44 protein-coding genes and 3 pseudogenes are annotated in these 46125 nt (G+C 44.4%); 37 read left to right on the forward strand and 10 right to left on the reverse strand.

Going from position 1 to position 46125, the window contains the following annotated elements; translation table 11 throughout:
- The 14 genes from GGQ95_RS12845 to spoIIQ all read left to right on the forward strand — a co-directional run.
- Window positions 1-703 (forward strand): NADH-quinone oxidoreductase subunit C (locus GGQ95_RS12845; RefSeq protein WP_183186902.1); only part of this gene is annotated, 703 nt, incomplete at its 5' end.
- 3 nt (window positions 704-706) lie between these two features.
- Entirely contained in the window at window positions 707-1807 is a 1101-nt protein-coding gene (locus GGQ95_RS12850; protein ID WP_044741558.1) for an NADH-quinone oxidoreductase subunit D, read from the forward strand.
- On the forward strand, window positions 1804-2808 hold the full coding sequence (nuoH, locus tag GGQ95_RS12855) for an NADH-quinone oxidoreductase subunit NuoH (RefSeq protein ID WP_066150594.1): 1005 nt from the start codon (window positions 1804-1806) through the stop codon (window positions 2806-2808). Before GGQ95_RS12850 ends, nuoH begins: the two co-directional genes overlap by 4 nt.
- A gap of 30 nt (window positions 2809-2838) precedes the next feature.
- On the forward strand, window positions 2839-3258 hold the full coding sequence (gene nuoI / locus GGQ95_RS12860) for an NADH-quinone oxidoreductase subunit NuoI (RefSeq protein WP_044741560.1): 420 nt from the start codon (window positions 2839-2841) through the stop codon (window positions 3256-3258).
- Complete coding sequence (locus GGQ95_RS12865; RefSeq protein WP_183186903.1) at window positions 3255-3767, forward strand: NADH-quinone oxidoreductase subunit J; 513 nt, start codon at window positions 3255-3257, stop codon at window positions 3765-3767. Before nuoI ends, GGQ95_RS12865 begins: the two co-directional genes overlap by 4 nt.
- Window positions 3764-4078, forward strand: coding sequence for an NADH-quinone oxidoreductase subunit NuoK (nuoK, locus tag GGQ95_RS12870; protein ID WP_044741562.1), 315 nt, complete (start codon window positions 3764-3766; stop codon window positions 4076-4078). Before GGQ95_RS12865 ends, nuoK begins: the two co-directional genes overlap by 4 nt.
- Window positions 4079-4173: 95 nt before the next feature.
- Entirely contained in the window at window positions 4174-6030 is a 1857-nt protein-coding gene (gene nuoL, locus GGQ95_RS12875) for an NADH-quinone oxidoreductase subunit L (RefSeq protein ID WP_183186904.1), read from the forward strand.
- On the forward strand, window positions 6030-7562 hold the full coding sequence (locus GGQ95_RS12880) for an NADH-quinone oxidoreductase subunit M (protein WP_183186905.1): 1533 nt from the start codon (window positions 6030-6032) through the stop codon (window positions 7560-7562). Before nuoL ends, GGQ95_RS12880 begins: the two co-directional genes overlap by 1 nt.
- Window positions 7563-7567: 5 nt before the next feature.
- Window positions 7568-9076 carry an NADH-quinone oxidoreductase subunit NuoN gene (gene nuoN / locus GGQ95_RS12885; protein WP_183186906.1) on the forward strand — a complete coding sequence of 503 codons (1509 nt, stop codon included), beginning with the start codon at window positions 7568-7570 and terminating at the stop codon, window positions 9074-9076.
- Between the two features lie 279 nt (window positions 9077-9355).
- The gene (locus GGQ95_RS12890) at window positions 9356-9592 is read left to right on the forward strand and encodes a DUF1146 family protein (RefSeq protein WP_044741566.1); all 237 of its coding nucleotides are present in this window, start codon (window positions 9356-9358) and stop codon (window positions 9590-9592) included.
- Window positions 9593-9715: 123 nt separating this feature from the next.
- A complete protein-coding gene (locus tag GGQ95_RS12895; RefSeq protein ID WP_183186907.1) occupies window positions 9716-10468 on the forward strand; it encodes a YwmB family TATA-box binding protein in 753 nt (250 codons plus the stop codon).
- Between the two features lie 31 nt (window positions 10469-10499).
- Entirely contained in the window at window positions 10500-11804 is a 1305-nt protein-coding gene (gene murA, locus GGQ95_RS12900; RefSeq protein WP_044741568.1) for a UDP-N-acetylglucosamine 1-carboxyvinyltransferase, read from the forward strand.
- 196 nt (window positions 11805-12000) lie between these two features.
- The gene (spoIID, locus tag GGQ95_RS12905; RefSeq protein ID WP_066150580.1) at window positions 12001-13035 is read left to right on the forward strand and encodes a stage II sporulation protein D; all 1035 of its coding nucleotides are present in this window, start codon (window positions 12001-12003) and stop codon (window positions 13033-13035) included.
- Between the two features lie 237 nt (window positions 13036-13272).
- Window positions 13273-14199, forward strand: a complete 927-nt coding sequence (spoIIQ, locus tag GGQ95_RS12910; protein WP_044741570.1) for a stage II sporulation protein SpoIIQ — start codon at window positions 13273-13275, stop codon at window positions 14197-14199.
- A 130-nt stretch (window positions 14200-14329) separates the two neighbouring features.
- Here spoIIQ and GGQ95_RS12915 read toward each other — a convergent pair whose 3' ends face one another.
- A complete protein-coding gene (locus tag GGQ95_RS12915) occupies window positions 14330-14803 on the reverse strand; it encodes a BsuPI-related putative proteinase inhibitor (protein ID WP_183186908.1) in 474 nt (157 codons plus the stop codon).
- Window positions 14804-15060: 257 nt separating this feature from the next.
- On the opposite strand from GGQ95_RS12915, the gene spoIIID reads away from it, so the two are divergent.
- From spoIIID to GGQ95_RS12950, 7 genes are all read left to right on the forward strand, one after another.
- Window positions 15061-15318 (forward strand): sporulation transcriptional regulator SpoIIID, encoded by a 258-nt coding sequence (gene spoIIID / locus GGQ95_RS12920; protein WP_027407999.1) that lies wholly within the window; start codon window positions 15061-15063, stop codon window positions 15316-15318.
- A gap of 116 nt (window positions 15319-15434) precedes the next feature.
- The gene (locus GGQ95_RS12925) at window positions 15435-16436 is read left to right on the forward strand and encodes a rod shape-determining protein (RefSeq protein ID WP_044741596.1); all 1002 of its coding nucleotides are present in this window, start codon (window positions 15435-15437) and stop codon (window positions 16434-16436) included.
- A 116-nt stretch (window positions 16437-16552) separates the two neighbouring features.
- Window positions 16553-17389, forward strand: a complete 837-nt coding sequence (locus GGQ95_RS12930; protein WP_183186909.1) for a flagellar hook-basal body protein — start codon at window positions 16553-16555, stop codon at window positions 17387-17389.
- A 24-nt stretch (window positions 17390-17413) separates the two neighbouring features.
- On the forward strand, window positions 17414-18262 hold the full coding sequence (locus GGQ95_RS12935) for a flagellar hook-basal body protein (RefSeq protein WP_183186910.1): 849 nt from the start codon (window positions 17414-17416) through the stop codon (window positions 18260-18262).
- A gap of 16 nt (window positions 18263-18278) precedes the next feature.
- A complete protein-coding gene (locus tag GGQ95_RS12940) occupies window positions 18279-18521 on the forward strand; it encodes a DNA-directed RNA polymerase subunit beta (protein ID WP_183186911.1) in 243 nt (80 codons plus the stop codon).
- A 108-nt stretch (window positions 18522-18629) separates the two neighbouring features.
- The gene (gene fabZ, locus GGQ95_RS12945) at window positions 18630-19067 is read left to right on the forward strand and encodes a 3-hydroxyacyl-ACP dehydratase FabZ (protein ID WP_080859589.1); all 438 of its coding nucleotides are present in this window, start codon (window positions 18630-18632) and stop codon (window positions 19065-19067) included.
- A 97-nt stretch (window positions 19068-19164) separates the two neighbouring features.
- On the forward strand, window positions 19165-19512 hold the full coding sequence (locus GGQ95_RS12950) for a hypothetical protein (RefSeq protein ID WP_183186927.1): 348 nt from the start codon (window positions 19165-19167) through the stop codon (window positions 19510-19512).
- Window positions 19513-19759: 247 nt separating this feature from the next.
- Here the strand turns inward: GGQ95_RS12950 and GGQ95_RS12955 are convergent, their stop codons facing one another.
- On the reverse strand, window positions 19760-20824 hold the full coding sequence (locus tag GGQ95_RS12955; protein WP_183186912.1) for an LLM class flavin-dependent oxidoreductase: 1065 nt from the start codon (window positions 20822-20824) through the stop codon (window positions 19760-19762).
- A gap of 491 nt (window positions 20825-21315) precedes the next feature.
- Here GGQ95_RS12955 and GGQ95_RS12960 point away from each other — a divergent pair, with 491 nt between their 5' ends.
- Window positions 21316-22173: a Cof-type HAD-IIB family hydrolase gene (locus GGQ95_RS12960; RefSeq protein WP_066150557.1), complete on the forward strand. Its 858-nt coding sequence runs from the start codon at window positions 21316-21318 to the stop codon at window positions 22171-22173.
- Between the two features lie 183 nt (window positions 22174-22356).
- Here GGQ95_RS12960 and GGQ95_RS12965 read toward each other — a convergent pair whose 3' ends face one another.
- Window positions 22357-23391 (reverse strand): substrate-binding domain-containing protein, encoded by a 1035-nt coding sequence (locus GGQ95_RS12965; RefSeq protein WP_066150554.1) that lies wholly within the window; start codon window positions 23389-23391, stop codon window positions 22357-22359.
- A 774-nt stretch (window positions 23392-24165) separates the two neighbouring features.
- Here GGQ95_RS12965 and GGQ95_RS12970 point away from each other — a divergent pair.
- The 13 genes from GGQ95_RS12970 to rbsB all read left to right on the forward strand — a co-directional run bounded on the left by GGQ95_RS12970 (window position 24166) and on the right by rbsB (window position 37819).
- Complete coding sequence (locus GGQ95_RS12970) at window positions 24166-25233, forward strand: BtaManbiosPhlase (protein WP_183186913.1); 1068 nt, start codon at window positions 24166-24168, stop codon at window positions 25231-25233.
- Window positions 25234-25332: 99 nt separating this feature from the next.
- Window positions 25333-26661, forward strand: coding sequence for an ABC transporter substrate-binding protein (locus GGQ95_RS12975; protein WP_183186914.1), 1329 nt, complete (start codon window positions 25333-25335; stop codon window positions 26659-26661).
- Window positions 26662-27540, forward strand: coding sequence for a carbohydrate ABC transporter permease (locus tag GGQ95_RS12980; RefSeq protein ID WP_080859596.1), 879 nt, complete (start codon window positions 26662-26664; stop codon window positions 27538-27540).
- Window positions 27527-28357, forward strand: coding sequence for a carbohydrate ABC transporter permease (locus tag GGQ95_RS12985; RefSeq protein ID WP_044741583.1), 831 nt, complete (start codon window positions 27527-27529; stop codon window positions 28355-28357). The genes GGQ95_RS12980 and GGQ95_RS12985 overlap by 14 nt, the downstream gene beginning before the upstream one ends.
- Before the next feature lie 255 nt (window positions 28358-28612).
- Window positions 28613-29560: an MTP-1 family protein gene (locus GGQ95_RS12990; RefSeq protein WP_183186915.1), complete on the forward strand. Its 948-nt coding sequence runs from the start codon at window positions 28613-28615 to the stop codon at window positions 29558-29560.
- A 72-nt stretch (window positions 29561-29632) separates the two neighbouring features.
- Window positions 29633-30856 (forward strand): MFS transporter, encoded by a 1224-nt coding sequence (locus GGQ95_RS12995; protein ID WP_183186916.1) that lies wholly within the window; start codon window positions 29633-29635, stop codon window positions 30854-30856.
- Between the two features lie 20 nt (window positions 30857-30876).
- Window positions 30877-31824, forward strand: a complete 948-nt coding sequence (gene manA / locus GGQ95_RS13000; protein WP_183186917.1) for a mannose-6-phosphate isomerase, class I — start codon at window positions 30877-30879, stop codon at window positions 31822-31824.
- 256 nt (window positions 31825-32080) lie between these two features.
- Entirely contained in the window at window positions 32081-33070 is a 990-nt protein-coding gene (locus GGQ95_RS13005) for a LacI family DNA-binding transcriptional regulator (protein WP_066150528.1), read from the forward strand.
- On the forward strand, window positions 33067-33963 hold the full coding sequence (rbsK, locus tag GGQ95_RS13010; RefSeq protein WP_183186918.1) for a ribokinase: 897 nt from the start codon (window positions 33067-33069) through the stop codon (window positions 33961-33963). The genes GGQ95_RS13005 and rbsK overlap by 4 nt, the downstream gene beginning before the upstream one ends.
- Entirely contained in the window at window positions 33960-34355 is a 396-nt protein-coding gene (rbsD, locus tag GGQ95_RS13015) for a D-ribose pyranase (RefSeq protein ID WP_183186919.1), read from the forward strand. The genes rbsK and rbsD overlap by 4 nt, the downstream gene beginning before the upstream one ends.
- Window positions 34356-34405: 50 nt before the next feature.
- Window positions 34406-35881 carry a sugar ABC transporter ATP-binding protein gene (locus GGQ95_RS13020; RefSeq protein WP_159720981.1) on the forward strand — a complete coding sequence of 492 codons (1476 nt, stop codon included), beginning with the start codon at window positions 34406-34408 and terminating at the stop codon, window positions 35879-35881.
- On the forward strand, window positions 35881-36846 hold the full coding sequence (gene rbsC, locus GGQ95_RS13025) for a ribose ABC transporter permease (protein ID WP_044741590.1): 966 nt from the start codon (window positions 35881-35883) through the stop codon (window positions 36844-36846). The genes GGQ95_RS13020 and rbsC overlap by 1 nt, the downstream gene beginning before the upstream one ends.
- Window positions 36847-36886: 40 nt before the next feature.
- Window positions 36887-37819 carry a ribose ABC transporter substrate-binding protein RbsB gene (rbsB, locus tag GGQ95_RS13030; RefSeq protein ID WP_066150843.1) on the forward strand — a complete coding sequence of 311 codons (933 nt, stop codon included), beginning with the start codon at window positions 36887-36889 and terminating at the stop codon, window positions 37817-37819.
- A 1023-nt stretch (window positions 37820-38842) separates the two neighbouring features.
- On the opposite strand, the pseudogene GGQ95_RS13035 reads toward rbsB, so the two are convergent.
- The 6 genes and pseudogenes from GGQ95_RS13035 to GGQ95_RS13060 all read right to left on the reverse strand — a co-directional run.
- Window positions 38843-39776 (reverse strand): annotated as a pseudogene (locus GGQ95_RS13035) (IS630 family transposase); the annotation flags it as partial.
- A gap of 90 nt (window positions 39777-39866) precedes the next feature.
- A complete protein-coding gene (locus GGQ95_RS13040; protein ID WP_161491061.1) occupies window positions 39867-41108 on the reverse strand; it encodes an MFS transporter in 1242 nt (413 codons plus the stop codon).
- Window positions 41109-41226: 118 nt separating this feature from the next.
- Window positions 41227-41475, reverse strand: a complete 249-nt coding sequence (locus tag GGQ95_RS13045) for a hypothetical protein (protein WP_080862879.1) — start codon at window positions 41473-41475, stop codon at window positions 41227-41229.
- 26 nt (window positions 41476-41501) lie between these two features.
- Window positions 41502-42125, reverse strand: a complete 624-nt coding sequence (locus GGQ95_RS13050) for a dTDP-4-dehydrorhamnose 3,5-epimerase family protein (protein WP_080861528.1) — start codon at window positions 42123-42125, stop codon at window positions 41502-41504.
- Window positions 42126-42132: 7 nt separating this feature from the next.
- Entirely contained in the window at window positions 42133-42780 is a 648-nt protein-coding gene (locus GGQ95_RS13055) for a dTDP-4-dehydrorhamnose 3,5-epimerase family protein (RefSeq protein WP_080861532.1), read from the reverse strand.
- Window positions 42781-42908: 128 nt separating this feature from the next.
- Window positions 42909-43804, reverse strand: a pseudogene (locus GGQ95_RS13060) (transposase).
- 836 nt (window positions 43805-44640) lie between these two features.
- Here GGQ95_RS13060 and GGQ95_RS13065 point away from each other — a divergent pair.
- Window positions 44641-44871: a hypothetical protein gene (locus GGQ95_RS13065; RefSeq protein WP_183186920.1), complete on the forward strand. Its 231-nt coding sequence runs from the start codon at window positions 44641-44643 to the stop codon at window positions 44869-44871.
- A 219-nt stretch (window positions 44872-45090) separates the two neighbouring features.
- On the opposite strand, the pseudogene GGQ95_RS18355 reads toward GGQ95_RS13065, so the two are convergent.
- A pseudogene (locus GGQ95_RS18355) lies at window positions 45091-45546 on the reverse strand (ExeA family protein); the annotation flags it as partial.
- A gap of 80 nt (window positions 45547-45626) precedes the next feature.
- Between GGQ95_RS18355 and GGQ95_RS13075 the strand changes: the two are divergent.
- On the forward strand, window positions 45627-45974 hold the full coding sequence (locus tag GGQ95_RS13075) for a DUF4260 domain-containing protein (RefSeq protein WP_183186921.1): 348 nt from the start codon (window positions 45627-45629) through the stop codon (window positions 45972-45974).
- The last annotated feature ends 151 nt before the right edge of the window (window positions 45975-46125 follow it).

Genomic DNA, 46125 nt, shown 5'->3' on the forward strand with positions numbered 1-46125 from the left:
AGGGGGAGACGCCCTAGAGCTAGCGAAGCAAAAGGCGGCGGCAGCGGCGAAGGCAAAAGCGGCGGCGTTGGCGAAACAGCAAGGCGATGGCAGTGATCATGAACAGGATCTTGCCAAAGAAAAGGCAAAAGCGATTGCTGCAGCGAAAGCAAAAGCAGCGGCAGCAGCGAAGGCAAAAGCGGCGGCAGGAGCAGCCGAAACCGCCAAGCCGGAGGAAACTCCATCGCCGAATCAACCGCTTCTTGATAAGTATATAAAGGTAATTCATGAGCATCTTGGGGAAGATGTCTTAGAAGCTGCCTATATTAACCGACTTTCCAAGGATGTGCCGACGCTTGTTGCCAAGAGAACGACCTATTACAAAGTCGCCCAGTTTTTAAAATATAATGAGCAACTAGGCTTCGATTATTTGTCGGAGCTCCATGGAACGGACTTTGGAACACATATGGAGGTGTATGTACATCTTTATTCTTATAAAAACGATCAGCCAGTCGCATTAAAAGTGAAGCTGGATCGCGATCATCCTGAAATTGAGTCGCTTGTTCCGCTTTGGCCAGGCGCGAATTGGCCGGAATGCGAGGCGTATGATTTGTTAGGTATTCGCTTCCAAGGACATCCTAATTTAATTCGCATCTTTTTAGGGGAAAATTGGGTCGGACATCCGCTTCGAAAAGATTATGAGCCATATGATGTGGAGGTGTAGCCGATGCTTCGAACAGAGGAAATGCTTCTTAATGTAGGCCCGCAGCATCCAAGCACACACGGCGTATTTCGTCTCGTACTTAAAATCGATGGAGAAATTATTCAAGAAGCTACACCCGTTATCGGTTATCTTCATCGAGGAACGGAAAAGTTAGCTGAGAATTTACAATATACACAAATTATCCCATATACCGATCGAATGGATTACTTATCGGCGATGACCAACAATTATGTCATTTGTCATGCTGTGGAGACGATGATGGGAATGAAAGTGCCAGATCGCGCGGAGTATTTGCGGGTATTGGCTATGGAGCTCGGCAGAATTGCCAGCCATTTAGTATGGTGGGGAACGTATTTATTAGACATTGGCGCCATTAGCCCGTTTTTATATGCATTTCGTGAGCGGGAGATGATTATTAATCTATTAAATGAATTATCAGGCGCGCGTCTCACGTTCAATTATATGCGTGTCGGCGGTGTAAAGTGGGATGCTCCAGATGGATGGATCGAGAAAGTAAAAGAGTTTGTGCCATATATGCGGAAGCAGCTGGCAGGATATCATGAACTGGTCACTGGAAATGAAATTTTTCGTCATCGCGTAATGGGCGTAGGGCGATATACAAAAGAAGAAGCGCTAAGCTATTCATTAAGCGGTGCGAATCTTCGATGTACAGGGGTAAAATGGGATTTGCGCAAAAACGAGCCTTACTCTATCTATGACCGATTTGATTTTGACATTCCAGTCCGTGAAGATGGCGACTGCTTTGCTCGCTATGAATGCCGCCTTGCCGAAATTGAAGAATCATTAAAAATCATTGAACAAGCATGTGAACAGTTTCCGGAAAAAGGGGAGATTATGGCGAAAGTGCCGCGCATTATTAAAGCGCCGCCAGGAGAAGCATTCGTCCGCATTGAATCCCCACGAGGAGAAATAGGCTGCTATATTGCTAGTGATGGAAAAAAAGAACCGTATCGTCTTAAGTTCCGTCGGCCATCGTTTTATAACCTGCAAATCCTTCCAAAGCTCTTAAAGGGAGAAAACATTGCGAATTTAATTGCGATTCTTGGCGCGATTGATATTGTACTTGGGGAGGTGGATGGCTGATGGAACAATTGCTGCGTTCTGTGCCTAGCTGGACGAATCTTGCTATCTTTTTCGGACTTGGTGTTCTTTTGCTCCTCGTTGTATTAGGGTTTGTTACATATGGTATTTTAGCGGAGCGAAAAGTCATGGGGTTTATGCAAGGGAGAATTGGTCCGAATCAAGTGGGGGGAAGATGGGGGCTTTTACAGACGGTAGCGGATGTTTTAAAGCTTCTCATCAAGGAAGATACCATTCCGAAAGCAGCTGATAGGCCACTATTCATTTTAGCTCCCGTTATTGCGTTTGCTCCAGCCTTTATGGTATTAGCTACACTACCTTTTACCGATTCACTTCAATTTGCTGATATTGGTGTTGGACTTCTCTACTACATTGCTGTGTCTGGATTATCAACGATTGGCGTTTTGACGGGAGCTTGGGCGTCCAATAATAAGTATGCGCTCCTTGGAGGCATGCGGGCAGCCGCACAAATGATTTCCTACGAAATTCCACTTGTGATGTCAGTGATTGGGATTATTTTATTAACGGGAAGCTTAAATCTAAACGATATTGTGGAAGCGCAGAAGCATGTATGGTACATTTTTATTCAGCCAATTGGGTTTCTCGTTTTTCTTATTGCTTCCGTCGCCGAGTTGAATCGAACGCCGTTTGACCTACCCGAAGCCGAATCCGAGCTTGTTGCCGGCTTCCATGTTGAATACTCTGGTTTTCGTTGGGCGTTCTTTATGCTCGCAGAATATGTATACCTTTTTGCCATGGCATCCTTGACCACTATTTTATTTTTGGGCGGTTGGCAGCCTGTGATGTTCCTTGGTTTTATTCCTGGAGCTATTTGGTTTTCACTGAAATTTAGCATCGTTGTTTTTGTGCTTATTTGGTTCCGCTCGACATTTCCGCGACTGCGAGCCGATCAGCTGATGGAATTTGGATGGAAGGTATTGCTTCCTGTTGCATTAGCCAACATTTTTATAACGGCGCTGATAAAAACGATTTTCTTCTCGTAACGAAAATAACCGGAAAAAGGGGTGTCCGTTGTGCTAGGATTAGCGAAAGGTTTAAAGTATACCCTCTCCAATTTAACGAAACAAAAGGTAACGTATGATTATCCGAATGAGCCATTGGCGCTTCCGGATCGATTTCGCGGCATTCAAAAATTTTATCCAGAAAAATGCATCGTCTGTAATCAATGTGCGGCTATTTGTCCGACGGACTGTATTCAGCTGACCGGAAAGAAGCATCCGGATCCCACTAAAAAAGGGAAAATTATTGATACGTACGATATTAATTTTGAGATCTGTATTTTGTGTGATCTCTGTACGGAAGTTTGTCCAACCGAAGCCATTGTCATGACCAATCATTTCGAGCTGGCGGAATATAGTCGTGACGCCTTGTTTAAAAACTTGGAATGGCTTGATGAAAATGATGAAAATGTGCGAAAGGGGAATAAACCGTGAGCGGTGAATATTTCGCATTTTTGGTCCTTGCGCTTGTTGCCATTTCTGGTGGTGTGCTCATGCTAAATGTGACAAAAGTGATGCATATGTTTGTTTCCTTGATTTTTACTTTTGTCAGCATCGCCGGAATATACATTCTTTTATCTGCGGAATTTGTGGCTGCTGTTCAAGTGCTGATTTATTCAGGGGCCATTACGATTATTATGCTGTTTGGCATTATGCTGACGCGCCATCAGGATGAAGGGAAAACGACAACGGGAGGATTTTGGCGAAAGGTGTTAACGGCGCTTGCTGTCTTTGCTTTTGGCGCAGCGGTATATGCTGGTATTTATCGTTTAGATTTCGGCGAGCAAGCGACGCATCTTCATGAAAAAAATGCAGAGCAAATCGGGATCGCGCTTTATTCAAAATATGTGATACCATTTGAAATTACCTCTGTGATTTTACTAGTGGCACTTGTGGGAGCGATTGTATTAGCGAAAAAAGAAGACGAGGAGGCGAAATCATGAGTACCGTTCCTTTGTCTGCCTACCTTGTGCTTGCATTAATTTTGTTTTGTATTGGGTTATATGGGGCATTAACAAAGCGCAATACGGTCATTGTGCTAATCTGTATTGAGTTAATGCTGAATGCGGTGAATATTAATTTAGTTGCTTTTAGTAAATATGGCGTGAATCCGAGCATCACAGGACAAGTTTTCGCTTTATTTACGATCACGGTTGCGGCAGCCGAGGCGGCTGTTGGATTAGCGATTTTAATGGCGCTTTACCGCAATCGGAAGACGGTCCATATAGATGAAATGGATTCGATGAAGCATTAGTGAAACAAGGGAAGTGTTCCGATACCATCAGTGGATGGCATGTTGAAAATGAAAAAAGGGCTATGGGCCCTTTTGATAAAGGGGATTGTGATACAATGATGGAAAACGCTTGGATCATACCGCTTTTCCCGCTTTTTTCATTCCTGATTTTGCTCGTGGCCGGAAAGAGCATGAAGGAAAGGAGCGCTTATATCGGAATAGCTGCCACGCTTCTTTCCTTTATCAGCGCAGCAATGGTGCTGATCGAACGATTTCATGAACCAACCTATCAGCTGCACCGGGAATGGCTTGCAATCGGTAAGGCTAGCATAGCCATGGGCTTTGAGATTAATGCATTGAACGCGCTTATGCTTGTTGTTGTTTCGCTTGTAAGCTTTCTTGTTCATGTTTATTCCAAAGGCTATATGCATGGAGACGACCGCTTTTCGGTGTTTTATGCCTATCTTGGATTGTTTACGTTTGCCATGCTCGGCTTAGTCATTTCTGACAATTTGTTGCAAACGTATATTTTTTGGGAGCTGGTTGGTCTTGGTTCCTTTTTGCTTATCGGCTTTTATTTTTACAAGGAAGAAGCAAAAGCAGCTGCCAAAAAAGCGTTTATTATGACGCGTATTGGCGATGTAGGTTTGCTGATTGGCATGATTTTATTGTTTTGGCAAACGGGAAGCTTTCAATATGATGATATCTTTGCTGCCGTTCAAGCAGGTAACGTTTCAGCAACGATGATAACGTTATGTGCCATTCTGATTTTTATTGGGGCGATCGGTAAATCTGGACAGTTTCCGCTTCATACATGGCTGCCGGATGCCATGGAAGGTCCGACGCCTGTATCGGCGCTCATCCATGCCGCTACGATGGTGGCAGCTGGTGTGTATCTCGTAGCATCGCTATTCCCGCTTTATGAAGCAAGTGAAACAGCGATGCTTACCGTGGCGGTTGTTGGCGGTTTTACCGCTATTTTTGCCGCGTCTATTGGCCTTGTACAAACAGATATCAAACGAGTGCTCGCATATTCAACCGTGAGCCAGCTCGGTTATATGATGCTGGCGCTTGGCTCTGGGGGATATGTGGCGGGAGTTTTTCATTTAACGACACATGCGTTTTTTAAAGCCTTGTTGTTTCTTGCTGCCGGCAGTGTCATTCATGCTGTGCACACGCAAGATATTGAGAAGATGGGCGGCCTTTGGCGCAAGCTGCCGTTGACCGCGCCGTTGTTTTTGATTGGAACGCTAGCCATTAGCGGAGTTCCGCTATTGTCCGGGTTTTTTAGTAAGGATGAGATTTTAGCGGCTGCATGGGTGCATGGGCATGTCGTGTTATTTTGGATCGCTGTAGTCGCCGCCTTTTTCACCGCCTTTTATATGTTCCGCCTCTTTTTCCTTGTGTTTAGCGGTGACGGGCGCAGTGAAGCGGGCGATGTTCATGAATCTCCGGCAACGATGACATGGCCTATGATCGTTCTCGGCATCCTGTCCATTGCCGCTGGATATGTAAATACACCGTGGTTTGGCCCATTCCTTGGCGACTTTTTAACAGGTGAATCCGCTCCTTCGCATGAAGAAGCTCCTTTATGGATCATGATCGTTGCCACAGCTGTATCGCTCGCCGGCATTTATCTCGCATGGCTGATGTACGGAAAGCGTTCGCTGGCACGGGATTGGCTTAGCTCCAAAAATTCGCTTACATATAACGTGCTGCTGAATAAGTATTATGTCGACGAGTTTTATCGTATGACCGTTGGTTATATGGTGAAAGTATTGAGCCTGTTTTTGCAGTATCTCGACCGCTTTATTGTTGAAGGCTTCGCCAATGTGCTGGCTGCTTTCATACGGGCGATCGGCACAGCGGGATCGAAATGGCAAAATGGACAGGTTCAATGGTATGGGGCGGTTACGTTTATCGGCTTGACGGTTCTGATCGTCATTCTCGCGTTTACGGGGGGGTATCTATAATGAACGAGACGTACTTCCTGTCATTGCTTATTTTTTCCCCATTGCTTGGCATGATTTTACTAGCCTTTGTACCAAAGGAGCAGGAGCAAACGATCAAATGGCTTGGTGTGTTGGGGACATTGCCATCGCTTATTTTAGCACTGTTTGCTTTTAGTCAATACTTAGGTGGATATGACTTAAACCGTTTAGCGGAAAAGCATGCCTGGATTCAGTTCGGGAAGTTTGCTTTTCTGTCCAGCTCAACGTTTACCGTGGATTACGAGCTGACGGTTGATGGTTTAGGACTTGTCATGATGGTGCTGACCGCGCTGCTAGCAACGCTGGCGGCCATTGCCTCCATTCATATAAAAAAAGAGTGGAAAGGCTATTTTATGCTGTTTCTATTGCTTGAGATCGGCATGCTAGGTGTATTTGCTGCCGGAAATTTAATCTTGTTCTTTATTTTCTTCGAACTGACGCTTGTTCCGATGTTCTTTTTAATCGGGAAATGGGGCTATTTCGAAAAAGAAAGAGCCGCATACAGCTATTTGATCTATAACGGAATCGGCTCGGCCATTTTGTTGCTTGTCATTTTAATTTTATTTGCGCGCACAGGGACATCCAACATTGCGCTACTAAAAGAAATGCTTCACAATCCGCAGGCAGCAGCCCAGATGATTGCGCCGATCTCGACCGATTTGCGATACGGCTTATTGATTGCCTTGCTCGTCGCTTTTGGCGTTAAATTGCCGATTGTGCCGCTTCATAGCTGGATGTTGCGAGTCCATGTGCAGGCGCCTCCAGCGATTGTCATGCTGCATTCAGGTGTGCTACTGAAAATTGGCGCGTTCGGTTTGATTCGTTTTGGCATGGGATTATTTCCTGAGCAATTTTATCGGCTGGCGGCCGTGATTGCGTTATTGGGGGTTATTAATCTACTATATGGGGCCTTTTTAGCCTTTGTCCAAGAAGATTTTAAAATGGTGCTGGCTTATTCTAGTATTTCGCATATGGGAATTGTTTTGATTGGGCTGGGCGCTTTGAATGAAGCAGGGATACAAGGCGCTATCTTTCAAGTCGTTTCTCATGGTCTGATCTCAGCGCTTCTCTTCTTGTTAATTAGTATTTTATATGAACGTGTTCAGACGACACAGCTTGGCCATTTAGGGGGGACAGCCAAAACAATGCCACTGGCCTCTGGCTTTTTATTGGCAGGGGCGATGGCTTCGCTTGGCTTACCTGGCATGTCTGGATTTATTAGTGAATTTATGGCGTTTTTAGGCTTATTTAAGTCAGCGCCCATCCTGGCTGCCATCGGTACGCTCGGAATAATTATGACCGCTGTCTATTTATTGCGAGCCGTTCTGAATATCACTTACGGAAAAGCACAGTCCAGAGTGGCGGAGGCAAACGTGTCAGATATTCATGCGATAGAGCTTATTCCTGTCCTTATATTGCTTGGTTGCATTATTTTAATAGGCATTTACCCCCATATTTTAGCGCAGCCGCTTAAAGCGCCGATTCAACTGATGATGAATGGGTTAGGAGGGTGAGAGACATGAGTTGGGACACACTTATGCAATACAAATGGGGAATCATGACGCCGGAATGGATCATTCTTGGCGTGGGAATTGCTCTCTCGCTCATCGACCTATTGATGCCGAATGATAAAAGCCGTCGGCCCCTTGGCTGGTTTGCGTTTGTTGGGGTGATCGTAGCGATCGTGTCGCTTGTGGCTCTCCTTCCTGTTCATACAACCACTATTTTGAATGATTCGTTTCGTCTTGATTCGTTCGGCAAGGCTTTTAAGTTGCTTTTATTGTTTGGCGCAGCGTTCGTGCTTCTGTTATCCATTGATTATCAGCCGCGCGAGGGCATGAAATACTATGGCGAATTCTATTATTTATTCTTAACCGCTTTGCTCGGTGCGATGGTGATGACATCAAGCGGCGATTTGATCACATTGTTTGTCGGCTTGGAGCTTTTATCGATTTCCTCTTATATTTTGGCCGGATTGCGAAAGGCGCATTCTTTGTCCAACGAGTCAGCGCTCAAATATGTGATTAATGGCGGGATTTCTACTGCCATTACCCTGTTTGGGATGAGCTATGTATTTGGTCTAACAGGCTCCACGAATTTGAAGAAAATCGGAATGCAGCTCAGTACACTGCAAGATAGCGGCCATCAATATGTATTGGCTCTTGCGTTTTTGTTGCTGTTGGTCGGTCTTTCATTCAAATTGTCATCCGTTCCGTTTCATATGTGGGCTCCTGATGTCTATCAAGGAGCGCCAACGCCAGTCACTGCTTTTTTAAGCGTTGTCTCGAAGACGGCAGGGTTTGTCATCGTCTTGCGTTTGTTTATTACCATATTTGCTGCTGCTCCTGCACAAGGAAAAGATCCATCCTCTATGCTGTTGTCGATGCAGGATTATATCGCTTTTTTGGCGGGAGCGACCATGGTGATTGGCAATGTGATCGCTTTAAAACAGCGTAATATCAAACGGTTATTTGCTTACTCAAGCATCGCCCATGCAGGTTATATATTAGTGGGGTTTGCTTCCATGTCTTGGGTGATGATTGACTCGATTTGGTTTTATTTAGCTGCTTATTTGCTGATGAATTTAGGGGCGTTTGCCGTGTTGCAGATCATTACAGATCAATCGGGATCGGAAGATATTAGCCAGTTTGCGGGCTTATATCGGCGTCATCCGCTTTTGGCGGTATTGATGGGGATTTTTATTCTATCTCTGGCTGGAATCCCTGGAACGGCCGGCTTCATTGGAAAAGTGCATATCTTTTTAGGAGCATTTGCGACGGATCCTGCTCACTATGTTTTAGCATCCGTGATGGTGGCGGCCACGGTTGTTTCCTACGTGTATTATTTCGGTTTATTTACACAAATCTTCTTTCGCCCGGCTGCTGTTCACGAACCGATCAAGCTGCCGATTGGCGCTGCTCTTGTCGTCCTTATTTGCGCGGTTGGCACGCTCGTTTTTGGCGTGCTGCCGGGGATGGTCTATCACTTTTTAGACCAGTTTCAACATTTTGATGATTTTTTGCATTAATATTACAATAAAGGAGGATGTACTCCCTGAGATTGTAGACAAAGTCAACATCGACTTTGTCTACAATCATTTTAATCTTCTTCATGGATGGAACGCTTGACAGGCAAGGAACGCAGCTGAGTGAAGAAGGGGAGTTCATGAGCGGACGATCGCGGCCTATGACGCAGGATAAAAGCGTTTGTCAACAAGTCTGGAGAGGTTAGAAGTAAGGAACTGTCAAGCTTTACACGCACAGGCGGGCGCTTTTCGCTTTTATATATGAGAAAGGAGTAACTGGAGATGATGGTAGGAGTAGGACAACAAGCTTTGTTAAGCATTATTTCCCATCTTGTGTTTATGGCTATTACATGGTGGGTACTGCAAGGAGTACATATTGAAAAGCTCTTGAAGCCGAATCGCATCATTCAAGCTCGCTTATTTTACATACTATTGACCATTGCGATCGGTTCGACTGTCAGCAATTTTTTCCTTGATTATTTTCTTTGGTCGAAGCAACTGCCATTCCTTTTTCAATAAAGAAGAGGCGTTGCGTTTTTTGTCAAAAAGGAAAAAATCTCTTTGTGATTTTGTCGACCGTTTTTGTGTATGTTCACTTCCAATCTGGCAACAATAAAAGCTAAGGAGAGGAAGTGAAACGGGATGATAAAGAGAAAAAATATGATCATGCTGGCAATGGCATTTGCCGTACTCATGATCATGTATCAATATTCTATCGGTGAAGCAAAGGGGAATGAGCCGCTACAAGAAATAAGAACAATGGCTCATGTTTTACAAGAAAATGGTGCGTCGATCCAACAATGGACCATTTACACAAGGGAGTATGCCCAAGTTATTGAAAATGATTCAGCGTTTTTAAAAAAAGCCAATGAATTAAAGCGAAAATTCCCAGCGTTTCGCTGGGTGATGGAATCAGATCAGCATGTTCAGAAAGTGACAGGCACGTATGAACATTCCTCCATGCAAGAAAAAATTCAACTCGTTACTACCGTTGCAAATGAAAAGCCCCAAACGTATATCCTCTATGAGCTAAAAGGATTTGGTTGGAGCGAACAAGTATGGGAAAAAATCAGTAGCACCATCAGACAAAAGTCATCTAAACTCTTTATGAAACAGCCGGTATTTTTCTCTTGTGTAAAAGGGGAATTCAATGATAAGATGGAAGGTGTTTTGTTAAAACAAGCTTACCATCTTTTACATGAATTCAACGCAACGCCTGTTGAGGCGCTTAAGGAAGGGACGTTTGTTTCCGTATCTGCATATACTGGGCAGTGGGAGAACGTTCTTCCAACCAAAACACATCCAATGAATATTCAGCTAGCTCTCAGACAGACAGGATTGGGCGGTCAGACGACTGTTGTCGTTGGAACCCCAATTATTACAATTGAATATTAATATAGAGAAATTGGACGCGGAGGGGAATACCTTGGAAAAAATCATCGTCCGTGGCGGGAACCGGTTGAGCGGCACTGTGCGAGTAGAAGGAGCAAAAAATGCCGTTTTGCCTGTTATCGCTGCAACTTTATTAGCAAGTGAAGGCAAAAGTGTAATTCATGATGTTCCTGCTCTCTCCGATGTATATACAATCAATGAGGTGCTGCGTTACTTAAACGCAGAAGTCAGCATGGAAGGAAATCAAGTGACTGTAGATGCATCCCGAGAGCTCAAGTTAGAAGCCCCGTTTGAATATGTGCGTAAAATGCGAGCCTCTGTTCTTGTGATGGGACCGCTGCTTGCGCGAAACGGCCGGGCTCGCGTCGCGTTGCCGGGCGGCTGTGCGATTGGTTCGCGCCCGATTGATCAGCATCTAAAAGGATTTGAAGCGATGGGCGCTTCTGTCAAGGTTGGCAATGGCTTTATTGATGCAGAGGTAACCGGGCGGCTGCGCGGAGCGAAAATTTACTTGGATTTTCCGAGCGTTGGAGCGACGGAAAATATCATGATGGCCGCCGTATTGGCTGAAGGAACCACAGTGATTGAAAACTGTGCGAAGGAACCGGAAATCGTCGATTTAGCTAACTTTTTGAATGCGATGGGCGCAAAGGTAAGAGGAGCCGGTACCGGAACGATTCGAATTGAAGGAGTTTCTGAATTGCAAGGGGCTGTGCATACAGTGATTCCGGATCGGATTGAAGCAGGTACGTTTATGGTTGCTGCTGCGATTACAGGTGGAAATGTTTTGGTGCAAGGAGCTGTTCCAGAGCATTTAAGCTCATTAATAGCGAAAATGGAAGAAATGGGTGTGACCATTATCGAAGAAGAAAATGGCCTTCGTGTGATCGGTCCCGAAAAGCTGAAAGCAGTTGATATTAAAACCATGCCGCACCCAGGTTTCCCGACCGATATGCAATCGCAAATGATGGCCTTATTATTGAAAGCCGAAGGCACGAGCATGATTACCGAAACGGTATTCGAAAATCGTTTTATGCATGTAGAAGAATTTCGCCGGATGAATGCGGACATCAAAATTGAAGGACGCTCGGTCATTATGAATGGCCCTTGCCGCTTGCAAGGGGCAGAAGTAGCGGCGACTGATTTGCGCGCTGCCGCTGCGTTGATTTTGGCAGGACTTGCGGCTGAAGGGTATACGCGTGTGACGGAGTTAAAGCATTTAGACCGCGGCTATGTCCGTTTCCATGAAAAGCTGGCGGCTCTTGGCGCAGACATCGAGCGTGTTCGTGAACAGGAGTCCACAGTGAATGAAGAGAAGCTAACGGACTTGAATATTTGAAGCAAAAAACGACCGTCAGCTACAGCTTACGTAGTGAAAGGTCGTTTTTATTTTTGACGGAAATCGACATCGGACTGTTGTCAGCTTCGTTCAAACAATTTGTCATATATACTTGTCCAAGCCCATACATTATGTAATAACGAGCACGCAAGCAGCTGCTTGCGCTTGAAAATTGGATATTGGAGGGCTCGGGAAAATGAAACGTGTAAAACTACTAATCGTACTAGCTTCTCTATTATTGATTGTGGTTCTGCTGATCCCGACACTGCTCGTCATTCCATTTACCGACAAGGTAGACGGAACGTTGGCGGAGGAGCTTCGAAAGCAGTCCATTTCTACAGAGCAAGAAAAGCCGAAAGGTACAACAGGTCCTCATGTGGAGGTAGCGGTATATCGGAGCAAGGAGAAACAAATCGAGCATATTCCGCTTGAACAGTATGTCATCGGTGTTGTCGCAGCTGAAATGCCTGCTGATTTTGAATTAGAAGCACTCAAGGCGCAGGCGTTGGCAGCAAGAACGTATATTGTCAAGCAGATGTTGAACGATCAGCCGATTAGCCTGCCAAAGGGAGCAAATGTGACGGACACGGTGATGCACCAAGTTTATTACAGCGACGATGAACTTAAACGGCTATGGGGAGCCGATTATAATTGGAAAATCAAGAAAATCACAGAAGCTGTTCAAGCGACAGAAGGACAGATTGTCACGTACAATAACGTTCCTATCGAGGCGTCTTTTTTTTCCACAAGTAACGGGTATACAGAAAACTCAGAAGCCTATTGGGGGAATGCTTTTCCGTACTTAAAGAGCGTAGCGAGTCCCTGGGATAAAGATTCTCCAAAATTTTATAATCAAACAGCGATGTCCGTTTCCGAATTTGAACAAAAGCTAGGTGTGACGCTTCCGAAAGACGGTTCAGTCGGTAATTTGCTAGGACGTACACCAGGAAAGCGAGTCGAGGCTGTTCAAATCAATGGAAAAAAACTGACAGGAAGAGAAGTGCGAGAGAGATTAGGATTAAAATCAACCGACTTTACGTGGATGCGCAAAGGAAACGAGATTATCATTACCACGAAAGGGTATGGACATGGAGTAGGCATGAGCCAATATGGGGCTAATTTTATGGCGAAAACAGGGAAAACATATGATGAAATTATCAAATATTACTACCGCGGGGTAAGCATTTCTTCTGCGACTGCCTTTTTAAACAAATTAACCGCGAAAAAATAAACCATCGATTCGCATTCAAAGCCTAAAAAGATCCATTCATTTGCGACTCATTCATGGGGGAATGGGTCTTTTCTTTTTGGTGTTGATCGCATAGACGAAACGGTTTCGGCTTCAGGTTTACAGAGCTTCTTTTTTTATGTATAAAAAGCGATTCTTTTCAAAAAATAAACGAAAAAATGTTTTTTGATGTATAGATTTTCCTCTTTCTGTTCAAAATGGTTGCTGAGGTGATGAACAATGAGAGAGGAAGAAAAGAAACAACCTTCTCCAATGAAACCAAGTTTAAAACGCGTGTTGCGCAAGCGTTGGGTATTTCCTGCTGTATATTTAACGAGTGCCGCAGTGATTCTAGCCGGAGTGCTTTGGTTCCAAAGCAATCATGATGAGCAGTCGCAAAAAGATGAATATGAATACAGCCAAGATGCTCCAGGAACTTCTTATAACGAGAACGATTCCATTCCGGTCAACGAATCTGTCGAACACATCTCAATGCCAGTTCTTGATCCGAACGCTGTCGAAGTCAAAACGCCTTTCTATGATTATGCCGCATCGAAAGAAGAACAAGAAGCAGCTCTCGTCTTTTATAATAATACGTATTATCCAAACCACGGCATTGACCTTGTAATGAAAGACGGAAAAGAGTTTGAGGTGACCGCTTCTTTAAGCGGTACAGTGACAACAGCGAAAAAGGATCCGATTTTAGGCTATGTGGTAGAAATCGATCATGATAATGGCGTGGTAACGGTTTATCAATCATTAGCCGATCTACAAGTAAAAGAAGGCGACACCGTGAAGCAAGGTGAAGTGATTGGGAAGGCCGGACAAAGCCAGTTTAACCAAGAAGCGGGCACTCACGTTCATTTCGAAATTCGGAAAGATGGAAAAACGGTCAATCCGCTTGACTATGTAGACAAGCCTGTGACATCCTTAACGGAATCCAACGCAGCGGAACAAAATGACAAACAGCAAACAGAAAATCAATCGGAAAACAATCAACTAAATAACCAATCTCAAAGCGACCAGCAAAATAATCAGGCACCAAGTGAACAAAACCAAAGTGAACAATCACAATCTAATGACCAATCAACAACAGATGAGAATAGCACGAATCAAGATTCTTCTTACAAAACGCCTGATTCCTCAATCGGAATGGCGCGAACATAAGGGAAAGGCCGTCTGAACCGCTCTCTTTTGATTCGATGAAATATCTCCTTTACGATCATGGGCGTCGAAGAGGAAGCGAGCAGATGGTATGAAATAAGCGGTACGAGCGATGAAATCGCCGTACCGCTTTTTAGTTGACAGAAAAAGACATGGTCGCTTTCGCCTCAGGCCATTGCGGGTCAGCCAACCACCACGTAATGGTATACTGTCCTTTTGGAAGCGGAGGCAATAGGTTGCGAAATGATAGTTCTTCCCCTTGCTTGAGAATGCGTTCCTCATATACGGGAGTAAACATCTTTCCATCACTGAATTGGAAAAATTTTTTTCCGTTGCGATACAAGATATAATCGTATGTTTGGCTGCTTGTAAAGGTCACCTTTTGTTCACGCTCTGTTTGATTTTTGACGCTAAATATGAAAAGATAACGCCCGTTTTGTTTTTGATAAGTCAACGATGGCTCAAGTGTGCCGGCGACGATGCGATGCTGTGGACCTTCCTCTCGCTGTTTGGCGATAGAGGGGATTGTCTCATTCCAAGGCGTCCATGCGATGCTTAGGATCAGGATGGACAGCAGCACACCAACGGCTTTTTTCTGCAGATTCATCTTTTCACCGCCTTTTTAGTTGATTTAATTATGTTATTCCCCATCTTATTGCAAAAAAATAGCATATCTGTACCATTTCCTTAATAAAATGTTACAAACTTATCAACTAACGGGAGTGTTTGAGGTGGGGATCGTCCATAACAGCAGGAATAAAGCCTAGGATGCTTTCGAATTGAACAAGAAGAAGTGCTTTTGATCAACCACGAAGCGAGTCTCATTTCACACTTCTCACATCCAATTTAGGGAGGGCGAGTGGTGTGCACGATTACATCAAAGAGCGTACTATCAAGATTGGAAAGTATATCGTGGAGACGAGAAAAACCGTTCGCGTCATCGCGAAAGAATTTGGCGTTTCCAAAAGTACTGTTCATAAAGACTTAACGGAGCGGCTTCCAGAAATTAATCCGGAGCTTGCCAATGAAGTCAAAGAAATTCTCGATTATCATAAATCGATTCGTCATTTGCGTGGGGGGGAAGCAACGAAGAAAAAATATAAGAAAGAAACGATTCAATAAATCTGGGTCTTCCTTGCTTTCAAATTTCGTAAAAATAGTATCAGTTTCCTATCTTCCTATGATAAAATAATCAATTAGGAGCAATTCGATGGATTGAAGCAAGGAGGAACCTAATGATGTTTGCGAGAGATATCGGTATTGATCTCGGTACAGCGAACGTATTAATTTACGTAAAGGGCAAAGGGATCGTGCTGAACGAGCCGTCCGTTGTGGCAATTGATACGAATACGAACAAGGTATTGGCGGTTGGGGAGGAAGCACGACGAATGGTAGGGCGTACCCCTGGGAATATCGTTGCCATTCGGCCGCTCAAAGACGGTGTCATTGCCGATTTTGACATTACCGAGGCGATGCTAAAACATTTCTTAAACAAGCTTGATTTAAAAGGATTTTTTGCGAAGCCGCGCATTTTAATTTGCTGCCCGACGAATATTACTTCTGTCGAACGAAAGGCCATTAAAGAAGCGGCAGAAAAAAGCGGCGGCAAAAAAGTGTATTTGGAAGAGGAACCAAAAGTCGCGGCGATTGGCGCCGGCATGGATATTTTCCAGCCGTACGGCAATATGGTCGTCGATATTGGCGGTGGCACAACCGATATCGCCGTTCTTTCGATGGGAGATATCGTCACCGCCTCTTCGATTAAGATGGCGGGGGACAAGTTTGATATCGAAATTTTAAACTATATCAAACGGACGTACAAGCTATTAATCGGAGAGCGCACGGCGGAAGAAATTAAAATGAAAGTGGCAACTGTATTCCCAGGTGCACGCGCAGAAGAAATCGATATTCGCGGCCGTGATCTTGTTACAGGATTGCCGCGTACGATTACGGTTCGTTCAGCTGAAATTGAAAAGGCGCTGCATGAGCCGGTTGCTGTCATTGTCCAAGCGGCCAAAAGTGTTTTAGAGCGTACGCCGCCTGAATTGTCGGCAGACATTATCGACCGCGGAGTGATTTTAACGGGCGGAGGCGCGCTTTTACACGGAATCGATCAGCTGTTATCCGAAGAATTAAAGATACCGGTATTAGTGGCCGAAAATCCAATGGATTGTGTAGCCATCGGAACCGGTATTATGCTCGACAATATCGATCGCGTGCCGAAGCGAAACTTTGTATAACGGCATGCTATACGCGAATAGGTAGTGTTTTTCTTCACGGTACCTATTCGCTTTTTCATTGGTTTGGCGTATAATAGGAGGTAAGTATGGACATTGAACAAATGAGGTGACAATCGTTGTTGCGCGGATTTTATACAGCTGCTGCCGGTATGCTAGCTGAGCAGCGCCGAGTGGAGATGCTAACAAACAATATCGCCAATGCCAATACGCCGGGGTATAAGGAAGACGAGGCCGCATTGCGCGCTTTTCCAGAGCTGTTGCTTTCACGGGTGCAGGAAACGACGACGCCAACAAGCGATCCCGCTTCACGGCTTCATCGTTCTCCGGTCGGCTCTATTCATACAGGCGTCTATATGCAGGAACTCATTCCGAATTTTTTGCAAGGGGATGTGAAAGAAACGGGGCAGCCTACCGATATCGCGTTAGTGGATGGGACGGTTCCGATCGATGCGCAAACGGGGATGAAGGGTGCGCTCTTTTTCGTTGTCCAAAACGCCAATGGCGACATCCGTTATACAAGAAACGGCAATTTTACGCTTGATGCCGAAGGCTATTTAACGACAAATGAAGGCTATTATGTTCTTGATGAAAATAATCAGCGCATTCGTTTAAACGGAACGGATTTTGCAGTCGCTCCCGATGGGACGATTACGGAAAATAATGCTCGTGTCGCTCGCTTGAATGTGGCCTTTGCTGCTAATCCGAATACGGTTGTGAAAGAAGGAAACGGATTATTCCGCAACGATAATGGACCGCTGCCAAGCGCTGTCGACAATCCCAATGTTACATATGAACTGAAGCAACGTTTCCTCGAACGGTCAAATGTTGATGTCACTCGTACAATGACCGATATGCTCTCGGCTTATCGTTCATTTGAAGCCAATCAAAAAATCTTGCAGGCATATGACCGAAGCATGGATAAGGCGGTAAATGAAATTGGCCGCCTCAAATAACGAGAGAGAAGAGAGGTAGGGCTTATGCTGCGTTCGATGATCACAGCCGCTAACACGATGAATCAGCTTCAACAGCAGCTGGATGTCATCAGCCATAATATCACCAATAGCAATACACCGGGATTTAAGCGCCGTGAAACGAATTTTTCTGAGCTGCTGGTTCAGCAATTTACCAATTTGCCAAATGATCAAGCGAACCGCTTGACTCCTGCTGGTGTCCGCCGCGGTGTCGGCGCCAAGCTGGGTGAAACGAATCTTGTGCTAAAGCAAGGCGCCTTGATGCAAACAGGCCGTCCGCTAGATGTCGCCTTTGCTAAAGAAGGGCAGTTTTTTCGCGTTCTCATCAATCATCAAGATGGGACAAGCACGATTGGTTATACACGGGATGGGGCGTTTTACTTGAGTCCATCAGAAGCGGATCCAAATGAGCTTATGCTTGTGACAAGCGACGGGTATCCGGTTCTTGATCGAAACAATGAACCGATTCTTGTTCGCGACGGCTTTCAAAAGATGACGATTACGAATACAGGCACAATCCAAGTCACAGACGCGAACGGAAATGTGTCGCAAACTGTAGAGCTAGGCGTAACGAGCATTTTGCGTCCGCAGCTATTGCAGTCTATTGGCGATAATTTGTTGGCATTTCCGGATTTGGCGCAGCTGGGGGTAGGAGAAGCTGATGTGGCACAGGATATGATCGGCAACATGCGTTCACAAATTCATCTTCAACAAGGAGCGCTTGAGCAATCCAATGTCGACTTAGGAACGGAAATGACCGATTTGATGCTGACTCAACGCTCCTATCAAATGAATGCGAAGTCCATCTCCATTTCGGACCAAATGCTTGGACTGATTAACGGAGTCCGCTCATAATGAAGGAGATGAAGCGATGGATGAACAACAACGTCAGGAAGAAAAGCAACCGAAGCGGCGCTGGAGACGGTCCCGCACTCGCTTGTTTCCGATTTGGTTCCGTCTTTTGCTTGTGCTCGTGTTGGTGGTGATCAGCACGGCTGCTGGCGCCATGATTGGCTATAGCGTTCTTGGCGATGGCAAGCCGCTTGATGTGTTAAAGCCGGCGACATGGCAGCACATCGTCGAGATTGTGACAAAGGATGTGAACAGCAAGTAGCCGTTACGCTAAACGGCATCTGCTTATGAATATACGGTCTCGCGCGCGCGGCTTGTGATGCGCTTTCATCGATGTCGAGGAGCAGAGAAAATCAAAGGAGGCATATAGATGTTTGATATCCAGCAAATTCAAGAAATCATCCCGCACCGTTACCCTTTTTTATTAATTGATCGAATTTTAGAGGTTGAAGAAGGAAAGCGGGCCATCGGTTTGAAAAATGTCAGTGCGAATGAGCACTTTTTTGTCGGCCATTTTCCTGAATATCCGGTGATGCCGGGCGTTCTTATTGTCGAAGCGCTGGCGCAGGTTGGAGCCGTTGCGCTGCTGATGAAAGAAGAAAATCGCGGCCGTCTCGCTTTTTTTGCCGGCATCGATAGCTGCCGATTTAAAAAGCAGGTCAAGCCGGGCGATCAGCTTCGCCTAGAAGTCGAGATTATCCGCAGCAAAGGAGCCATCGGCAAAGGACGCGGCATTGCGACAGTGGATGGAGAAATCGTCTGCGAAACCGAAATCACCTTTGCTCTTGGCGAAAAGAAAGACGCGTAAATCGACCAGTCATGCATGAAATTCTCCTTTCTGGATAAGATAAGCAAAGATGGGTCTGAAACACTTATCAATGATCGACAGAAAGGAGAAAAGAATGATGAAGAGACAAGCTTTGCTCATTCGGCTGTTTAGCGTATTGGTCGCCATGGCGCTGGCAACAGGATGTAATGCCAACCGCGACAACGATACGCAAAATCCTCCGCCACCGGCCAACAATGAGACAAACGATATCCAAGATCGAGATGTGAATCCGGCAGACGACATCAACCAAAACGATGATGTCGATAATGATAACAACGTGCCGAACCATGATACCAACTCATTGCCTCCTGGCGATGATACAAACAATGGACCTGGCGATGACGAGAACGATACCGTTCCGGATCCAGAAGATGCTGTTGAAGACCCTCAGGATACCAACGACAGAGACAATCGAGATGAATAATCGAAAAACCGCCTCCTCAGGGCGGTTTTTTTGTTGAAAGAGATGGAGCAGCCGAGCAGCTGACGTAACTTAACATGTGAGAATATGAACTCAATGGATCAGATAGACAAACAACACGCTTCACAGAACCGCAAGCGGGTTTGGAAAACGGCGTTGTTCAGAGCTTTTGTGTTGGCGTGTGGAAGGCCCATCGCCACCTGCTTTTGACCGCAAGTATTGGCGAGTGTCATTGGCTCTATAGCTGGATTTAGATCGTTTCTTCTTTCTGTTCCGCTTCCCAGCGGTCAATTTCCTCACGAACGATAGGCGCTACTTCTTTTCCAAGCAATTCAATCGCTTTCATGACATCTTCATGCGGCATGGAGCCAACCGGTACGTGGAGCATAAAACGCGTAATCCCCACATTTTTGCGGAGAAAAATAATTTTTTCCGCTACGGTTTTCGGATCTCCCACATATAAGGCCCCCTCCAGTCTTCGGGCCGCATCAAATGTCTCTCGAGTGTATGGAGCCCATCCGCGTTCTCTTCCGATGACATTCATGGCATACTGGGTGGACGGGAAAAATTTTTCCGCAGCGATATCCGTATTTTCCGCGATAAACCCATGAGAGTGCGAAGCGACCGTTAATTTTGCCGGATCGTGGCCATATTGTTTCGCCGTCCGCTTATACAACTTCACAAGTGGCGCAAAATGCAGCGGGCTGCCGCCGATAATGGCCAAAACGAGCGGCAAACCGAGCATGCCGGCGCGAGCGACAGATTCCGGTGTTCCGCCGCTGGCAATCCAGACAGGCAGCGGATTTTGGACAGGGCGCGGATAAACGCCTCGATGTTGAATGGCTGGCCGAAATTTTCCGCTCCAGGAGACTATTTCTGATTCGCGAATGTTTAACAGCAACTCCAGCTTTTCGTTGAAAAGCTCGTGGTAATCTTCTAAGTCATAACCAAACAGCGGGAAGGATTCAATAAAAGACCCCCGTCCTGCCATGATTTCCGCCCGTCCGTTTGAAATCGCATCGACGGTTGAAAATTGCTGGAAGACTCGAACGGGATCATCAGAAGACAGGACGGTGACGGCGCTTGTCAGGCGAATGCGCTTGGTCAGTGCGGCCGCTGCCGCTAAAATAGTAGCTGGACTCGAACTGGCGTAGTCTTTCCGATGATGTTCTCCCACTCCGAAAACATCAAGCCCGACTTGATCAGCCAATGTAATCTCCTCAATTACTTCCCGGATCCGTTCGGCATGGCTGATCGTCTTGCCCGTATGGACATCCGGGGTTGTTTCGACAAATGTAGTGACACCTATCTCCATTTTTTATCCCTCGCTTATGTTCTGTATAGTCTGACATTATCATAGTAAACGTCTCAGCTCAAATCAATCACCTTGTTTATCGCAGGCGGTTGATCCCTCCTCCTTGTCTGCCAAGCGTTTTCCAGACAACCGAACTCGTTCGTGCGTGGTGGAAGATGATTGTTGGAGAGCAGTTACCGTTTCTTTTGCCCTTGTGTTATTTTTCTTTTTTGTCGCTCATTCCATCGTTTCTCATGGCTTGATTGGAAGCATTGATGGGCTTGCGGGAGCCTCATGATTGGCACGATTGAGCCAAACGCGATAAAATGAGAGCATCACCATAAGTTGTAGGTAGCCAACCATGAGTATCGTGAAGCATGGCTGATGGTTTGATAGGATTGGATTTCTGCTTTTGCCTAAGCAAGGCTCGGCATTCTTATATGAGATCATGAATGACCTCTGTTGGTGAGATTGGATGAACGAAAAGATAGGAAAGGCGTGGAAAATAAACAATGAAATTAATAGCGATTGATATGGATGGAACGCTGTTAAACAGCGCAGGAAGGGTAACCGCTGAAAATGCGGCAGCGATCAAGCAGGCACAAGCTCAAGGGATCGAGGTGGTTATTGCGACGGGGCGCACGTATTATACAGCCAGCGGTCCGTTAAGAGAAGCGGATCTTCGCGTTCCCATCATTTGTTTGAATGGGGCTGATGTCCGCGATCAGGATGGACGGCAGCTGACGCGTATCCCGCTTGACGCTTCGTTGTTTCTTGAAGTCGATCAAGCATGCCAAGAGCACGGCGTCCACTTGGAAGTATGCACGAATGAAGGCATTTATTCCAAAAGCAAGGAGAAATCGTTGCAGATCCGGCTGGATATCGCTCAGAGCGCGAACGAACAGGCTGATGAGGAGCGTGTAAGGCGGCAGTTTGCCGATTATATCGCTTCCGGGTATCTGCGTTGGACGGATCACTTTCAGCCATTGTTGGACCGCGGGATTGACATCTATAAGCTTCTCCTTTTTTCCTTAGATCAAGAAGCGCTCGCCCATGTTAAGAACACATTTATAGCATGTGAAGCGCTTTGTGTTACATCGTCTGCCCATCACAATCTTGAAATCAATCATCGCGATGCGCAAAAAGGGATCGCGCTCGAAAGATGGGCGGCAAAACGAGGAATCGATATGAGCGAGGTCGTGGCGATTGGCGACAATTTAAACGATCTTTCGATGCTGCAAAAAGCGGGGAGAAGCGTCGCGATGGGCAATGCGGAAGAAGAAGTGAAGCGCATCTGCCATTGGGTTACTAAAACAAACAACGAACACGGCGTTGCTTATGCGATACGTGAAATGCTCCAAAATATCTAAGGGCGTTGGGAAGGGCTGCAGCGATCGAAGCTGAGCGGCCTGGTTTGTTTTTTTTTCTCAGGAAGCCCTATTTTTAGCGGCATTTGCGAAAGTGGGAGATGCATGGCGGTCACAGAACGTGAATGTCTGTGACCGCAAACCTTTTATCTACATACCGTTTCAAGGCAGAGATTTTTTGAAAGATTAACTGCTTTTATTCACGATTTGTTTTGGAGCCGGAGCGGTCGATTCCCGTTTAATCAGCTTGGAAGAAAGCAGCATCTCCTGGAATGGCTCGTGGGGATGCTCCATTCTCCAGAAAAGCTGTTCGACTGCCCGTTTCCCGTAAAGCTCTAGGTCAATATCGACCGTTGTTGTTTTCGGAGTTGAAATTTTTGATAATTGTCCATTATCGTAGCTGCATATGGATGCTTGCTCTGGAACGAGAATCCCTTGCTGTCTCAAGCCGGAATTGACTAAAAACCCGAGTCCGTCGTTGACGCAAAACCATGCGGTCGGCTGCTGCTTCAATTGGCGGATATAGCCGAGGATCGTCTCTTCCTTTTCTTCGGCATCTGTAAAAAGAAACGCGGGATTCGGTTCCATCCCATAATCTCTGAGCGCGAGCAAATATCCTTCGTACCGTTCTTCATAGCTCGGCGAATAATCAATATCGCCGACAAACGCAATATCGCGATGGTTTAATTCAATCAGATGCTGAACGGCGACATAGGCGCCAAAACGATTGTTCGTGAGTACCGCATCGGCATGAATATTGGGATGATGGTGATCGACGAGAACGGTCGGAATGCCCGTCGAAATCACTTTGTTGATATAGTCTGTGCTGATGTGGGAAAGAATTAAAACGCCATCGACTGTTTTGTTTTCAATAAACGCCGGCAGGATGAGCCGGTTTTTTTGTTCTTGATGAATCGATTGGATATGCAAATGCATGCCGCGTTTTAACACTTCTTTTTCAATGCTTAAATAAATTTCGCCAAAAAAATTTTTAAATGAAAAGGCGCGGTCAGAGGCAATCAGCCCGATGTTTCCCGTCCTTTTTTGGCTGGTTTGCTTTCGGGAGTCAGGATATTGATACCCCATTTCTTTCGCTACGCGCATCACAAGCTCGCGCGTTTCTTCACTGACCCCATCTTTCCCTCGAAGCGCCTGCGAAACAGAATTTTTCGATATGTTTAACCGATCTGCGATATCTTGCATCGTAACTTTCTTTTTCATTTTTCACACCTACTATCTTTCTGCAGTTTAGCGATACACACGCGGGCCATTCACCTTGCTGAGATGGGAGGGCATCAATCATGACCTGTTCACTTAAACCAAGCGCCAAGTGTAGGAGCCTATTAATGATTCCATTCAAATCGCTTGATTTTTAGCTGTTCCATCCGCTGGACATGTTGATCCATCATGCTCTTCTCGAACCATGAATGCTTTGCGGACAGATGGTTTGGCCCCCTCGCTCTTGTTCGAGGGAAGAGGCGGAAAAGCTGGTGTTCCCTCAGGTCATTCTACGTTTTTCATCAAATAATCGCTCACCAACATGTATTGAAAACGGCTGGGATGGTTGTCATTCATTATTATAAGCCGGAAAGCGGCTGACAGCTATCCTGCAATTTGTCATCGTCCTCTAGTAAGGAAAGGAGTCGTTTGTAAATAAAAAAATAACATAAATGACCTAACATTACAATAATTATTAATAACGTTACAATATTATTTGTAATGGTAAGAAAGTCTATTATATAAAATAAAAGTTCATTCGTAAAATTCATAAAAAAGTATTGACGAGCAAAACAAAAGGTGAAATAATTTATTGAAAGATTACAAAAATAAAGTAATCAATTACAAATCATTTTGTAACGTTACAAATAATTTCTTTACTGTTTGTTAAGCGCTTTCATTTTCTTGGGTTATGAATGTGTTTCCCAGTCGCCTTTGGTAGAGGAAAAAGCTGTTATGACCGTGTATCAAAGATCATCAGTTTGGAGGAATGGATGTATGAATGTTTATCGCTTTCCGGAAAACCCGCTTATCACCCCAAAAGATGTGAAACCTTTTCACGATCATCATGAGGTGATAGGGGTATTTAATGCAGGAGTCGCTAAATACAATGGGGAATTTTTGCTGCTGCTTCGGGTGGCCGAACGACCAATCAGCCAAGACACTCAGCTCGTCAAAGCACCCGTCATTGATTTTTCAAACGGCGAAGGGAAGTTAAAGGTGATTGAACTGCATAAGCAGGATGCCCGATTTGATTTTTCTGATCCTCGTGTCATTGCCTATAAAGATTCTGCGCGCGGAGTCGCTTATTTAACATCGATATCGTATATTCGCATTGCCCGCAGCAAAGACGGGCGTCATTTTACGATTGATGACAAGCCGTTTATTTATCCGGAAACCAAACGGGAAGCATGGGGGGTAGAAGACCCGCGCGTTACGCAAATTGGCGATACGTATTACATTCAATATAGTGCGGTATCGGCAGAAGGAATTGGCGTCGGGCTCGTCTCTACAAAGGACTTTGTCACTTATGAACGATTAGGATTGATGCTTCATCCGGAAAATAAAGATGTCGCGATTTTCCCTGAAAAAATTAACGGAAAGTATTACGCCTTGCATCGTCCGGTACCAAAAGGAATTGGCAGGCCGGAAATTTGGATTGCGGAATCGGATAATTTGCTGTACTGGGGAAACCATCAATATTTGTTGGGGTTGAGCGAGGACGGCTGGGATAATGGCCGGATTGGCGGAGGAGCCGTTCCGTTTAAGACGGATAAGGGATGGCTGGAAATCTATCATGCTGCGGATCGGCATGACCGCTATTGTTTGGGGGCGTTGCTTCTTGATCTGAATGATCCGACTAAAATTCTTGCAAAAACAGAGGAGCCGATTTTAGAGCCGCAAGCCGATTACGAAAAAAACGGGTTTTTCGGCAATGTTGTCTTCACTTGCGGGGCATTGCTGGAAGGAGATAAAGTGATCATTTATTATGGCGCGGCTGATGAGGCGATTGCGGGTGCCGAGCTCAGCCTGAACGAAATGATGGAAAAGTTAGTTTACATGTAATCAAGTCTCTCATTCTCGCGAATGGATCCATGGTGAAAAAGGCAACTTTTTTTGTTGTCTTTTCCATTATAAAATTTTAGTTTTGAAGGGGGAATACGCATGAAAAAGAAAGGTTTTGTCCAAATGGCAGCGGCATTGCTTACGGTCGCTCTGATCAGCGCCGGATGTCAAAATGCCGACAAAGACACGGGTGCGAAAGAAGGGAAATCGAGCCAAACCGTGACATTTGATTTTTGGGCTGCCCCTAATCCGACACAGCAAGCTTTTTGGAAGAGTATGGCAGATGAATATATGAAGGATCATCCGAATGTGAAAATCAAAGTGTCGCCGATGCCGGAAAGCCCTTCATCTGAAGCGGGAATTCAATCAGCGATCGCCTCTGGGCATGCTCCGGCGGTTTCTGAAAATATTTCAAGGGGATTTGCCGCCCAGTTGGCCGCGAGCCGGGCCATTGTGCCGCTGGATGAATTAAAGGGATTTGATGAGCTGATTGAACAACGGAATATGAAAACGACGATTTCGAGCTGGGAGTTCGCCGATCAGCATCAATATGTGTTGCCGATTTATTCGAACGCCATGTTATTTGGCTGGAGAATGGATATTTTAAAGGAGCTTGGGTATCAAGAGCCGCCGAAAACGTATAGTGAGGTAATGGAGGTTGGCCAAAAACTTAAAGAAAAATATCCTGATAAATTTTTGTGGGCGCGGGCTGATTTAGTGAAGCCAACATGGTGGGCGAGATGGTTTGACTTCTTTATGTTATATAATGCCGCTTCTGATGGCAATAACTTCATAAAGGGAAATCAACTCGTTGTAGACGATCAGGCAGGAGTGAAAACGCTGCAATTTTTTAAGGAGCTTCAGAAAAATGATTTACTGTTAACGCGGGAAGCAACCGATCCATTTGAAAATGCGACCTCCATTATGGTAGACCTTGGGCCGTGGACATTCCCGTACTGGGCAGAAAAGTTTCCAGAGATGAAATTTCAGCAAAATTATGCCTTGTCCTTACCTCCGGTGCCTGATGATGTCGATCCAAGCAAAGCGAAAACATTTGCCGATACAAAAGGTCTTGTAATTTATGCTTCGGCTACGAAAGAACAGCAGCAAGCGGCGTTCGATTTTATTCGCTGGGTTTATTCCGATGTGAAGCATGATTTGGATTGGTTCAAGCAAACGAATTTACCGCCTGCGCGCGATGATTTGTCCATAAATGAGGCCTTTGTCTCTTATTTGGAGGAAAATCCGCAATTAAAGCAATATGCAGAAAACATTCCGAACGCGATTCCGCCAGTTGATAATGAGAAAACGGTCGAAATCCAAGAGCTTATCGGAAAAGAAGCGTTAACACCTGTGATCAAAGGGCAAAAAACTCCTGAGAAAGCATGGGAGGACATGAAAAAGGCAATTGATGGGGTGTTAAAATAAATGAACAAAACGACAGCAAGGCTGGGTTGGCTTTTAGCCAGCCCCTACCTTATCTATTCATTCATTTTCTTTCTGTTTCCGTTGATATGGGCGCTTTATTTAGCTTTTACAAATTGGAACTTAATTGCTCCAGATTATGAAACGGTCGGGCTTCAAAATTTTATCGAAGCTTTTTTTAGCCAAAGCGTCAGAGCCGCTTTTTGGACGACATATAAATTTATGCTCATGTTTGTTCCTATTGTAGTTGCCGGCGCGCTTTTTTTGGCTTTGATTATCCACTCGTTGCCTCGATTGAAGGGGCTGTTTTCGGTGGGATATTTCCTTCCTTATTTAGCGTCGGGAGTGGCTTCAGCGATTGTAGTAAAAGGGGTTCTTTCTTATAACAGCCCATTGAATATTTTTTTCCGAAATCATTTAGGGATGGATATTAATTGGCTCGACTCCCCCATTTTAGCTCCGCTTATGATTGCGCTCATGATGGCTTGGAAATTCGTCGGCTATTATGCGTTATTATTTTTATCTGGATTAGAGAGCATACCAAAAGAAATTTATGAAGCAGCCGAAATGGATGGGGCGGTTGGCTGGAAGCGGTTCTGGTATGTTACGATCCCGATGCTGTATCCTTCCTTCTATACAGTGACGATTTTAGCGGTAGGTCTTATGTTTGGCATTTTTACAGAACCGTATGTATTAACGGGCGGAGGCCCTGATTATTCAACACATACGTGGCAGCTAGAAATTTATAATCAGGCATTTGAAAAATTAAATGCCGGATATGGAACAGCGGTAGCCATTATCAACTCCATTGTGACCTTTGCTTCTATTCTTGTCTTTCGCAAAATCTTAGAGAAGTGGGGTGCCAAGCATGGTTGGGAATAAGCGATTCAAGACAGCGCTGCTCTATACATTGGCGTTCATAGTGCTTATCATCATGGTCTTTCCCTACTTGTATATGATATTGAGCTCGCTGGCCCCGTGGGAACAGGTGGATCGTAAAATCATTCCAACGAAGCTGACGCTGCGTTCGTATGAATGGTTATTGACGGGAGGAGAGAACGTCATACCGCGACCATGGCTGCGTGCTTTCTTTAATAGTTTGCTTGTGACGGTGTCCTCTACGTTGCTTATGCTGACCACAGCCATTTTGGTTGGGTATTCTCTAGCCAAACTGAAATTTAAAGGCAACCGTTTGATTAATAATATGATTCTGTTTCAAATGTTTTATCCTGCGATTATTCTATTAATTCCTCTGTTTTTAATTATTCGTTATTTTGGATTGTACGATACGTATTGGGCGATGATTTTACCGAAGGCTGTCAATTTGTGGGCGATTTTTATGTATACAAACTTTTTCCGCAGCATACCAGATGAGCTGATAGAAGCGGCTAAAATGGATGGGGCGGGACAGCTGAAGATCATCACCAGGATTATTTTGCCGATGTCCAAGTCGATTACGACGATTATTTTTCTGTTTCTCTTTATGGAAAGATGGGTTGAACTATTATGGGATATGTTAGTGGTGAACAGTGAAAAAATGCTGACGCTCAATGTGCTGTTGGCGCAAATGTTCGGCCCGTATGGAGGATATCCTGGCCCGATGTATGCGGCCTCTGTGCTGCTGACGCTGCCAATTTTAATTTTATTTATCATCTTTAGCAGGAATTTCAAAGAGGGAATGCAGTTTGTGCTGAAATAAAAGCGGCTACCGATATGAAGGAACGTCACAAGGGAAAACGGCGGCTGTTGCAGAAATGAATCCAGAGTTTGAGACGTTTTCTCCGTCGGTGGGGTGACCGAACGACGCCGCTTTATCGAACCGTCCATGGGGCGGGATGCGGCGTGGCTTCAACCTTTGATACGTGGGTGCGTGACGAAAAGAAAAGCCGCAGGATTCTTCCCGTTGTAGGTTTTTCCTATTGGATATGGATAGTAAAAGTGTAGGAGGATTTTTATGCAATTAAAAAAAACAGCGGTCAAAACTTGCGCGATGCTATTGGAGGAATTTCAATATCGCCCGCAGCCCGTTCATCCTGAAAAATTAATATTTAAAGGTGTCGGCGATCGCGACGTGTACAATATTTCCGCGCCATTTGAAGAGGATGGCGAGCAAGTCATTGCCGGACGGGTGGAGCCTCGTGACAGCGAGCGCTCGGAAGTGTATTTTTTTGTGAATCGCCATGGGGAGTGGGTGCCGCGGGAAGGAGCCCCGATTTTCCAGCTGCAAGATCCTTTCTTTACGAAAATTGGCGGTGAGTTGATTTTTGGCGGAGTGCAAACTTTCCCGCATCCGGTCATCGAAGGAGCGCTAGGATGGAGAACGGTATTTTACAGGGGAAAGACGATTCGCGAGCTGCGGGAGTTTGCGAAAGGTCCAGATGGAATGAAGGATTTGCGATTAATCGAACTGCAAGACGGATCCATTGGTGTGATTACGCGGCCGCAAGGAGCAAAGGGAGGCCGCGGCAAGATTGGATTTACCCGCATTTCATCGCTTGATGATTTTACCATTGACGTCATCCATGAAGCTCCGCTTTTAGAGGGACAGTTTGCAGAAGAAGAATGGGGCGGAGCGAACGAGCCGCATTTGCTGGAGAATGGGCTGGTGGGTATTTTAGGCCATATCGCTTGTTTTGATGAAGAAGGAAACCGCCATTATTATCCGATGGTATTTGCTCTTGATCCTGAGACAGGGGAATATTCAGATATCGAATTGATTGCGACAAGATCGCACTTTTTGGCCGGAGCTGCTAAGCGGCCTGATCTGGAGGACGTCGTGTTCAGCGGCGGCTTGATCCGTAAAGGAGATGGCACCGCTGATTTATACGCGGGCATCAGCGACGCGGAGGCGCAAAAGATTACGATCCCCGATCCATTTATCAAATATGAAACGATCAAGTAAAAAGGGCTTGTGCATACAGGGGGCTGAGAAGAGTAGATTCATATTGACAAAAAATAATAGAGGTCATGAACCATGAAGGGTTTTCTGCGTGATGTATCGCCAGAGGCAACGTATTATTTAGCGATGACTGGATTATTTTCATTCGGAAATGCGCTGTCAGGGATGTTCTTGCAAATTTTTATATGGCGGCTGGATCGCACCTTTACGCTGCTGGCCCAATATAGCTTCTATACGTCGCTCTTTATTTTATGCAGCTTTTATTTCTGTGCATGGCTGGCGCGGAAAACAAGCCCGATGGCAACGATGCGCTGGGGCATTGCCGGTTATTTTCTTTCTTACTTGCTGGCGCTCGTCCTTCGCGATGCGCTGATTCATCACCTTCTTTTATTGGGGTTGCTGCAGGGATTGGCGATCAGTCTATTCTCTGTTGGCATGCATATGGCCAACTTGGATATGGCGACAAATCGCGGAAGAGACCGATTTTTATACATGCAAGGCTTGGTGGCGGCGATTGGCGGAGTGGCCGGCCCTCTCGTTTCAGGTGCGGTGATTAGTTGGTTTGATCAGATGCTCGGCTACTATCTTGTCTTTTTTATGGCTTGTGTCTTTTTTGGTTTGGCGGCCATCGTCTCGCTGCGCATTCCAGAGCGGCCTGTCGAGCTGCAGAGCCGTTTACTGGCTGTGCTGCTCCATGCCCCAAAGGAGTGGAAGCGCATGTATCTCGTGATGCTGGGAGACGGGATTGCTTCTGGAGTATATGTCACATTTTTGATTTCCATGATGATGTATCAGGTGGCTGGTGGAGAGTGGAAGCTTGGGGTTTTTCAAATGATGTCAGAGCTTGTTTCGATTGTTTCTTTGGTGATCCTCGCACGCCGATCGCGTCCAGATCAACGGATGCTTGTGTATACAATCGGAACGCTGGGCATTTGGCTCGGTTCGCTCTTTTTGGCCTATCAGCCAACGATGCTAAGTCTGATGTTGTTCGTGCTTATGAAACCGATCGCCTTGAACATGATGAATACAACGATAAACGCGCTGATTTATGCAGCGATTGAAAAAGATCCCCGCTATAAGCAGATGCAGCTCGACTATATTACTGTCAGGGAAATTCCGCTCGGTCTCGGAAGAATGGCGGGAGTCTTTATTTTTTTCATGATGCGGAATTACCTCGATTTCGACCAGCTGCTGCCGGTATCCTTTAGCTTGTTTCCATTGATTTATGTGGCGATGATCCCTGTGCTGTACTTGATTTGGCATAAAAATCAAACAGAGGCGGGCAGGACATTAACTTAAAATAAAGGGAGGATGCAGGAATGAAACAGCCGATCTTTTTCCGCCCGGTTTTCCAAGAAAGAATTTGGGGCGGAACCAAATTGCGCGATGTATACGGATATGATATTCCTTCTGAACGAACAGGCGAGTGTTGGGCCATTTCGGCTCATCCAAACGGGCAAAGTGTGGTACGTTCTGGTGAATGGGCAGGAATGCCGCTCGGGCAGCTATGGCAGGAGCATCGCGAATTATTCGGCTACTATGACAGTGACCGTTTCCCTTTACTAACCAAAATCATTGATGCCAATGACGATTTATCTGTGCAAGTGCACCCTGATGATGAATATGCATCCAACTATGAAAAGGGCGAATGGGGAAAAACGGAATGCTGGTATGTCATCGATTGCGAAGAAGGTGCCGAGATTATTTTCGGACATCGAGCGAAAACAAAGGAAGAGCTGGCCGATATGATGAAAAGGGAACAGTGGGATCAGCTGCTGCAGCGTGTACAGGTAAAGGCGGGGGACTTTTTTTATGTTCCAAGCGGCACGGTTCACGCTCTATGCTCCGGTTTGCTTATTTTAGAGACGCAGCAAAACTCGGATACAACCTACCGCGTATATGATTATGGACGCCGTGATCGCGATGGCAAGCCGCGCGAGCTACATGTTAAAAAAGCGCTTGATGTGATCACGGTGCCCCATTTACAGCAGCCAATCGAGCCAACCGTGGTCAAAATGGCGGGGGCGACAGTGACGACATGGGTGCGGAGCGACTACTTTACGGTTTCAAAATGGGAGGTGCATCCGCGGCTTGAAATGGAACGAATTCAACCGTTTCTGCTGCTGAGCGTAATGGTCGGGACGGGAGCGATAGGCACGGAAGAAGGAGAATGGCCGCTGCAAAAGGGAGACCACTTGCTGTTACCGTATCAATTTGGCCCATTTCGAATCACGGGACATGTCCAACTCATTGCGTCGCAACCGTAATATATAGGTGCTTAAATAGGTGAATAGGGAAGGTGGACTTTCCTTCCGTCTTCGGTGAGCGGTTACGTTTTGGTATGACCGCTCATCGAGTGTGAGCTTTGACATGACAGATACCGTTCAGTACAGGAATCATAAGTGAATCGATTGGAGCTGGCGATACGAGTAATATTTATATAAAAAATCTCTTGCCTCTTTTAATCGAATTCTGTTATAGTGTATGTAACCGGTTACAGAGATAAAGGTGGAGAGAATCAGGATGGCAACGATTCGTGATGTTGCTAAATTGGCAGGTGTATCGGTGGCGACCGTTTCGCGTGTGCTGAATCAAAACGGTTACGTCAACGAAGATACTGAAAAACGAGTGAAAAAAGCGATTGAACAACTGAATTATAAACCGAACGAAGTAGCACGAACCTTATTTAAAAAAACATCGAAAACGATTGGGCTCATCGTTCCCGATATTTCTAACCCGTTTTTTCCAGAGCTTGTTCGGGCCGTTGAAGATGTCATGAATATTTATGATTACACGGTGATTTTGTGCAACTCTGATGAAAAAAGCGAAAAAGAAAAGCAATACATCGGGATTTTAAAGCAAAAATATGTGGACGGCATTATTTTGACGACTAATCAGCTAGAAAGCGATGAGGTGCTGGAGCTGGGGGTTCCGGTTGTTGTCCTCGACCGGCCATCGATGCATTCATTTCCGTCTGTTATCGCTGACAATTACGGTGGCGCGCGTTTAGCAACAAGGCATTTGTACGACATCGGCTGCCGGAAAATCGCCCACATTCAAGGGCCGACCCACGTGGTGAATGCGATGGAGCGCTTTCGCGGATACCGTGATGAAATGCAGGAGCTGGGTCTTTGGAATGAACAGTTGATTATTCAAGGAAACTATCAATTAAAACAAGCAAAAGAGGCGACGCTGCGAGCGCTGCAAGAACATAAAATGGACGGCATTTTTGCTGGAAACGACGCGATGGCAGTCGGAGCACTGAAGGCGGTGCAACAGCTCGGTTTGCGGGTGCCGGAGGATGTGGCCATTATCGGGTATGACGGCATTCCGCTGACGGAAATGACGACTCCCGAATTATCGACGATCTCACAGCCTATTTATGAGATGGGGGCGATCGCTGCCCGGATTTTAGTGAAAAAAATTGAAGCTAAACCGCTTGAACAGCTTCATTATGTGCTGCCTGTGAAGCTGGTGGAAAGGCAATCGACGCAAAGGAGAGGAACGAGATGAAAAAACCAGTGATTACCGTCATTGGGAGCTTAAATATGGATTTGGTCACGGTGACAAAGCGTGTTCCAGAGCAAGGTGAAACCGTATTAGGCGAAAAGTTTCACCTCATCCCCGGCGGCAAAGGCGCCAATCAAGCGGTGGCGGCTGCTCGTCTTGGAGCGGAGGTCCATATGATTGGCGCGGTAGGCAGCGACACGTTTGGCGAGGTGCTAAAGCGCCAGCTTGACAATGAGGGGATTTTTATCGACGGTGTGAAACCGGTTACAGATGTGGAAACAGGCACGGCGATGATTACGGTGTCGGATGGCGACAATCGCATCATTGTCGTTCCCGGGGCGAATTATGCGCTGCAGCCCGAAGACTTGGAGCAGCATGAAGCTGTCATTGCCAAGAGCGATATTTGTTTATTGCAGCTGGAGATTCCGCTTGCTGTCGTGGAGCGGGCCGTTGCCTTGGCCAAAAAGCATGGCGTTTTTGTTATCTTAAATCCGGCGCCGGCACAGCCCCTGCCGCCGGCGCTGTTGGAGCAAATAGATCTAGTGACACCGAATGAACATGAATGCGGCATCATTTTTCCTGAACAGGACCGCGAGAAATGGGCCGCTAAGCTTGTCGTCACAGAAGGCGCGCGCGGTGTTTCCATCACTAAAAACGGAAAGCAAATGATCGTTCCGGGCTTCCGGGTACCAGTCGTCGATACAACGGGCGCTGGCGATACGTTTAATGGCGCGCTCGCAGTCGCCTTGAGCAAAGGAATGGAACTGGAGGAGGCGTGCCGCTTTGGCAATGCTGCCGCTGCTTTATCCGTCACCAAGCTTGGGGCGCAGGGCGGAATGCCGACAGAGAAAGAAGTCATCCAATTGCTTGAGGCTGCGAAAGGAGAAGCATTATGAAAAAGGACGGTATTTTAAATAAAGAACTGAGCACGGTTTTAGCTTCACTTGGCCATACGGATACAATTGTCATAGCCGATTGCGGTCTGCCGATTCCGGATGGAGTGATTCGCATTGATTTATCCGTTGTCAAGGGAGTTCCATCCTTTTTAGCTGTATTGGATCCGCTCCTGGCGGAATTGGAAATTGAAGCAATCACCGTAGCGGAAGAAATGAAAACGCATAATCCGAACATGTATGAGGCGATTCAGCAGCGTTTTTCAGGAGTTGAGCAGCATTTTGTTTCCCATGAACAATTCAAAGAAATGCTTCATGCGGCCAAGGCGGTCATCCGTACGGGAGAAGCGACTCCTTATGCCAATATGATTCTTCATTCAGGAGTGAATTTTTAACAGGCGGTTTGGGAAAGGGGAGAGGAACCGTGACAGCACCGTTGATTCAAATGAAAGGAATTAGGAAATCGTTTCATCATCATCTTGTTTTAGACGGAATCGATTTGGAGATTCGCTCTGGAGAAGTGCATGCCTTGATGGGGGAGAACGGAGCGGGGAAATCGACATTAATGAAAATTTTAACAGGGATGTATGAAAAGGATGGTGGGACCATTGCCGTCAATGGAACAGACGTGCATTATCGCCATCCGAAAGAGGCCGAACGCGACGGGATTGTGTTTATTCATCAAGAATTGAGCGTCATTCCTACGTTAACGGTAGCGGAAAATATTTTTTTAGGACGGGAGCATACGGTTGGCCGGACAGGCATTATTCGGCGCAAGGAAATGGAAAACCAGGCCTCTGTTTATTTGCAGAAGCTCGGCGTTGACATCGCTCCGAATGAAATCGCTGGAAAGCTGTCGGTGGGGAAACAGCAAATTATTGAGATTGCTAGAGCGCTGTCGACCGATGCCAAATGTCTGATTATGGACGAACCGACCGCCGCCCTGACAGATCGGGAAATTCAAACCTTGTTTACTGTGATTCGAACGCTGAAACAGCAAGGTGTGGCCATTATTTATATTTCTCACCGGATGGAGGAAATTTTCACCATTTGCGAACGAATTTCCGTGTTGCGGGATGGAAGAATGATCGGAACGAAATCCATCGCTGAAACCAACTTCGATGACATCGTCCATATGATGGTCGGCAGGCAAATCGGAGAGCGTTTTCCAAAGCGAACAGCGCCAATCGGCGACGAAGTGCTTCGGGTGGAAAATCTGACGCAAAAAGGCGTGTTTCATAACGTTTCCTTCTCTGTGAGATCGGGAGAAATTTTAGGTGTCGCCGGTTTAATGGGAGCCGGCCGCACGGAAATAATGGAGGCGCTTTTTGGCATCCGCAAAGTCGATGAAGGAGCCGTTTATATTGATCGCCAGCCCGTCAAGCTTGGCTCGCCGCGGCAGGCGATTGAACACGGAATGGCTTTTATTACCGAGGACCGGAAAATGAAAGGGCTTGTGCTCAGTATGAGCGTTCGCGAAAATTTAACACTGCCGACATCGGAAAAGCTAGCATCGGCGGGAATCATTCGCGCAAAACAAGAAGCGGAGCTTGTCCAGTCGCTGATTGCCCGCTTAAACATTAAAACCGCTTCTGCTGAACTGGAAGTGAAAGCGCTAAGCGGAGGAAATCAACAAAAGGTGGTATTTGGGAAATGGCTCATGATGAATCCGCGCATTCTGATTTTAGATGAACCGACTCGCGGTGTGGATGTAGGAGCCAAAAAGGAGATTTATGAGATTATGAACGAGCTGACGGCACAAGGTGTGGCCATCGTGATGGTGTCCTCTGAATTGCCAGAGATTCTAGGGATGAGTGACCGGATTATGGTGGTGCATGAAGGAAAGGTCAGTGCCATTTTCGACAATGAACAGATCGATCAAGAAACGATTATGCGCGCGGCGACGGGAGGGAATGAATAATGCAGCATCCGGATAAACTCGCACAGACTGGAGCAGCTTGGCGCTTGGAAATGAAAAAGCTGGGACCGCTCATCGGCTTTATCTTGTTGTGTATCGTGTTGTCGCTATTAAGCGATCATTTCTTAACAGTAGACAATTGGCTGAATATTTTTCGTCAAGTATCCATTAATGCATTGATTGCTTTTGGAATGACGTTTGTCATTTTAACAGGCGGCATTGATTTATCGGTTGGTTCTGTACTGGCGCTTTCCAGTGCGCTTGCTGCCGGTTTGATGGTAGACGGAGTCAATGGGACTGTTGCCATTGCCGTCGGGATTGCGGCTGGTCTCGTGATGGGGGCGCTGAATGGAATCATTATTACAAAAGGGCGTGTCGCGCCATTTATTGCGACATTGGCGACCATGACGGTGTTCCGCGGGGCGACGCTCGTTTATACGGAAGGGCGCCCGATTACCGGATTTTCGGATCAACTGTCGTTCCAAATGCTTGGCCGCGGTTATTTTCTAGGAATTCCGGTTCCGATTATTTTGATGCTTGTCATTTATGCGGCACTATATTTTGTGTTGAAAAAAACAACCTTCGGCCGCCATACGTATGCCGTTGGTGGAAATGAGGAGGCGACGCGCATATCAGGCATTCGCGTCGACCGCTTGAAAATTTGGATTTATTCGTTGACGGGCGGTTTATCAGCGCTTGCGGGACTTATTTTAACCTCGCGCCTCAACTCGGCGCAGCCAACCGCTGGAACATCGTACGAGCTCGATGCGATTGCTGCGGTGGTGCTCGGCGGTACAAGCCTATCGGGCGGCCGCGGTTGGATTTTTGGAACGCTCATTGGCGCGCTGATTATTGGTGTGTTAAATAACGGTCTCAATCTCTTAAATGTCTCGTCGTTTTATCAGCAATTAATTAAAGGTGCTGTCATTCTTCTTGCGGTGATTTTAGACCGCCGCAAAGAAGTTTGATATAGATGAAATGAAAGAAAACAAAGGAGTGGGGGAAATGATGAAAAAATTTTTCAGTATGCTGCTAGTGCTCCTCTTAGCGGTTGGGGTAGCAGCGGGCTGCTCTTTAGACAATGGCGATACAGGCAGCAAATCCGAGGATAAGAAAGAAGGCAAGCTAAAAGTTGGTTTATCGATTTCTACCTTAAACAACCCGTTTTTCGTGACGTTAAAGGAAGGAGCGGAAAAAGCGGCGAAAGAAGCCAATATCGAATTAACGGTTGCGGATGCACAAAATGATTCGGCAAAGCAAATCAACGATATTGAAGATTTAATTCAACAAGGTGTCGATGTCCTTTTAATCAATCCGACCGACTCCAGCGCGGTAACATCGGCTATTGAGTCGGCGAATCAAGCGAACATTCCGGTCATCACAGTCGACCGCAGCGCGGAAGGCGGCAAGGTGGCCTCACATATCGCTTCCGATAACGTAGCAGGCGGGAAAATGGCTGGAGAATTTTTAATTGAAAAATTAAAGGATGGCGGCAATATCGTTGAACTGGAAGGAATCCCTGGCTCATCAGCGGCTCGTGAACGCGGCGAAGGCTTCCATCAGGCCATTGACGGCGCTGCCAATATCAAAGTAATCGCGAAACAAGCGGCTGACTTTGATCGCGCCAAAGGATTATCCGTAATGGAAAACATTTTGCAAAGCCATAAAGATATCAAGGCCGTCTTTGCCCATAATGACGAAATGGCGCTTGGAGCGTTAGAAGCATTGGAAGCGCACGGCATGAAAGATGTATGGGTCGTCGGCTTTGACGCCACAGAAGATGCTGTGAAGGCCGTCCAAGATGGAAAAATGGCGGCGACGGTAGCGCAAAAGCCGGAAATGATTGGCGAACAAGCCGTACAAACAGCCCTCAAAGTATCGAAAGGCGAAAAAGTAGAATCCTTTATTCCGGTACCGCTAGAACTAGTGAAAGGCGAATAATCACGTTGCAATCAATAGGGAGAGAGCGATCCATCGAAACGCTCTCTCTTTTTTGGACGTCTTGGTGTGCGCATACTAAGGATGGTCAATGTGGAAAAAACACTAGCAACTGTCCGAATCTATACCTGTCAAGTCATCCATGTATTAGTGAGGCAAGATCCAATAGATTCGCTTGTTGTGTGGTCTGTGTACCGTATAAATATGAATAAACGATAGCTTGTAAAACCTGCAGTTGGAAGGCAAGTGGTTTTAATTATGTATTGGTATGACGAAGGTCAGAGCAATGTTATTTTCAGCTCCATGACTGTTCTGTAAGACGATGTAGCTTGACTTCTTTATTGCGATTGCGAAAAAAATTCAATAGGATACAATAATTTTTTGTTGATTTATGTCTAATAGTAGCTTTTATGGGTACAATCATGACATCACTTTCCATAAATATAAGTCGTTCCGCGCTTTATTCAAGCGGAATGGCATTGTCTGTACTTTTCTATTGCAAAATATAATGACAGAGGATATTTATCATAAAACATTTATATCATCATCCATCAATTTGAGATTGGTTTAAATCTTCAATAATTTTTTAATAGCTCTGGGTATATACTTATACTCATTGTTCCGTTAAAGTTATATAACTCAATGACAATTTTTTTATGATCTTTTTTATTTTTTCTTAATATAATTATTTCCCTGAGATCACTATATATTTCAACAACATTATTTTTTATAATTAACAGTAAATTTTTAGTAAATTTCTTTTTTATTCAATTCAGACATCCCTTAAATTAGTTTTAGTGAAATGATTTAAATTAATAAAATCAAGATATGTTCCAATTCTCAAGTAGATAGATATCTAAGTATAATAGCCTGAGGGAAGAGCAAATTGTATGTCTTGGGAATAGAGGACCTAGCCCAAAGATGTTCTTTCATTCCTATTTTCGTATGAATTATACCCTGCAATAGACCACACAAACGGTCGATTGTGTGGTCTGGATTCTGGTTGATTCTCTGAATAAAGGTTTAAGCATTCTTTTTGATTTCCTGCACAGTCAAATAGAATACATTGTAAATCACGTCTGATTTTAGATTTCCATACCCCTTCAATCCAATTCAGTTGAGGGCCATATGGTGGCAAAAAGACGAGCTCTAACCGATCTTCGTGTTCTTTTTAAAATGGCTGAGTGAGTTAGGCATGATGAATTCGAGCGTTATCTAAAATCATCGCCATTTTGCCTGTAGGATAGCGCTCTAACACAAATGGAAGAAATGTTTCTGCATCATAGCGTTCTTCTTCGATGCAAAACACATTCCTGTTTCGTAGTTCAACGTGCCAATCAACTTCCTCCCTTGATGTGTTCCAAACGTCGGAATGATCCGTTGCTTTTTTTTTGACAAACCATGTTTTTGGAATCGATTGGTAATCCCGAACATCGATTCATCTTGAAAAAGGACATATGCGATTTTCCCATCTAACAGTTTTTTTACTTCTGAGAAGGCGACTTCGGCGAATTCTTTTTGTTTTTCTTCATCGACATTGACTAGTGGATATGTCGGTTTTGGATAACTTAATCCTAACTAATGCAGAATTTTACTGGTTCCACGAAGAGTATACCTTGGTCCCCACTTTGGTTGAATGAGTTCAGCGTCATCACAAGCGTCCAATGATATTTCGCTTCGAATCCAGCCTCTACTGGAAGCTGATGTTCCATGATCGAAGTCAGCTCTTTTTCCTATTCAGGGCTCAATCGACGTGGGGTGCCAGGCGAGTATTTCATCTCCAGTCCGTCAAGACCGCGCTAGGTGTAGGTATGGATATAGTTGTAGGTGTTTTTCTTGAATCGACCAATAGTCGTTGCGATTTCTCTTTTTTGTATCCCTGCAAATGAAGATAAATCGCCTGGTAGCGTTCATATGCTCGTTTACTTTTCGCTTTCGTTTTTGTGGTTCGACATTCCACTCTTTCCCGTTCTCTATTTTCTCTCTTTAATTCGCCATAGAACGGGAGAAAATCTTTATTTCAACTTATATAGTTAATACATGGAGAGAATTATTGTGATTCTGTATTCGCAATGGATTTCATACTTACAGACCAGTTTGCTCTCTTAAGATCTGTATTCAAAGCAACGATTGTTGATATAGCGATTATTATAGAGCCCCCAATAAATACATAGTTAGAATTTATCTTTGCAATTGATCCTGCAATAAGAACGCTAACAGGGGCTAGGAGAGTAGATATTAGCCTAGAAGCGCCTATGACTCTCCCTAATTTTTTCTCTGGGACACTAGATTGAAATAATAAATAAATTAGTCTCGAATTTAGTCCTACACTAAACATTAGTGCAAAGACGACTATACCGGAAGAAATCCAATTATTTTGGAAAGGGAACAGGAATAATGCTATAGAAGTTGTTAGTGATGATATTAATAGCATTTTACCTGAGTTAAAAATCGCCTGAATCTTTGAGAATATTGCTCCACTAGTAATCCCTCCTAATGCTGACATTGTCATAACCAAGCCAATTTCAAAGCTCTTCAGATCTATAACTTCCTTTAGGTGAAACACAATCATTAGGACAGATCCACTTAATCCAAAGTTAACAAACAGGTTCCAAATTAATATTAATTTGAACAAAGGATTTTTTAGTGTATAGTGCAACCCTTGAACACTTGAAAACCATAGTTGCTTAGGGGAGGAAATATTATTGTTTAGTTCTGTCCTTTGTGATTTAATTAAGGATAATGTAGATAACAATAGGATAAAAGTCGAAAAATTGATCCATAATGAATTAAATAATCCTATTGTAGAAATTAATAATCCAGATATAGCTGGACCTATAGCTTCTGCTGTAGAAATTGCCATTTGCATGATACCATTGGCTTGAGGCAAATGTTCTTTTTCAACTAGCTGGGGAATAATCGATGTATCAGCAATCCTATATATGGCGATACAAATATCCAGAGCGAACGCAACTAAGAAAATAATTACCATGTTAAAAAATTTGAAGGAAGCAGATATAGGAAGAAAACTAATGAATAGGGCTTGTAGAGCAGATATAAACATTAATAGCTTCCTTCTGTTTATACTATCTACAATTGCTCCACCAAAGAAACCAACCAAAAATTCAGCAAAAAAACCCAATGCGTACATCGATCCCATAAGTAGGGAGGAGCCTGTTGCATGTAAAACCAGCAAGGGAAGGGCTAGGTCATAGAGGGTTTCTGCTATTTTATGTATAAAATGACTCGAAATTATGAAGAGAAATGCTTTATTTTTGTATATGTTCTTCATATATGACATCTTCCTTTAAATGATATAGTAAAATCGGAAAACCCTCTATGATATAAGGGATAGAGGATTTTCCGATCTTGGTGTGTAATGTGGTGGTAGTATTTGTAAACTTTCTCTCCTACTCAATTTCAATCTCAAACTTCTCTTTTAAGGCTTCCAAAGCTTCTCCTACAGATCCGGTTGTTGAAATATCGGAGCCAATTACCTGAGCGATTTTTCCTAAAAAAGTGGCAGAAGCTTTTTCTAGGTGAGGAGTAACACAATTAATGAAGGCAATTAACCCCTCACGCTCTAGTGGATCGGTCGTTTGATTCACTAACTCTTGTAATTCTTCCAAGGAAGAATGTACTTTTTCAATTAAAGCCATCATTGCTCACCTCCTTTCAATAAAGATTAGCTACGTTTTTTTATTGTAATCCTATTTTTTACTCCTTCCATATAGAGATCAAAGGATTGCTTGTACTCCCCTCCTTCCCTTAAAATTCGTTGTTCTCTTTGAAGAATTACTTGAAGGGTCCTATTAGGCAAAGGGAGTTCGTTTATTTGTACAATAGGGAAGTTTTCCAGTTCAGTGTCGCTTGGTACGATTAATCTATCATTACCTATGCTATATTCTGTATTAACATTAGTCGAAAACCAAATAGGTTCTGATCGTACGGTAATGTTTTTAATATTGGTAAACAATTTAGCTATTCCTCTCTCAATATAAAGATGTTTTGTAGGATCTGGCTTGAACTTTAACTCTACTTTTTTGTGTAAGGTAGGGGATCCCTTACGGCAATCCACAAATAAACCCGTAATTTCTTGATTGGGATCCCCGAAAAAAGTAAAACGATCAATTTGTCCCACCTGTATTATAAAGTGGTCTGTGGAATTAATAGAGAAATAAATCATATCACTGATTAATGGACCAGAGTTAGCAACAAGTGTGAAACTTTCCTGACCAGTTTGGACATAATAGTTCTTACACCAAAAAACACCATTTATATCACTTGAATCCATAATTTTAAGTTCCATAATATTTTCACCTCTGTTCCTGGACTTTGGGTTTTAAATTTACGTAACGTTTCTCTCCATTAATTGTAATAGGAACTCTATTTGGATAATGTTGTAATTCGATCATTGTAAGATGTTGGAGTTCAAGAACAAACTCATATGCTTTTCTTGGTATAGGAAATTCATTTGTGGTAACCACAGGAAATCTATCCAATGGTGTATCACGTTTAACATTTATTACATCATTAGCTATGTTGTAATCCTTGTTACCAATAGACATGTACCATATTGGTTCATCACGAGTTAAAATATTTTCTAAACCATCAAAAGTATGGGCAATTCCCCTATCAATGTATAGTTTTTTTGAGGGATCTGGGTAAAACTCTAATACTACTTGTTTGTGGAGAGTAGGAGAATCTTTTCTACAATCAACAAAGTAACCGGTAATCCTTTGGTTTGGTTCTCCAAAAAAAGTTAGCCGATCCACCTGTCCAACATGTATACCATAGTGAAGGTAATAGAAATTAGGGCTATGAGTTACGAGATCTGTTATCCCAGGTCCTGAGCTAGCAATAACATTATAAATTCCATTGTCTGTAGATGTTGTATACAAATTGGTTTCAAAGTGTAAGCCTTCGATCTCGGTCATTTGGATTATAGGATCATTACCTTTCAAATATATCAACCCCCAACATTTATTTACTTTTATTATAATTTCTACAATAAATTCAAAAACCCTTCTATAATTTAATAAATTTTTATTCTATTCATTTTATTGTTAATATTGATGATGGTGTTGCAAAACTAGAGTAAAAACTCGAAATTATGCATAAGGATGCAACATAACACATGCAGTAAATATCGATGAAATCCATACCATCGGGGTTGCTCCACCCCATTACTCTTTAGCTCGTTAAATACCCGTTCAATCTCGCGGCGAAGCCCAAACAGCCATTGGCCAAACCTCGTTTTCAAAAAGACAGGAAGAACCCGGCCATAGGCATCTTTTCGTTCCTTGCTATTGCGGCGGTTGATGGGGGAAATGAATAAGATTCCTGCTTGCTCAGCAGTTTGTCGAACCTTTTCGCTGTCATACGCGGCATCCCCTAACACGAACTCCATCTCCCATTGCCCCAAAGAAGCAAGCAACTCTGGTGCCACTGCCGCATCATTCCGGTTCGCTGTGGTCAACACGTGAGATAAGATGATTCCCTCGGTAGTGGTACAGAGATGGAGTTTATATCCTTTAAACCAGTGGAGTGGTATCGGGTGGACACTCCCCACTTTGCCTGTGAATCGTAAAGACTGCTTCGAAGGGCCGTGCTGTCGATCAGCACGATTTGGGGATACCGTACTTCTAGATCTTGGAGCAGCTGTGCGTGAAAAACAGGAAATCCCTGTTCCCGAAACCACTTTGCCGCACGGGAAAACGTAGACAGATGTGGAACTTCACTAAGCCCGCAAGCCCGCTGAAAACAGCGAAAACGCTGCAGAATGCGTACTAATTTTCGCAAGGAATCAATGGAAAAATAGGTTTTCAAAAAGAAACATTTCAATAAAGATTTTTTCGACACCGGCGGTCTTCCTGTCACATACGGTGTCTCCGGCAACGAGAGAGAGTCAATATATCGAAATAAGGATGCTAAAAGTGGATCCATTTCATAAGACCATGCATGTTCGTTGTTTAAATTGGAAATCATGATCGTGTCCACCCCTTGGTAGTTGGTTTTGGTCACTGTATATGATTTCCAAGGTGGTGGATTTTTTATGTGCATTTATGCATCCATTATGCGTTTTGCAACACGTTCATTGATATATGAATGCAATATAATGATCATTATGTTGCATTCATATGACCTCCTTATGTGAGTCCCCATCTCTTGTTCTGCAAGGGGTGGGGTTTTTCATGGACAGGTTCTTATTTTTAACTTGGGAAATCATGATGGTGTCCCCCTTTTGAAGGTTAATTTTTGGTCATTGTATATAGTTTCTAAGGTGGTGGGTTTTTGGCGTCCTTTATGTATTAATTATGCGTTTTGTAAGATGTTCTACCATAGTGTAACCTTCAATTAGCATTAGAAAGAAGATATTAATTTTATTGGGATTATTGAGAATAAATTGATAAATTCACTAAGAAATCTTTCCTGTCTTCGTCATGATTGAAACATGAGATTCATGAAACCTTTACAAAGCCTTCACGCTCCGGTTATACTGGTGTGCTATACTGTTCTGCGCATGAATAGTTTGGTGTGTTGAAAGGAGTCCCGAACATGGACGACCAGCTTGCATCGGTGCCTTTCCTAGAGAAACGCACAAACCATTGACCGTTTTCAATGAACGTCTGATTGAAGTAATGACAGAACTAGTTAAGAAATTTTATATGAAAATTGATGACAAGAACCAGGGAATTCGGGACATGTTGCCAAAAATTTGTCAAGAAGCCCGGTTGTTACCGGCTCCCTCATCATCTTCGTATGTAATGATGGATATGAATGCTACTTAGTTTCTTACAAATGGCGAGCGTGTAACATCGATTGTGGATACACAAGGTTATGTCATTGGTCCGCGTGAATTGGAATTGATCGCTTTTGAATATATTTTTAATGATAACGCGGCTCAAATGTTCAAAAAGGGATATACAAGCAGTTTAGAATTTCCGGATTTATCAAAGGTACGGCCTGTTTATCGCCATTTTTTGCGCCTTTTGGAAGTACAAGGATCCAAGCCGATTGATGAGTGGATGAATCATCCTGTTTTGTTCCGATGACTTTGGTCAGGAGGTTATCTTACCTTGGAATCTACAGATTTTGAGAGCAGACTGTTTGCTTCTATCCAGCTATCGCATCCGATTAATGTAAATTAGCACATTATTTCAGAATCCCTTTTTCAAATTATTTCCGAACGTTAGCACATTATTTCGGGTGATCGACTAGAATGAGGATGAATAGAGATGGAACACAGCAGGGGACGATCAACCCCTGCTGTGTCAGTACCCTATTTCTTCGGCTGCCATAAGCACAATGTCTTCGTCAATCATATGTTTTTTTAATTGAGCGCCGTATAACAGCAAGTGGTGGCGAGGTGGTTGATGATCCGCGGCCACCCCTGCGACTGCAGGGCGATCGCCTCCAAGGCAGCCTGGGTAAAAATCGGGTGTTTCGCTCCCGCCTGTTTCAGGCGGTGTTCGATATCCCACCACTTCTTCCTTATCAAGAGGCCCCATCTGGTATCGCATGATGATTCGTTGGTGAAGCGGACGGTGTTGATTCAACCGTAGTTTTGCCTGTAAATGGGGCAGCCCCGCTAAAATCAAGACAAACAGATTCGTTGAGTCCATGTGAAAGTTGAACAGGATCGTGATATCCTGCAGAAAGGCATCCTTCGCTAAATGCATTTCATCGAGGATGAACACTGACGTTGCCCGCTGTTCATATTTCCTATAAAATAATTTTAAAGGTTCTGGTTTACATGCTCATGATTGTTATCAAAATGGTTAGATTACAGTTATTAAGGGAGAATAGTATGAATAAAATTCTTTTACACTTAGAAGGGGCAGCTATCCTATTGTTGAGTCTTTATTTTTACTCTTATAATCAATTTAGTTGGCTCTTGTTTTTCGTTTTGTTATTCGCTCCAGATATATCAATGATTGGTTACTTATTCAATAATAAGGTTGGTGCCGTGCTTTATAATTTATTTCATACATATAGTTTACCAATTGGAGCTGTTATCTTAGGAGTATTGTTATCAAATGAAGTGGTTTTAGAGATAGGTTTAATATGGTCTGCTCATATCGGAATGGATAGAATGATTGGTTATGGATTAAAATATCCAACACATTTTAAAGACACGCACTTAAATCGTGTTTAAATAAACTATTCAACTAAAGGATGTGTTGGTTCAATAAGAAACAGTAAATGAGTATTAAAAGGGGCTGTCTGATAAGTCCCTAAAATGAAACAAGTGGAGAAAAACGAGCCGTTTTTCTCCACTTGCTTTTGTATTTTTTCGATTTTTCTTC

Origin of the sequence: Anoxybacteroides rupiense (assembly GCF_014196195.1) — a bacterium.
Classification (GTDB): domain Bacteria; phylum Bacillota; class Bacilli; order Bacillales; family Anoxybacillaceae; genus Anoxybacteroides; species Anoxybacteroides rupiense.

Coding starts and splice junctions, on each gene's coding strand:
- GGQ95_RS13075 (WP_183186921.1), top strand. CDS start 45,627: ATGAATAAAATTCTTTTACACTTAGAAGGGGCAGCTATCCTATTGTTG.
- GGQ95_RS13050 (WP_080861528.1), bottom strand. CDS start 42,125: ATGGAACTTAAAATTATGGATTCAAGTGATATAAATGGTGTTTTTTGG.
- GGQ95_RS12895 (WP_183186907.1), top strand. CDS start 9,716: ATGATAAAGAGAAAAAATATGATCATGCTGGCAATGGCATTTGCCGTA.
- rbsC (WP_044741590.1), top strand. CDS start 35,881: ATGCAGCATCCGGATAAACTCGCACAGACTGGAGCAGCTTGGCGCTTG.
- GGQ95_RS12950 (WP_183186927.1), top strand. CDS start 19,165: ATGAAGAGACAAGCTTTGCTCATTCGGCTGTTTAGCGTATTGGTCGCC.
- nuoL (WP_183186904.1), top strand. CDS start 4,174: ATGATGGAAAACGCTTGGATCATACCGCTTTTCCCGCTTTTTTCATTC.
- GGQ95_RS12940 (WP_183186911.1), top strand. CDS start 18,279: ATGGATGAACAACAACGTCAGGAAGAAAAGCAACCGAAGCGGCGCTGG.
- GGQ95_RS12975 (WP_183186914.1), top strand. CDS start 25,333: ATGAAAAAGAAAGGTTTTGTCCAAATGGCAGCGGCATTGCTTACGGTC.
- GGQ95_RS12850 (WP_044741558.1), top strand. CDS start 707: ATGCTTCGAACAGAGGAAATGCTTCTTAATGTAGGCCCGCAGCATCCA.
- rbsD (WP_183186919.1), top strand. CDS start 33,960: ATGAAAAAGGACGGTATTTTAAATAAAGAACTGAGCACGGTTTTAGCT.
- GGQ95_RS12965 (WP_066150554.1), bottom strand. CDS start 23,391: ATGAAAAAGAAAGTTACGATGCAAGATATCGCAGATCGGTTAAACATA.
- fabZ (WP_080859589.1), top strand. CDS start 18,630: ATGTTTGATATCCAGCAAATTCAAGAAATCATCCCGCACCGTTACCCT.
- GGQ95_RS12980 (WP_080859596.1), top strand. CDS start 26,662: ATGAACAAAACGACAGCAAGGCTGGGTTGGCTTTTAGCCAGCCCCTAC.
- GGQ95_RS12990 (WP_183186915.1), top strand. CDS start 28,613: ATGCAATTAAAAAAAACAGCGGTCAAAACTTGCGCGATGCTATTGGAG.
- GGQ95_RS12960 (WP_066150557.1), top strand. CDS start 21,316: ATGAAATTAATAGCGATTGATATGGATGGAACGCTGTTAAACAGCGCA.
- GGQ95_RS12995 (WP_183186916.1), top strand. CDS start 29,633: ATGAAGGGTTTTCTGCGTGATGTATCGCCAGAGGCAACGTATTATTTA.
- rbsB (WP_066150843.1), top strand. CDS start 36,887: ATGAAAAAATTTTTCAGTATGCTGCTAGTGCTCCTCTTAGCGGTTGGG.
- nuoN (WP_183186906.1), top strand. CDS start 7,568: ATGAGTTGGGACACACTTATGCAATACAAATGGGGAATCATGACGCCG.
- spoIID (WP_066150580.1), top strand. CDS start 12,001: ATGAAACGTGTAAAACTACTAATCGTACTAGCTTCTCTATTATTGATT.
- rbsK (WP_183186918.1), top strand. CDS start 33,067: ATGAAAAAACCAGTGATTACCGTCATTGGGAGCTTAAATATGGATTTG.
- GGQ95_RS12935 (WP_183186910.1), top strand. CDS start 17,414: ATGCTGCGTTCGATGATCACAGCCGCTAACACGATGAATCAGCTTCAA.
- GGQ95_RS12890 (WP_044741566.1), top strand. CDS start 9,356: ATGATGGTAGGAGTAGGACAACAAGCTTTGTTAAGCATTATTTCCCAT.
- GGQ95_RS12915 (WP_183186908.1), bottom strand. CDS start 14,803: ATGAATCTGCAGAAAAAAGCCGTTGGTGTGCTGCTGTCCATCCTGATC.
- GGQ95_RS12880 (WP_183186905.1), top strand. CDS start 6,030: ATGAACGAGACGTACTTCCTGTCATTGCTTATTTTTTCCCCATTGCTT.
- nuoK (WP_044741562.1), top strand. CDS start 3,764: ATGAGTACCGTTCCTTTGTCTGCCTACCTTGTGCTTGCATTAATTTTG.
- GGQ95_RS13005 (WP_066150528.1), top strand. CDS start 32,081: ATGGCAACGATTCGTGATGTTGCTAAATTGGCAGGTGTATCGGTGGCG.
- GGQ95_RS12970 (WP_183186913.1), top strand. CDS start 24,166: ATGAATGTTTATCGCTTTCCGGAAAACCCGCTTATCACCCCAAAAGAT.
- GGQ95_RS13040 (WP_161491061.1), bottom strand. CDS start 41,108: ATGAAGAACATATACAAAAATAAAGCATTTCTCTTCATAATTTCGAGT.
- GGQ95_RS12925 (WP_044741596.1), top strand. CDS start 15,435: ATGTTTGCGAGAGATATCGGTATTGATCTCGGTACAGCGAACGTATTA.
- GGQ95_RS13020 (WP_159720981.1), top strand. CDS start 34,406: ATGAAAGGAATTAGGAAATCGTTTCATCATCATCTTGTTTTAGACGGA.
- spoIIQ (WP_044741570.1), top strand. CDS start 13,273: ATGAGAGAGGAAGAAAAGAAACAACCTTCTCCAATGAAACCAAGTTTA.
- manA (WP_183186917.1), top strand. CDS start 30,877: ATGAAACAGCCGATCTTTTTCCGCCCGGTTTTCCAAGAAAGAATTTGG.
- GGQ95_RS13045 (WP_080862879.1), bottom strand. CDS start 41,475: ATGGCTTTAATTGAAAAAGTACATTCTTCCTTGGAAGAATTACAAGAG.
- GGQ95_RS12955 (WP_183186912.1), bottom strand. CDS start 20,824: ATGGAGATAGGTGTCACTACATTTGTCGAAACAACCCCGGATGTCCAT.
- GGQ95_RS12985 (WP_044741583.1), top strand. CDS start 27,527: ATGGTTGGGAATAAGCGATTCAAGACAGCGCTGCTCTATACATTGGCG.